Annotated in this window: 39 protein-coding genes and 4 pseudogenes (1 of these 43 only partly in view); 18 read left to right on the forward strand and 25 right to left on the reverse strand. The window is 57.9% G+C overall.

Going from position 1 to position 55,850, the window contains the following annotated elements; genetic code table 11:
• From EPN96_00195 to EPN96_00220, 6 genes are all read right to left on the reverse strand, one after another.
• Nucleotides 1-2,086, reverse strand: the 5' portion of a protein-coding gene (locus EPN96_00195) for a tetratricopeptide repeat protein (GenBank protein ID TAL18811.1). It extends 23 nt beyond the left edge of the window; only the first 2,086 of its 2,109 coding nucleotides appear in the window; the start codon lies at nt 2,084-2,086; its stop codon lies off the left edge, out of view.
• Between the two features lie 77 nt (nt 2,087-2,163).
• Nucleotides 2,164-4,050 carry a tetratricopeptide repeat protein gene (locus EPN96_00200; protein ID TAL18812.1) on the reverse strand — a complete coding sequence of 629 codons (1,887 nt, stop codon included), beginning with the start codon at nt 4,048-4,050 and terminating at the stop codon, nt 2,164-2,166.
• Nucleotides 4,051-4,079: 29 nt separating this feature from the next.
• Nucleotides 4,080-6,290: a tetratricopeptide repeat protein gene (locus EPN96_00205; GenBank protein TAL18813.1), complete on the reverse strand. Its 2,211-nt coding sequence runs from the start codon at nt 6,288-6,290 to the stop codon at nt 4,080-4,082.
• The gene (locus EPN96_00210) at nt 6,287-8,284 is read right to left on the reverse strand and encodes a tetratricopeptide repeat protein (GenBank protein TAL18814.1); all 1,998 of its coding nucleotides are present in this window, start codon (nt 8,282-8,284) and stop codon (nt 6,287-6,289) included. Before EPN96_00210 ends, EPN96_00205 begins: the two co-directional genes overlap by 4 nt.
• Nucleotides 8,285-8,308: 24 nt before the next feature.
• A complete protein-coding gene (locus EPN96_00215; GenBank protein TAL18815.1) occupies nt 8,309-10,300 on the reverse strand; it encodes a tetratricopeptide repeat protein in 1,992 nt (663 codons plus the stop codon).
• 15 nt (nt 10,301-10,315) lie between these two features.
• Nucleotides 10,316-12,319, reverse strand: coding sequence for a tetratricopeptide repeat protein (locus EPN96_00220; protein ID TAL18816.1), 2,004 nt, complete (start codon nt 12,317-12,319; stop codon nt 10,316-10,318).
• A 101-nt stretch (nt 12,320-12,420) separates the two neighbouring features.
• Between EPN96_00220 and EPN96_00225 the strand changes: the two genes are divergently transcribed.
• Together EPN96_00225 and EPN96_00230 are read left to right on the forward strand one after the other, a co-directional pair.
• A complete protein-coding gene (locus EPN96_00225; protein ID TAL18817.1) occupies nt 12,421-13,668 on the forward strand; it encodes an MFS transporter in 1,248 nt (415 codons plus the stop codon).
• Nucleotides 13,669-14,360: 692 nt separating this feature from the next.
• On the forward strand, nt 14,361-17,585 hold the full coding sequence (locus tag EPN96_00230; GenBank protein TAL18818.1) for a hypothetical protein: 3,225 nt from the start codon (nt 14,361-14,363) through the stop codon (nt 17,583-17,585).
• 237 nt (nt 17,586-17,822) lie between these two features.
• Here the strand turns inward: EPN96_00230 and EPN96_00235 are convergent, their stop codons facing one another.
• Nucleotides 17,823-18,023, reverse strand: a complete 201-nt coding sequence (locus EPN96_00235) for a cold-shock protein (protein TAL18819.1) — start codon at nt 18,021-18,023, stop codon at nt 17,823-17,825.
• A gap of 280 nt (nt 18,024-18,303) precedes the next feature.
• Nucleotides 18,304-18,642 (reverse strand): cupin domain-containing protein, encoded by a 339-nt coding sequence (locus EPN96_00240; protein ID TAL18820.1) that lies wholly within the window; start codon nt 18,640-18,642, stop codon nt 18,304-18,306.
• Between the two features lie 83 nt (nt 18,643-18,725).
• Here EPN96_00240 and EPN96_00245 point away from each other — a divergent pair, with 83 nt between their 5' ends.
• Complete coding sequence (locus tag EPN96_00245) at nt 18,726-19,892, forward strand: class I SAM-dependent rRNA methyltransferase (protein TAL18821.1); 1,167 nt, start codon at nt 18,726-18,728, stop codon at nt 19,890-19,892.
• A 67-nt stretch (nt 19,893-19,959) separates the two neighbouring features.
• Here EPN96_00245 and EPN96_00250 read toward each other — a convergent pair whose 3' ends face one another.
• The 8 genes from EPN96_00250 to bioB form a co-directional block, all read right to left on the reverse strand.
• The gene (locus EPN96_00250; protein TAL18822.1) at nt 19,960-21,255 is read right to left on the reverse strand and encodes a hypothetical protein; all 1,296 of its coding nucleotides are present in this window, start codon (nt 21,253-21,255) and stop codon (nt 19,960-19,962) included.
• A gap of 1,062 nt (nt 21,256-22,317) precedes the next feature.
• Nucleotides 22,318-23,739, reverse strand: a complete 1,422-nt coding sequence (locus EPN96_00255; GenBank protein TAL18823.1) for a hypothetical protein — start codon at nt 23,737-23,739, stop codon at nt 22,318-22,320.
• Nucleotides 23,740-23,940: 201 nt separating this feature from the next.
• Entirely contained in the window at nt 23,941-25,236 is a 1,296-nt protein-coding gene (locus EPN96_00260; GenBank protein ID TAL18824.1) for an adenosylmethionine--8-amino-7-oxononanoate transaminase, read from the reverse strand.
• Complete coding sequence (gene bioD / locus EPN96_00265) at nt 25,233-25,916, reverse strand: dethiobiotin synthase (GenBank protein ID TAL18825.1); 684 nt, start codon at nt 25,914-25,916, stop codon at nt 25,233-25,235. Before bioD ends, EPN96_00260 begins: the two co-directional genes overlap by 4 nt.
• A 17-nt stretch (nt 25,917-25,933) precedes the next feature.
• The gene (gene bioC, locus EPN96_00270; GenBank protein TAL18826.1) at nt 25,934-26,803 is read right to left on the reverse strand and encodes a malonyl-[acyl-carrier protein] O-methyltransferase BioC; all 870 of its coding nucleotides are present in this window, start codon (nt 26,801-26,803) and stop codon (nt 25,934-25,936) included.
• Nucleotides 26,679-27,356: a DUF452 family protein gene (locus EPN96_00275; GenBank protein ID TAL18827.1), complete on the reverse strand. Its 678-nt coding sequence runs from the start codon at nt 27,354-27,356 to the stop codon at nt 26,679-26,681. The genes bioC and EPN96_00275 overlap by 125 nt, the downstream gene beginning before the upstream one ends.
• Nucleotides 27,353-28,513, reverse strand: coding sequence for an 8-amino-7-oxononanoate synthase (locus tag EPN96_00280; GenBank protein ID TAL18828.1), 1,161 nt, complete (start codon nt 28,511-28,513; stop codon nt 27,353-27,355). Before EPN96_00280 ends, EPN96_00275 begins: the two co-directional genes overlap by 4 nt.
• Nucleotides 28,510-29,505: a biotin synthase BioB gene (gene bioB / locus EPN96_00285; GenBank protein TAL18829.1), complete on the reverse strand. Its 996-nt coding sequence runs from the start codon at nt 29,503-29,505 to the stop codon at nt 28,510-28,512. The genes EPN96_00280 and bioB overlap by 4 nt, the downstream gene beginning before the upstream one ends.
• 183 nt (nt 29,506-29,688) lie before the next feature.
• Here bioB and EPN96_00290 point away from each other — a divergent pair, with 183 nt between their 5' ends.
• Together EPN96_00290 and EPN96_00295 are read left to right on the forward strand one after the other, a co-directional pair.
• On the forward strand, nt 29,689-30,360 hold the full coding sequence (locus tag EPN96_00290) for a hypothetical protein (GenBank protein ID TAL18830.1): 672 nt from the start codon (nt 29,689-29,691) through the stop codon (nt 30,358-30,360).
• A gap of 645 nt (nt 30,361-31,005) precedes the next feature.
• Nucleotides 31,006-33,459 carry a sodium-translocating pyrophosphatase gene (locus EPN96_00295; GenBank protein TAL18831.1) on the forward strand — a complete coding sequence of 818 codons (2,454 nt, stop codon included), beginning with the start codon at nt 31,006-31,008 and terminating at the stop codon, nt 33,457-33,459.
• Nucleotides 33,460-33,611: 152 nt separating this feature from the next.
• On the opposite strand, the gene EPN96_00300 is transcribed toward EPN96_00295, so the two are convergent.
• The 7 genes and pseudogenes from EPN96_00300 to ald form a co-directional block, all read right to left on the reverse strand.
• Nucleotides 33,612-33,794: a hypothetical protein gene (locus EPN96_00300; GenBank protein ID TAL18832.1), complete on the reverse strand. Its 183-nt coding sequence runs from the start codon at nt 33,792-33,794 to the stop codon at nt 33,612-33,614.
• Between the two features lie 179 nt (nt 33,795-33,973).
• Nucleotides 33,974-34,864 carry a HAMP domain-containing protein gene (locus EPN96_00305; GenBank protein ID TAL18833.1) on the reverse strand — a complete coding sequence of 297 codons (891 nt, stop codon included), beginning with the start codon at nt 34,862-34,864 and terminating at the stop codon, nt 33,974-33,976.
• A gap of 48 nt (nt 34,865-34,912) precedes the next feature.
• Nucleotides 34,913-35,404: pseudogene (locus EPN96_00310) on the reverse strand (chemotaxis protein).
• Between the two features lie 156 nt (nt 35,405-35,560).
• Nucleotides 35,561-35,893: a hypothetical protein gene (locus EPN96_00315; protein TAL18834.1), complete on the reverse strand. Its 333-nt coding sequence runs from the start codon at nt 35,891-35,893 to the stop codon at nt 35,561-35,563.
• Between the two features lie 289 nt (nt 35,894-36,182).
• Nucleotides 36,183-36,272, reverse strand: a pseudogene (locus tag EPN96_00320) (OmpA family protein).
• Between the two features lie 394 nt (nt 36,273-36,666).
• The gene (locus EPN96_00325; GenBank protein ID TAL18835.1) at nt 36,667-37,692 is read right to left on the reverse strand and encodes a DUF4388 domain-containing protein; all 1,026 of its coding nucleotides are present in this window, start codon (nt 37,690-37,692) and stop codon (nt 36,667-36,669) included.
• Between the two features lie 512 nt (nt 37,693-38,204).
• Nucleotides 38,205-39,320: an alanine dehydrogenase gene (gene ald, locus EPN96_00330; protein ID TAL18836.1), complete on the reverse strand. Its 1,116-nt coding sequence runs from the start codon at nt 39,318-39,320 to the stop codon at nt 38,205-38,207.
• Nucleotides 39,321-39,471: 151 nt separating this feature from the next.
• Between ald and EPN96_00335 the strand changes: the two genes are divergently transcribed.
• The 10 genes from EPN96_00335 (at nt 39,472) to thiC (ending at nt 50,477) form a co-directional block, all read left to right on the forward strand.
• Nucleotides 39,472-40,650 carry a DUF1343 domain-containing protein gene (locus tag EPN96_00335; GenBank protein ID TAL18837.1) on the forward strand — a complete coding sequence of 393 codons (1,179 nt, stop codon included), beginning with the start codon at nt 39,472-39,474 and terminating at the stop codon, nt 40,648-40,650.
• Nucleotides 40,608-42,044 (forward strand): UDP-N-acetylmuramate:L-alanyl-gamma-D-glutamyl-meso-diaminopimelate ligase, encoded by a 1,437-nt coding sequence (mpl, locus tag EPN96_00340; GenBank protein ID TAL18838.1) that lies wholly within the window; start codon nt 40,608-40,610, stop codon nt 42,042-42,044. Before EPN96_00335 ends, mpl begins: the two co-directional genes overlap by 43 nt.
• The gene (locus tag EPN96_00345) at nt 41,942-43,846 is read left to right on the forward strand and encodes a hypothetical protein (protein ID TAL18839.1); all 1,905 of its coding nucleotides are present in this window, start codon (nt 41,942-41,944) and stop codon (nt 43,844-43,846) included. The genes mpl and EPN96_00345 overlap by 103 nt, the downstream gene beginning before the upstream one ends.
• A complete protein-coding gene (locus tag EPN96_00350) occupies nt 43,843-44,751 on the forward strand; it encodes an LD-carboxypeptidase (GenBank protein ID TAL18840.1) in 909 nt (302 codons plus the stop codon). Before EPN96_00345 ends, EPN96_00350 begins: the two co-directional genes overlap by 4 nt.
• Nucleotides 44,751-45,731, forward strand: coding sequence for a beta-N-acetylhexosaminidase (gene nagZ, locus EPN96_00355; GenBank protein ID TAL18841.1), 981 nt, complete (start codon nt 44,751-44,753; stop codon nt 45,729-45,731). Before EPN96_00350 ends, nagZ begins: the two co-directional genes overlap by 1 nt.
• Entirely contained in the window at nt 45,701-46,747 is a 1,047-nt protein-coding gene (locus EPN96_00360; GenBank protein ID TAL18842.1) for a hypothetical protein, read from the forward strand. The genes nagZ and EPN96_00360 overlap by 31 nt, the downstream gene beginning before the upstream one ends.
• 282 nt (nt 46,748-47,029) lie before the next feature.
• On the forward strand, nt 47,030-47,221 hold the full coding sequence (locus EPN96_00365; protein TAL18843.1) for a CooT family nickel-binding protein: 192 nt from the start codon (nt 47,030-47,032) through the stop codon (nt 47,219-47,221).
• Nucleotides 47,214-47,837, forward strand: coding sequence for a thiamine phosphate synthase (locus EPN96_00370; GenBank protein ID TAL18844.1), 624 nt, complete (start codon nt 47,214-47,216; stop codon nt 47,835-47,837). Before EPN96_00365 ends, EPN96_00370 begins: the two co-directional genes overlap by 8 nt.
• A complete protein-coding gene (gene thiD, locus EPN96_00375) occupies nt 47,834-49,180 on the forward strand; it encodes a bifunctional hydroxymethylpyrimidine kinase/phosphomethylpyrimidine kinase (GenBank protein TAL18845.1) in 1,347 nt (448 codons plus the stop codon). The genes EPN96_00370 and thiD overlap by 4 nt, the downstream gene beginning before the upstream one ends.
• A 7-nt stretch (nt 49,181-49,187) precedes the next feature.
• Entirely contained in the window at nt 49,188-50,477 is a 1,290-nt protein-coding gene (gene thiC / locus EPN96_00380; protein ID TAL18846.1) for a phosphomethylpyrimidine synthase ThiC, read from the forward strand.
• Nucleotides 50,478-50,890: 413 nt separating this feature from the next.
• On the opposite strand, the pseudogene EPN96_00385 reads toward thiC, so the two are convergent.
• A pseudogene (locus tag EPN96_00385) lies at nt 50,891-51,251 on the reverse strand (IS110 family transposase).
• A gap of 366 nt (nt 51,252-51,617) precedes the next feature.
• Between EPN96_00385 and nifA the strand changes: the two are divergent.
• The 3 genes from nifA to EPN96_00400 are packed head-to-tail and all read left to right on the forward strand — an operon-like array spanning nt 51,618 to nt 55,026.
• The gene (nifA, locus tag EPN96_00390) at nt 51,618-53,195 is read left to right on the forward strand and encodes a nif-specific transcriptional activator NifA (GenBank protein TAL18847.1); all 1,578 of its coding nucleotides are present in this window, start codon (nt 51,618-51,620) and stop codon (nt 53,193-53,195) included.
• 3 nt (nt 53,196-53,198) lie between these two features.
• Nucleotides 53,199-54,368, forward strand: coding sequence for a tRNA guanosine(34) transglycosylase Tgt (locus tag EPN96_00395; protein TAL18848.1), 1,170 nt, complete (start codon nt 53,199-53,201; stop codon nt 54,366-54,368).
• Nucleotides 54,322-55,026 carry a hypothetical protein gene (locus EPN96_00400; GenBank protein ID TAL18849.1) on the forward strand — a complete coding sequence of 235 codons (705 nt, stop codon included), beginning with the start codon at nt 54,322-54,324 and terminating at the stop codon, nt 55,024-55,026. The genes EPN96_00395 and EPN96_00400 overlap by 47 nt, the downstream gene beginning before the upstream one ends.
• Nucleotides 55,027-55,043: 17 nt before the next feature.
• On the opposite strand, the pseudogene EPN96_00405 reads toward EPN96_00400, so the two are convergent.
• Nucleotides 55,044-55,274: pseudogene (locus EPN96_00405) on the reverse strand (IS30 family transposase).
• Between the last annotated feature and the right edge of the window lie 576 nt (nt 55,275-55,850).

A 55,850-nucleotide genomic window follows, 5' to 3' on the forward strand; every position in this document is an offset into this window, starting at 1 on the left:
CACGGGCCGGCGCGGAAAATTCTCCGCCGGGGTCGAGTTTCTGGACTTCGAGATACTGCTCGTCCGCCTCGGCTCTTCGCCCTTCCTTTTCGAGGAGGACGCCGTAATTGTAGTGAGCCGAAGGATTCCCAGGGCTCAGTTCCAGCGCTTTTTTGAAAAAACCTTCCGCGCGCGAGGTTTGGCCCGCTTCGAGAAGCGCCAGCGCCATGAAGAGGTTGCTGGAGAAGTTTTCCGGGTCTCGTTCGAGCGCCAGAGCGAAATATTTTTGCGCTTCATCCATCCTTCCGGCTTTGGCGAATAAAAGCCCGAGTTCCCCGGGGGCGTCGGGATTTTCGGGGTTTTGCTCATGCGCTTTTTGGAAGGCTTCGATCGCCTTGTCGTCTTGCCCCTCTCTTTTGTACAGTTTGCCGAGGTTGTACCAGGCGCGGAAGTATTCGGGGCGCAGGGAGAGCTCTCTTTCAGGACTCACGATAGCAGCCACGTTGCCGCTCACTGCGACCCCAGGGCAGTATGCCGCTCCCGCTCCCGGACCGGGTTTCAGCGCTCTAGAGAAGGCTTCGATCGCCTCGGGGTATTTCCCGGCTTTTTCGTAGGTTACCCCCAGATTGTTCCAGACCGAGGGGTTGCAGTTGTGGGTGTCGACCGTATCCGGCCGCAGTTCCAGAGACTTTTTAAAGGCTTCTATCGCCTCGGGGTATCTCCCGGTTTTCTCGTACTTTACTCCGAGGTTGTTCCAGACCGAGGGGCTGAAGGGATTTTTTTTAATCGACTCTTCAAAGTACCGGATGCTCAGCTCGTCGTTACCCGCGGCGCCGTAAGCGTTCGCCAGCGCGTTCGCGGCGAAGGCGCTCCCGGTGGTGTCGAAATGATAGGCAAAGAGGGTGACCCCGTCCTTCCACCGGGAAAGCTGGAGACTCGAAAAGGCGAAGAGGATCCCGAGGATAAGAGCGCCGGAAAAAGCCGCTGATTTACCCGGAACACCCTTTAGAGATGGGAGTGAACCAATCCCCCAGACGAGTCCGAAAAAAAGCCCCATGTGGGGAAGGTAGGTGAAACGGTCCGCCATAGTGTTGAGGCCGACGGACACGATCCCGCTGACGGGAAAAAGGGCCGCGACAAACCAGAACCAGCCGGAGGCAAGGGCCGGGGAGAATATGCGCCCTTTAAAAGCCAAAAAGGTCAGGGCCAGAAGCAACGCCGTTCCCGTGAGAATCAGGATTACGGAGGGGGCGGTATCGGCTCTGTTTTCGATGACCAGGTTTACGGGCCAGATGGTTTTCCAAAGGTAGTGGGCGTAGGAAACCGGCACCTCCGAAAGCCTCTGCGACAGCGGGGTTGTCTCGGGCAGGGCGATGTTTCGTTTCTGGAAATAGAGGGTGAGGAAGGAGAAGAGCGCTGAGAGGGCGAAAAACGGAATCTTCTCCGGCAGGAGTTTTTTAAGGCCGGAGCCCCGTTCGTTTTCCCTGAGCCTTCCGAGGGGCCAGTAGTCAGCGGCGAGAAGTATGAGGGGCATGATTACGAGAACAGGCTTTGAGGCGAGCCCCGCGAGCATCGCCGCAAGCGAGGCCAGGTACCATCCCTTGCTCTTTTCCTTCGAGTATTTGAGCCAGGAGAGCAGGCAAAGGAGGAAGAAGAGCCCCGAAAGGAGGTCTTTTCTTTCGGTTATCCACGCCACCGATTCCACGCGCAGGGGGTGGAGCGCCCACAGCGCGGCGGCGAAAAAGCTCTTCCAGGGCGAGCCCGTGGCCCTGTAGAGGAAGGCGAAGAGCAAAAGCCCGTTAATCACCTGTAAAATCGTATTAGTGAGGTGAAAACCGCCCGCGTCGATGCCGTAAAACTCGGAATCGGCCATGAGCGACAGCCAGTTCAGCGGAACCCAATAATCCTGATGGGACTCGGTGAAGGCTTTTCTGACCCCTTCAAGGGAAAATCCGCCCTTTACCAGCTCGTTTCCGTAAACGTATTCCGAGTCATCGAGAACTATGAAATCAAAGTTTCTTGACGGCAGGTAAAGCGCCGCGATGGCCAGAGCCAGAACCGCGGCGAGAATTACCGGAATGCTTCTTTTTCGGGTCGTAAATTTCAAACCTGAACCCTCGTTCCGGACAGGAATTTTTTAGAGTCAACCTTATAAAATAAGGCTTTTTGCAGACAGGCGCAAAGCTATCTTTGAAGCCTTGAAAGCCATTCCATCGTAGCGGGATCGCCGGGATTTTGCCTTCGCGCCTCGCTAAAATGCCGGTACGCCTCCGCTTTTTGCCCCGTCCCCGCGAGGAGTACGCCGAGATTGTAATGGGCGTTCGCGTCGTTCGGATTGAGGAGAAGGTACGCCCTGAACTGCTCTACGGCGAGTTCGCTTTGCCCTGTCTGGGCGGCGGACATGGCGAGATTTAATCTCGCCGCCGCGCTCCCGGGGTTGCTCTCAACCGCGTCCTTGAAGCGTGGTACAGCCTCGCCGGGGCGTCCCATTTTGGCGAGGGTGATTCCGAGCTGGAAACTCGCGTTGAAATTTTTGGGAGAGAGCCGGAGCGCCTCCTCGAAATACCTCACAGCCTCGCCGGGTCTCCCGGTATTGGCGAGAATGAGGCCGTAATTGTAGAGACCGGGGGCGTAGTCGGGCTTAAGCGCGAGGGCCTTTTTCAGGTAAGCCTCGGCTGGCCCGGTTTCGCCCAGTTCCATCAGCGCCTCGGCCATGCAGAAGTTCGCCGGAATGTTGGAGGGGTTATGGGCAAGGGCGATGGCGGCGCTTTCCTTCGCCTTTTGGAACTCTCGCCTCATTATGTATTCAAAACCGCGAAGTTCGTTCGCGTAGGCGGCGTTGGAGGAGACGGCCTCGATCCTGTCGGCCATGGCAAGAGTGCTCTGCCAGTGGGGAAGCTGCGCTACGGTGATAAAAGCCAGAGCCCCGACAGGCAGCGTCGAGGCGAGAAAGACCAGCTTTTCGCGCTTTTGAAAAATTATTTCCCCCGCCTGTTCAATTCCCCAGACGAAGACGACCGATACCCCGATAAGCGGGATATAGGTGAACCTGTCGGCCATGTAATTCAGCCCCACGGGTATTATGCCGCTGTTCGGCAGGAGCGAGACGGCGTACCAGAGCCAGCCCGTGAGAATAAAAGGCGAAGAGTTCCGGGTCTTCCAGGCGAACGCCGTTATCGAGACGAGGACGAGCGCAAAAATAAGAAGAGCGAGGTCTACCGGTGTTGAAACTTCTCCGGTTCTCGGCAGGAAGGCGAGGCCGAGCGGCCAGACGAATTTCTGGAGGTAGTGGGAATACGACGCGGTCGCGTCGGCGAGTTTGCTCTGCGCCGAGATAGCCCCGGCGGGCGCGATGCTGGTGCTCTGGGTCGCCAGCGTAATTGCCGAAAAGATTATCGAGAGCGCGAAAAAAGGGATTTTTTCCAGAAAGAGGTTTTTAAGTCCGGCGAAAGTACCGGCTCTTCCAAGCGGCCAGTAATCCAGAAGGATGAGCAGAAAGGGTACCGTTACCAGAACGGGCTTCGCCATAAGGCCGATGAGAAGCGACGCAAAAGCCAGAAGATACCATAACGGCCTTCTTGTCCTTGCGTACCGCTCCCAGGAAAGGAGGCACAGGAAAAAAAAGGCGCCGGAAAGCAGATCCTTTCTGGAGGTAATCCACGCCACCGATTCGACGCGAAGGGGGTGCAGCGCGAAGATTGCCGCCACGGCCAGGCTTTTCCAGAGCGAACCGGTCATCCTTTTCATCACCCAGAAAAGCAGAAAGCCGTTCAAGGCGTGGAGAAGGACGTTTGTCCGGTGAAAGGTTCCGGCGGCCGGGCCGAAGAGAGCGCTATCGGCCATGAAGGAAATCCACGTGGCGGGTATCCAGTAGTTGAAGAAGGGTTTTGAAAACACGGTCGCGACGGACTGCCAGTTCAGACCCAGGCTTACCAGCGGGTTTTCGGCGATGTATTCGTAATCGTCCACCGCGAAAAAGCCGTACCCCGTCGCGGGCCAGTAAACGACCGCGGTCAGGAGCAGCAGGGCTGCCCCGAGAAGCAGGGGGAGATTTCCTTCGGGCTTTTTCAAAAGCGTCTCATGTCTGGCCGCCGTCCGTTTCAGTTTCCTTGCCAGCCTTCGCCGGTTCTCTTGAGTGCTTTTAGCACCTCTTCCTGACCGGGGTATTGTTTCAGAACTTCCCTGAAAAGTCTTTGAGCTTCTTCTCTCCTGCCTGTCTTTTCAAGCAGAAGGCCGTAATTGAAGCGTGCGGCGGTGTTGGAGGGATCGATGAGCAGGATTTTTTTGAAAAGAGTTGCGGCGCGGCTCTTTTGCTCCGTATCTGAAAGGGCGAGAGCCAGGTTCAAATTGTAATCCGGATTTTCGGGCTCAAACCTTGCGGCCTTTTCAAAATAACCTACCGCTTCCTTTGTACGGCCTCCTTGCGCAAGGGCGACGCCAAGGTCCGAGAGAACCTCGCCGTTTTCCGGGTCAAGGTCAGACGCCCTGAAGAGATATTCCAGCGCCTTGTCCTTCTTTCCGGCTTTCGAGTAGTAGATTCCCGCGCTGCGTAGCGACGGGACGTGCTGTGGAGACAGCGCCAGCGCGGTTTCAATCTCCTTTATCGCCTGCTCCGGCCTGCCGAGGGCGTCCAGGGCCACCGACAGGTTGAAGTGCGCCTCGTGGTTATAGGGATAGATTCCGATGGCTTTTTCAAGCGCTTCGACGGCCTTGGGGTATTTTCCCGTTTCGTTGTAGATATAGCCCATAAGGATGAGAGATGCATAACGTTCCGGGTCCAGTTCGAGGGTTTTGTCCAGGTGATACATCGCAAGGTCGAAGCGCCTGAGCCATATGGCGCTGTCGGCCAGACGGTAGTGAGCTTCGAGATAGCCCGGTTTCAGCCTGAGAGCCTCTTCATAACAGGAAACAGCTTCCTTGTAGCGTTTTGAATTTTCAAAATACGAGCCTTTGTCCAGCCAGGTTGACGGGTAAAGAGGACGTGTTTTTAGCGATTCCTCTATTAGCGCCATTGCTTTATCAGGCTCGCCATTGCTGAGATAGGCGTTCCAGAGAAGCTTCTCGTTGAACGAATCTCCCCCGGTGACGGAGAGGTTGTGAGAGAAAAGCGTCACCCCGTCTTTCCACCAGGAGAGCTGATTGAAGGAGATACAGCCGAGGAAGGCGAGGGCCAGAACCGCCATCCACGCGGTTGTTCTCCTTAGAAATGCATTCTCTCCTGCCGGACCGCCGATCCCCCAGACCAGCAAGATCGCGATGCCCATATGCGGCAGATAGGTAAAGTGGTCGGCAACCAGATAGGTTCCGGCGGGTATGATTCCGCTTACGGGAAAAAGAGCGCACAGGTACCAGAACCAACCGGCGAAAAACGCCGGAGAGACCTTCCTCGCTTTCCAGCTGAAAACGGATATTCCCAAAAGCGACAGGACGGCCGCAAAAAACCAGACGCCGGTAAACCTCGTGGCGGTGTTTATGTCGCTCATTACGAGGTCCACGGGCCAGAAGGTACGGTAAAGGTAGTAGAGATACGAGGTCGCCACGTTGACAAGGCGCGCGGTGTAGGAAACCTCTTCCCACGCCTGAATGGCCCCCTTCTGAAAGAAGAGGGTGAGGGGGACCAGAACAAGGGACAGAGCAATAAAGGGAGCCTTCTCGCGCAAAAGTCCCTTCAGGTTTTCCCGTTCCCCCGTAAACCTTTTAAGGGGCCAGATATCCACCGCGAGAAGGATCGCGGGCATGACTACGAGGATGGGTTTCGCCCAGTAGCCGAGGAGCATCATAAAAAGCGCGGCGAGGTACCAGAGGGGCTTTTTGTCTTTGACGTACCGGAGGTAGGCGAGAAGGCATAAAAGAAAAAAGAACCCCGAGAGAAGGTCCTTCCTCTCCGTTATCCAGGCCACCGATTCCACGCGCAGCGGATGAAAAGCCCAGAGAGCCGCAGCGAAAAAGCTTTTCCAGAGCGAATTCGTAGCGAGGTAGAGAAAGGCGAAAAAGAGCAGGGTGTTAAGCGCGTGCAAAAGGGTGTTGGTCAGGTGAAAGCCGCCCGCTTCCATGCCGTAGAACTGCGCGTCGGCCATGTAGGAGAGCCAGGTCATCGGCGCCCATAATTTCATATAGGTTTCGGTGAAAGCGCGCTGAATCCCCTGGCCGGTGAAACCGCGGGCGACAATGTCGTTCTTGACGACGTAGTCGACGTCGTCGAGATTGATAAAATCGAAAGAGGCCGATTTGACGTAGAGCGCACCGACCGACAGCGCGAGAACCACGGCGAGACAAATCGCCCTGTAACGGGCTGATATATGAGCACTCATCCGTCAGCGCCTTCACCCGTTCGGAGAAGAGCTTTTAGCGCCTCCTCGTTGCCGGGGTATTGTTTCAGGACCTCACGGAAATGGTTTTGAGCTTCTTTTCTCTTCCCGGTCTTCTCCAGCATGAGACCGTAGTTGAAATGCGCGGCCCCGTTGGAGGGGTCGAGGCTCAGGGTCTTTTCAAAGAAAGCGGCGGCGCGGCCGGTCTGGCCGGTTTTAAAGAGCGCCAGGGCAAGGTTGAAGTTGTGATCAGGGTTTTCCGGCTCTATCTCCACCGCCCTTTCAAAATAACCGACGGACTCCTGCTCGCGACCGGTCTTGGCGAGGGCTATGGCTAGCTCCTTATACGCTCCGGAGTTTCCCGGCCGAAGCCAGGCGGCCTTCTGAAAAAGCGGCACGGCGCTTGCGTAATCGCCCCTGCCTGAATAAATGAGACCGGCGTTGTACAGCGAAGGCCAGTGGGAGGGGTTGATGCTTATAGCCTGAAGGTAGTGCGCAAGAGCCGTAGCCTCGTCCCGGAGTGTTGCCGACGCGACGGCAAGGTTAAAATGCGCGTCCCAGGACCATGAATTTATATCAAGGCTTTTTTTGAAAGCCTCCGCGGCCTCTTCATGGCGGCCCATCTTGCCGAGCAGCACGCCCATGTTGTTGTAGGTTATCGCCTCGCCGGGCTCCTTTTCGACGGATATTTTAAAATGCGTCAGGGCTTCCTCGTTTCTCCCCGCGTCTTCGTAGGCACCGGCAAGAACCCTTTCGGCAAATCCGCTGCCGCCGTTTTCAACCTGATATGAGAAGAGGGTCACGCCGTTTTTCCACTTCATGAGGTAGGAGCCGGAGGCGAAGGCCAGCAGGGCGGCGCAGATGAAGAAAAAGCCCACCGCTGCCTTCCGCAGGTCCCGCCTGTTTCCTATAACGGCGTCCAGTCCCCAGACAGTGAGGATTGAAAGCCCGATGTGAGGAAGGTAGGTAAATCTGTCCGCGACGCTGTTGAGGCCGACGGCGACTATTCCGCTCACGGGAAGCATGGTAGCCAGATACCAGAGCCAGGAGGCGTTTACCGCCGGGAATTTCCCCTTCTTTTTCCATGCCTCGAAGGTCACAAGAAGTAAAAACACCCAGGCCAAAAGCGCGCCGAACCCGGTGAGGTGAATTGAACTGGTTCTGTCGAGTATTAGGCGCTTTGCAGGCCAGAGCGCCTCGTTGATATAGTAAAAATAAGAGGTTGCTACGTCGGAAACCCTTTGGGAAAGGGGGTAGGCGTCGCCCGGAACGAGAGAAACGCTCTGGTTGCGGATCGTGAGCAAGGCGAAGAGTCCGCCAAGGGCAAAGAACGGGATCTTCTCAAGCAGCAGCTTTTGAAGGTTTTCTTTCCCGGAGTACCTTTCCAGCGGCCAGAGATCGACAATGAGAAGGACCACAGGGAAGACGACGACTATCGGCTTTGAGGCGAGTCCGATAAACATCAAAGCCAGCGCCGCCGAATAGCCCCATTTTTTGCGGTTTTTCGCGTATTCAAGATAGGCGAGAAGTCCGGCCAGAAAGAAAAAGCCAGAGAGAAGGTCTTTTCGGGCGGTAATCCAGGCTACCGATTCGACGCGCATGGGGTGCAGCGCCCACAGGGCCGCCGCGAAAAAGCTCTTCCAGGGCGAACCCGTCGCCCTGTGGAGGAAGGCGAAAAGCAAAAGTACGTTCAGCGCGTGCAGGAGCACGTTTGTCCGGTGAAAACCGCCCGCGCCCAGACCGAAGAACTCCGCGTCGGTCATCAGGGAGATCCAGGTGACGGGTATCCAGTAGCTTTCCATGGGAGTGGTGAAGACGCTCTTTACCCCCCAGACGGTAAGCCCCTTCTGGACGATCTCGTTTTCGACGACGTACTGGGGATCGTCCATATTGATAAAATCAAATCCGGTCGAGGGCAGGTAAAGAAGTGCCGTAGCGAGGGCGAGCGCCAGCGCCAGATAAAGCGGGAGACGTTTTTTAATGAAGTCCGGTATCAATCCTGAAGCCTCGTTTTCCTGTAGCTATTTTGCCCCGCGAAGTTTTGCCAGCGCCCCCGTTGCTCCCGCGTCGCCGGGAACTATCAGGAGGATTTCTTCGTACTGTCTGATTGCTTCTCCAGCCCTGCCGGAGCTTTCAAGAAGGCGGGCGAGGTTGAAGCGGGCATCCAGTCCGTTCGGATCCAGTTCTATCGTTTTTTTAAAGTAAACGGCCGCCCTCCCGGTCTGCCCCGATTCCAGCAGCGCGAGGGCCAGATTGTAGTTGTTGCCGGGGTCTTCAGGTGCAAGGGCCAGCGCTTTTTCAAAATATTCCGCAGCGCCCCCCGCCTCTTTGTTCTGAGCCAGAAAAAGGCCGATAAATTTCAGCATTCGCTCGTCGCGGCCGTTTATTTCCAAAGCTTTCCTGAAGTATTCAAAGGCTCCTTCGCGGTTGCCTGTCTTAAGGGCGACCCTGCCCAGCAAAACTATCGCGGGCGCATATCCCTTGTCCATATCAAGGGCGCTCAGGGCGTGCCGGCGTGCGATTTCATAGTCACCGCCATTAAACGCTACCTCGCCGATCTTTAACATCTCCCCCGAGAAATTCGTGTTAAGTTCCGAGGCCGCATCGAAGGCCGCGGCCGCTTCCTCATTGCGCCCGAGAAGGGCCAGAGTCTGCCCCTTGCTCTGATAGAGCATGAAATCGTTGGGGTTTTGCCTTATCGCCCTGTCGAGTATCGTGAGGGCGGTTTCATAGTCCCTCTGTTCGATGAAATTTTTCGCCAGCCTGCGCTCCGTTTCGGAACTCCCGGTTTTCTCGAAAAAGTAAGAAAAGAGAGTGAAAGAGTCCTTCCACCTGGGTATCAGATAGGCTGATATCGCCGTCTGGGCGAGGAGGCAAAGGCAAAGAAGCGCTAGCATCGCTTTCTGTAGTGTTTCCTTGCCCTCCGCCAGCGCGGCTCCCCCCCAGACTGCGGCTATCGCTATCCCCATGTGAGGCAGGTAGGTGAAGTGGTCCGCCACGAAGTAGAAGACGGTAGGCACGATCCCGCTTATCGGAAAAAGCGCCGCCAGGTACCAGAGCCACCCGGCGGTTACGGCCGGAGCCCGCTTTCTCGCCCCGACCGCCAGAAAAGTCAGCGCGAAAATGAGAAGCGCCGCGCCGAGCGCGGCAATTCCCCTGAAGTGCGGGGCGGTGGCCCTGTCCATCATCGCGAGGTTGAAGGGCCAGAAAGTCTCGTAAAGGTAGAATACGTAAGAGGTGGCCATGTCCATGAGGCGCTCGGGAAAGCCGACCGTTTCCGCGTCCAGGATGGACTTCTCCCCGATAAACATGGAAAACACGGCAAAAAAGGCCGCAAACGCGAAAAAGGGGGTCTTCTCGACGAGGATTTTCTTCAGCTCTTCTCCTCTGGAGTGCCTCTCAAGAGGCCAGAAGTCGATTAAAAGCAGGATTACCGGCGTCACCACGAGGATCGGTTTCGAGGCGAGGCCGAGAAACATCGCCGACAGCGCCGCCAAATACCATTTAAATTCTCTGCTTTTCGCGTACTCTCCCCAGGCCAGAAGGGTGAGCAGAAAAAAAGCTCCCGAAAGGAGGTCTTTTCGCTCGGTCACCCACGCTACCGACTCGACCCTCATCGGGTGGAGCGCCCAGAGCAGGGCGGCGAAAAAACTCTTCCAGGGCGAACCTGTGGCCCTGTGGAGGAAGGCGAAAAGCAGGAGCGCATTCACCGCGAAAAGTATGACGTTGGTGCGGTGCATGGCCCCGGCGTCCATGCCGAATAGCTCGATGTCGGCCATGAAGGAGAGCCACACCAGCGGCGTCCAGCTGTACCTGTTGACTTTGGCGAAGGAGTCTTTTATGCCCTGCGTGGTCAGGCCGTTTCGGACGAGATCGTTCTGGGCGATGCTCGGCTTGTCGTCGAGGAGAATCAACTCGAAATTGAACGTCGGCAGGTAAAGCAGGACCACGGCGAGGGCCAGCGCCGCCCCGAGAACGGGGAAAAGGTTTTTTCGGTGGAAGGAGTATTTCAAGTCAAGTGGCTCCGTTTATTCTTTTTTCAGCAAAAAGCCCATTCTCGAAAGGGCTTCCTTAGCCGCCTCGTCGGCGGGGTTTATCCGCAAAAGCTCCCTGAACCAGGCGGCGGCCTCTTCTTTTCTGCCCTCTTTTTCCAGAGAGAGGCCGTAATACAGCATGGCTTGCGGATAGCGCTCCATTCTGAGGGATTTTTCAAAAAAAATCGAGGCTGCCTCGAACCGCCCGCCCTCGAAGAGGGCTATTCCCATGTTCAGGTTGTTGCCGAAATCCTCCGGCGCAAGTTCAACAGCCTTTCCGAAGTAGACCACGGCCTCTTCCGTCAGGCCGCATTTTCCAAGTATTTTTCCGGCTTCGCCCATCATCTCGGCGTCTTCCGGGTTTTGCTTTGCGGCTCTCTGGAAAAACGGGGGCGCTTCCGTCTCCCTTCCGGTTTCGCAGGCGATTTTCCCCAGCAAAAAGAGAGATTCCCAATGTCCGGAGTCGATTTGGAGAGCGGCCTTCGCGTGTTCAAGCGCCAGAGAGTAATTCCCGGCCTTTGCGGCGGCGACTCCGAGGCTGTAATGGGCGTCCCTGTAGTCCGGCTTGAGTTCGAGGGCTCTTTCAAAGGATTTTATGGCTTCTTCGTGGCGGCCGGATTTCAAAAGCGCGATCCCCTTCCGGTAGTGGAGTAGGGGATCGGCGGGGTTTTTGTTTACCATAGTTTCGAGGAGGGTGTCCGCCTCTTTGAATTTTCCGGCGTCGGCAAGGGCGTTGTAGAGCTGCCTTGTGTTGAACTCGTTTGGCCCCTGTGAATAAAAATAGCCGAAAAGAGTAACGGAATCCTTCCATTTGGGCAGGTAGGCGCCCGACAGGAAGAAAAGGAGGAGTCCGCAGAGGCCGAGAAGTCCGTACGCAGCCTTGAGGACAGTCTCTTTGTTGCCCGCCAGCGCCTGGGTTCCCCATACGACGGCTATCGAAAGCCCCATTGCCGGAAGGTAGGTGAAGTGATCGGCGAGGAAGAAGAGGCCGACAGGGACTATCCCGCTGACAGGAAAGAGGGCGGAAAGATACCAGAAAAAACCGGCTGTCACTCCGGGAGCGCTCTTTCTCACCTTAAGGGCGGCGGCGATTAACGCTATGACGAGCACCCATGCCGCAAGCGCCCAAAGCCCGCCGGGGTGAATTCCACTTTCCCTGTTAACCAGGGTCAGTCCGGCGGGGAAAAAAGTCCCGGCGAGGTAATGGAGGATCGAGGCGGCGGTGTCCGCGAGGCGCGAAAGGAGGGAGACTTCCCTGACCGTCATGATGGAGCTTTTCTGGGTCGACAGAGTGGAGACGGAGAACACAGCCGAGAGAGCGAAAAAGGGAATCTTCTCGGCAACCAGCCCCTTGACGGTTTTTGCTCCCTGCCCCCGCAACCTTTCGAGAGGCCAGAAATCCACGCAGAGCAAAACAAGAGGCAAAACGACCAGAATGGGTTTCGATCCAAGGCCGAGGAAGGCCGCCAGCAGCGTCGAGAGATACCAGAGGGGTTTTCCCGCCCTGGTCCATTTCAGGTACGACAGAAGGGAGAGAAGAAAGAAAAATCCGGAGAGCAGGTCTTTGCGCTCCGAGACCCACGCCACCGATTCCACGCGCATCGGGTGGAGCGCCCAGAGAGCCGCCGCAAGAAAGCTCTTCAGAGGCGAGCCGGTAGCCCAAAACAGGAAAGCGAAGAAAAGGAGGGAGTTCGCGACGTGAAGGATGACGTTCGTGCGGTGAAACCCCTCCGGCGTGAGCCCGGAAAACTCCACGTCGGCCATGTAGGAGAGCCAGAGGACGGGGGTCCATATGTTCTCCTGGGTTCTGGTCAGCGCCCTTTCGATTCCTTCGCGGGAAAGCCCTCCCCTGACCAGTTCGCTTTTAGTCGTGTACAATTTATCGTCGAGGTTTATAAAATCGAACCCGGCGGAAGGAAGGTAGAGGGCGGCGACGGCGAGCGCAAGCGCTACGGCCAGCAAAAACGCGAGGCGTTTGCCAGTTAAATCCAGATTCACGCCTCTTTTGCTCCTCTCGTCAATCAATAAGGGCGCTTGACGCCGGCGGCCAGGAAACCAGAATACACGAACCCCGTTCTCCGGGAAACCTCGCGGTTTAAATACTCTTCCCGCAAGGATTTGTTAGCTTTTATCAGACGCAAAAAGCCACAAAAAAGATTGGAGACCTGGAAGTGTCCGGAAAACTGCCGAAGGACATAATAGCTCTTGGTTTCGTGAGCCTTCTCATGGACATGTCCTCGGAGATGATCCACAGCCTTTTGCCGGTATTTCTGGTCGGCACCCTCGGGGTTTCCGCGATGACGGTGGGGCTCATAGAGGGGGTCGCGGAGGCGACGGCGGCCTTCGCCAAGGTTTTTTCGGGAGTCATAAGCGACTTGTGGGGCAGGCGAAAGCCCCTCGTCCTCGCGGGTTACGGACTCGCGGCGCTGACAAAACCTCTTTTCGCTTTGGCGACGGGTGCGGGAACGGTCTTTACGGCGCGCTTTATCGACAGAATAGGCAAGGGGATACGGGGCGCGCCCAGAGACGCCCTTATCGCGGACGTGACGCCCCCCGAGCTGCGGGGGGCGGCTTACGGCCTTCGGCAGGCTATGGATTCCGTAGGCGCGGTCCTCGGTCCTCTGGCGGCGGTCGTATTCATGACGTTTTACGCGGGCGATTTCAGGCTCGCCTTCTGGGCGGCCTCGGTTCCGGCGTTTTTTTGCGTAGCCCTGATTGTTTTCGGAGTGCGCGAGCCCGGCAGGGAAAAGAAAGCGCGGGCCGCGAAATTTCCGATTCACAAGGACGAGCTGGCGAGGCTTCCCGCCGGATACTGGCTGGCGGTGGTCTTCGCCTTCCTCCTCACCCTGTCCAGATTTTCAGAGGCGTTTTTGCTCCTGCGGGCGAGTTCGGTCGGAATAAGCGCCGCTTTCGTTCCCCTGGCGCTTCTGGTCATGAATCTTATCTTCTCGCTTAGCGCCTATCCCCTAGGGCTTCTGGCGGACAGGGCGAACAGGGGAAAGCTCTTCGCGGCGGGTATCTGGATGCTCATCGCCGCCGATATTGTTCTCGCTCTCGCGAAGGGGCCCCTGGCGGTCTTTTCCGGGGTCGCGCTCTGGGGGCTTCACATGGGCGCGACGCAGGGGCTTCTTTCGGTTGTCGTCGCCGACGCCTCTCCCGCCGACCTTCGGGGAACCGCCTTCGGCGTCTTTCACCTCGCAACGGGAGCCGCGCTCATCGCCGCCAGCTTTCTCGCCGGAGGACTCTGGGAGTGGTTCGGTCCCTCCTTCACCTTCGCCGCCGGAGGAGTTTTCGCCGCGCTCTCGCTGATTTTCCTGGGGATATTAAGACACAGGGCGGTATTTTAGCCGCCGTCCTGAGGCTGAAAACAAGAAAGGCCGGGGATTTCTCACAGGCCTTTCCAGATTGCTGACAAACTTCGTCTTTTCTCCGATTTACTTCGTCAGGCTCGGAAAAAGATCCTCAAAATACAAAGGAGTATTCCTCCGGTCTTTTTTCTCGCCTTCCTTGTTCTCGAAGAAAATACTGTGTTTGTCGCAATCTCAGCCTGTTGACCTGGTGCTCCCTTATTGTTCTGTTTTCTGTGCGGAAAACTTCTCTTTTCGCCACAAATGACTTCGTCAACAGCCAAGAAAGGCCGGTGATTTCTCACCGGCCTTTCTTTCGTCCAGTAGTCTTTCCGCGCCTCTTTTTTGACTTGGCCCGGAGCCCGAAAACGCAAAATAAAAGGAGGAGGTCGGCGCTGCTCTCCGGGGGGGCAAAGAGCTTGTGCGGTTCCGAACTCCTCCAAACCACAATATTATCTTATGAGTTTATTTTTATACTCGACGGCTCCTTTTGTCAATTGAAAAATCATAAATCGAGCGGTTTTGAAGGGCCGTATTCTCCAGCAAAAACGGGACTGTTTTTCTGGAAAAGGGTTTATTTCCCAAGGCTTTTCAGAGGAAGGCAAAACAGCTCGAATAAAATGTCACCAATAAATGAGCAGGGATATTTTACACCCTTACGAATTGGTTAATTTCTGGTAAAATGACCAGAGATGACGAAAGAAAACGAAACGAATCCAAAATTCCTGGAGCCCCTCGTCGAGGGGACTTCATTCCACCTGCGCTCTCGTTTCAAAGATCTGTTTTCAAGGCATGACTTTATCTCGAACAGGTTTCTTCGGGTCGAAGCGAGGGCGGGGCAGGGGAAGAGCGTTTTCGCGGCCCAGCTCGCCGGAATGCTGAGCGTCCCATACGCCTGGTACCAGATAGACGACTCCGATTCCGACCCGGTTTTTTTCGCGGTGTCACTCTACCGTTGCCTTAAAGACCGGTTCAGGGGGTTTCATTCGCCCATCTTCGAGCGCATCGCCGCCGAAGGCGAGTTTTCCCCCAAAGATTTGCCGCACATGGCTCAAACCCTGGCCGAAGGCTTCAGGAGCAGGGTCGATTTTTGCCCCGTGCTCTTCTTTGACGATCTCCACCTGCTCGATACCTCCCTTCCCGGCGCCTGCTTCCTTTCGGATTTCATCGGAAGCGTCCCGTCTACCGTCCGCTTCTGCCTTATCTCGCGGGAACCGACTACGGCCGTTCTGCCGCAGCTTAAGGAACTCGCCTCGGCAACGGTCATAGGGAACGGAGACCTGGCCTTTACCCGCACCGAGGTGGCGGAGCTGTTTAACGGCCACCTCGGACTCACGATAGACCGCTCGGAGGTGGCCAGACTCTGCGACGAGACCGAAGGGTGGGCGATGGGGATAATGCTCGCCGCCGAGGCTAAAAAAGAGGGGCAGAGCGGCTGGATTGCGGGCCCAAAACCCGAGGACGCAGGCCGCTACTTCGCCGACAACGTCATGAGCCGGCTCCCGGGGGGCATCTCGGAGTCCCTCATGGTTCTCGCTCTTCCGGATACTATTCCCGCCGGGCTTCCCGAACACCTTCTCGGCCGGGAGGAATTTTCCCGTTTCACCGATGCCTTCGCGAATAAAGAGCATTTCGTCTCCTTCGGCAAGGAGGGCAAAAGGAGCATCGTCTACCACCACCTCTTCCGGGAGGCGCTTCGAGCCCTTGCGCTGGAGAACCTCGGGAGGGAAAGGGTTCTTGGCATCCACCGGAAGGCGGCGCTCTGGATGGAGGCCGGAGGTTTCCTTGCCGAGGCGCTGAAACACTGGCTTTTTGCAGAAGAGTTTTCGGAAGCCGACAGGCTTTTGTCGGAGGCGGGGCCGGGGCATGAAGCGTCGAACATCGCCCTCCATTTCGGCTCGGTGCTTGTAAAGCTGCCGGTGTCCGCCGTCGAGGGGTACCCGTGGCTGCTCTATTATTACGGCCTGGGAAAGCTTGCCTCCGGCAACAGGGAGGCTCTTGATATCTTCGAGAGATCCGTGTCGGGGTTTCGGAAAATCGGCGCGGAAACAGGAGAGCTTCTTGCCTTGACGAAACTCGTCCACCTTTATTTCCACTACAATCCCGATTTCGACGCTCTTTCCGGGGCCGTGAAGCGCTCCGACGAGCTTCTCCCTCGCTGCGACACCTTTTTGCCTGCCAAGCTGCGCATCCAGATACGGTGCATTCTGGTCTCCGCAATGGTTTTTTTGGACAGGCGCTCCGAGAAGATCGACAGGTACGGCGAGGAGGCGATGCGGGAGGCGAAAAAGACCCGTTCGCCGAATATTCTGGGGTGGGTGCGCGCCTCGAAACTCACGGCGCTGGTCCTTTGCGCCCGGGCCGTCGAGGCAGAGGCGGAGTTTGAACACACCTGGGATTTCTTCTGCAGTCCCAGGGTCAACAATACCGTCAAAGGGGTTCTTTTTTCCATCAGGCTCAACCATAGGGTTTTCAACGGCGACCTTGAGGAATTCGAGATGGACAAGGCCTTTTCTCAGGAGTGCCTCGGTCGTGAATATGTCAGGAGCGGCCATATGGGCGCACTGCTGCCCTCCTGGGAGGCGTCTTTTCCTCTCTCCCGGGGCGACTACAAAGCGGCGCTGGAACTGCTCGGCTCCATGAGAAACAGCCCTCACGTAGAACGAAATCCGCACCTCGCAAGCCTTTATCTGCAGTGGGAGGGCATCGCCTACGCCCTTATGGGCATGGAAAACGAGGCGGGAGACTGCGCCGAAAGGTCAAAGGCGCTCCGGTCGCGCTCTGCCTTTCCCTTCTTTGTCGCGGTAAACAACCTGGTTGTCGCGGAAATTAAAGCACTTCTCGGAGAATTCGACGGGGTCACCCGGGAGCTGACCCTGGCGAGGGATGACATGATCCGCCTCGGCCAGTTGCAGATGGCTTCGCTCGCCTCCATATGCCTTGCCTGGGTCCGGCTAAGGACCGGCGGCGAAAGTTCGGCGCTGGGAGACCTGAGAGAGGCACTGACAACGGCGCGCAAGGCGGGGTACAGGCAGTTTCCGTACTGTCCCCCGGCGATCTACCTTCCCATGCTCGAACTGGGCGTAAAGTACAACATAGAGGCGGGGTTTTGCCGCACAATGGCGCGGCGCTTTCTGGACAAGGCGATTTTGCCGGATGGAACGGCCATTCCCCTTCTACACGTACGCACTCTCGGCCGCCTTGAACTCTCCGTCTCCGGCTCCGGCGTAGGCATCGAGAAGATGGGACGCCAGAAGAGGCTCCTGCTCACGGCCCTTGCGGTATCGCCCAGCCATTCCAGATCGCAGGACGAGCTTTCGGCCATGCTTTGGCCCGACAGCGGAGAGGAGCAGGCCCGGTCCAGCTTCGACACCCTGCTGAGCAGGCTCAGAAAGCTTCTCAAAAACGAATTCGGGGAAGTATCGAAGCACTACCTGGTTCTGGAAAAGGGGGTTCTTTCACTCCGGAACTGTTACGTTGATTGCGGCGAGTTCTCCGATTTCGCCGCCGCCGGGCTCGACAACTTGCGAAAAAGGCAGATGGTGAAGGGGAGTGACAATCTTTTCCGCGCGCTGGCCCTCTGGGGCTGGCCCTTCGCGCCGGGGGTAAAGCTCGACGAAGAGCTTGAGGGTTACCGCAACCAGCTTCTCCTCACCTACTCCAGGGCCGTCGTAGCCCTCTCAAAGGCGCTGGCGGAGGTGGAGCGTTACGAAAAAGTCATCGAGATTACGGGCTTTGCCCAGCAGCTTCTCCCTACGGACGCCGAACTGGTCAAACTCCTCTACGACGCCGCCACGGCGACTAAAAATACCCTTCTGGCCCGAAGGGTATTGACCGGGTACCGAAAATCGCTCAGAAAAGAGGGGTTCAGCGACAAAGAGGTTAAGGAGGCTCTGGACGCATTCTGGGAAATGTAAAAAAATACATCTGTATCCGCAAACGATACGTTTTGTCCGGCATTGTAAGAAAAAAGTGAGAATAGACGGTTATCCTGAAGTTGTTTGTACGGTCCGGCCTGCCGAACCGGGGAGGGCACAAAAGGCCGCCAGCAATGGCGGCCTTTGATTTTTTCCGGCGCCGGATTTCGCGGCGGGCGGTTTCAGAGCAAAAAAAAGCGGGCGCGAGGCCCGCTTTTTTAGTCTTTGAATCTTCTGTCAGGCGCGTTTTACGTTCGCCGCCTGCGGACCCTTGGGGCCCTGTATCACGTCGAAGGTGACTTCGTCGCCCTCGCGAAGGGTTTTGAAACCTTCGCCCTGGATCGCGCTGAAGTGCACGAAAACGTCCGGTCCGTTCTCCTTGGTGATGAAACCGAAACCCTTTTGTTCGTTAAACCACTTGACTGTTCCTTTTTCCATCGCTGTTCCCCTGCCTTGAGATAGCAATTCTCTTAAGATGATTACGAAAAACCAAAATAAAAAAGGAGCCTACCCGTCAACGGGCGCTCCCGGCTGCCTTCATTTTGCGGCCGGATAGAAAGCCAAAATATGATTGGCATTATAAAACGTTATTTCAAATTAGTACCGATCGGCGTATCCCGTCAAGGATATTTTTAAAAAAATTCACCCCCGGCGTTGTGCCCAGAGCGATGTTCAGTATTAAAACGGCTCCACCGCTATGCGTAGACAGCCCGTTTTCTCACGTTTTTGGCGTCTTGAACATGATGAGGAGCATTTTAAAGTCCCTGACCGCGTCGACCTTGTGGGGAACCCCGCCGGGCATAAGGATTATCTCCCCTTCCTTCACCGTGGAGGGTTTCCCGCCGACGGTAATCACCGCCTCGCCCTCGATGACCTCTATAAAGGCGTTGAAGGGCACGGTGTGCTCCGAGAGCGCTTGCCCCGCGTCGAACGCGAAGACGGTAAGGGTTCCCGTCTCGTCCTGAAGGAGTATCCTGCTGACTATAGAGCCCTCCTGCTTCGCGACCATCCCGCGAAGCGAAAAGGGCTTGCCGCCTTCGATCTTTGTCGTCGCCATATGCCATGTTCCTTTCGCTCGGGTTCGCGGATTAGTATATCATCGAATCAAGGTTTCACCGGATTTGAAGAGGAAAAACAATCATGAAAGTGCTGAAGCTGAGGCGCGGGGCCGAAAGGCGCACTTCCAGGGGCCACGCCTGGATATTCTCCAACGAGATAGAGAATTTCGATTCGACCCTGGAGCCGGGCTCGGACGTGACCGTGGTGGATTATCAGGGAAAACCGGTTGGCTCGGGGACCTTCAGCCCGAAAAGCCTTATCTCCGTGCGCCTCCACTCGAAGAAGGGAAACGTGCCCCTGGATGAGGGGGAGCTTTTCAGCCGCATAAAGAGAGCCGCCGATTTTCGGAGCGAATGGTACGGGGAGGAGGCTAAAAGCGCGCGGCTGGTTTTCGCCGAAGGGGACGGGCTTCCCGGCCTCGTCGCCGACCGTTTCGAGGACACCCTCAGCGTCCAGATACTCACGGCGGGGATGGAGAAACGGACCGAAGCGGTGCTGGACGCGCTCCAAAGCCTCTTTTCGCCCAAGGGAATCCTCCTTCGCAACGATTCCGCCGTACGCGAGCTCGAAGGGCTGGCGCGGGAGGTGAAAGTGGGGAGGGGCGAGGTCGGCGAGCTGGTTTCCTTCACCCTCGGTGGGCTGAAACTCTTCGCCGACCTTTACGGGGGGCAGAAGACAGGCTTCTTTTTCGATCAGAGGGAGAACTACCGGCTGCTGGAGAGGATAGCGGGCGGGGCAAAGGTTCTTGACGCCTTCTGCTACTCCGGCTCCTGGGGGCTGAACGCCCTCAAATACGGCGCGAAAGAGGTCTCATTCGCCGACATCTCCGCCGGGGCGCTCGACCTTGCCGCCAAAAACGCCGAGGCCAACGGTTTTGCCAATTTCGAGTGCATCAAGGCCGACGTGCTGGAACTCTTGCGCGAGGAAGAGACGCGCTACGACGTGGTTGTGCTGGACCCCCCCGCCTACGCCAAGAACAAGAAGAGCGTGCCCGCCGCGCTGCGAGGGTATCTGAACCTCAACAAGTGGGGGCTCCGGCGCGTGAAGCCGGGCGGCTACCTCGTCACCTGCTCTTGCTCCCTCAACGTCAGCCCCGACGAGTTCACCGAAGCCGTAGCTCTCGCCGCAAGCGAAGCCGGGCGCGAGGTGAGGGTTATCGGCGTAGGCAGGCAGGCCGCCGACCATCCGTGGATACCGGCGATGGCGGAGACTATGTATTTAAAGGTTCTGCTGTTGAAGGTTCTGTAGTTGCACAAACGAACTCGGCCCGCCGAATGGCGGGCCGAATCAAGCCTAAAGCCTTTAGTTGCGCTGTCTACTTCGCATGCTGTCTTTGAGGTCCTCCAGTAGACAACAATGTGAGGGAGCCGAGATTGCCCCAGCGTGTCCGGCCTTCAAACAGGTAATCTGTGTAGCCAAAGCCAGTCACCAGAAAATTCCCGTCAGCTATTTGGAGCACTTCCATTACGTTTTCAAATTCGTACGCGCCGCCGAAGGTTGCCTCGAAAGCTTTTTCACCGGCTGGAGAAGCCTTCAGAATCCAGGGAACAAGAGGTTCGCCGGTTTTGTCGCCGTTCCGGTTTTTAAGGCCTATGGCGATGATGTCGCCGTCCGGCGCCAGTTTCACATCGCGAAGCTTTGTTTCGTGTCCCGCGCGGAAAGAAATCAGGGCTGTCCTTGGCCCGCAAACGCCTTCCGGTGAGCACTGGCGTACCATGAAGTCGCTGCTTGATTCGTAATGATTACCCTGACCGAGACCGACCACCTCCAGTAGAGCTCCGTCAGGCAGAGGGATCAAGCGTGAGAAATCCAACCTATCATCGCAGGGGTCCCCGATGAAGTCGTAGATTATCTCCCCATTCGGACCAATGCGGACTAAGCGGACAGAGTAGAAGTAAGCGCCGCCGTCAGCAAACGCCCGCACAAAGACTCCACCGTCCGCCGCAAGCGCAGAAGATGACAAATAGGATGAACGAAAGCCGACAGGGGTCATCCAGCTGAGATTTCCTTCGGAGTCGTATTTCACAACTACCACTTCGTAAAGACATTCTCCCCTTACCAGAAACCCGCCGTCCGTTGTGAAATCGATCTCCAGGGTTCTTATCGGGTTCCCGTCGAGCACCGCCTGGGGAATGTACCGAGTGCCGGTCAGCAAACCGTCTATTGTGAAGAAGGAGATGACATAGCCATTGAGAGGGATCTCCGGGTCATTCAGCTCAGGGATACCGACCTGATCTGAGATATCGGAGTAGGTTGATATCGCCGAAACCCCTCCGTCGGGCAGTGCTTTCAGGTCGAAGGTGTTCCCAATCTTGAGGTGATGAAACCGAATGAAGTCCGGAGGGATATGCGGGTAGAACTCGCCATAACGGAGTTCCCAGGAGACAGTGCCGTCGGCCTCGATGCGCGCCAAATTGAGGCCGTAGTATGGGCCGTAGTAGTTGGTGATGGCGTAGAAGCCGCCATCGGCGGACGGAGTCAATTCACTGAACTGGGAAATGGTTGGATTTGACAGGTAATTTGTCCATTCCTCACGAACTCGGGCCTGGGCAAAAACCGAGACAAGCAACAGCGTGGCGACAAGAGAAATAACCCCAAGTTTTTTCTTCATAACAACCCTCCTCCGGAACATAAGCGAAACGAAGCTGCCACCATTTCCAGAGCAATACTGTCGCGAAAAAAGAATTGTTTCAGATAAATGCGGAAAAAGTTCAAATGCGAAGCGAAGCGCGAGATGAAGAGCGGGGAGCTCTATTTCGTAAAGCGCGAAGGGCGGGGCAGTGCTTAGTATTGGACCAGCTTTGCTGAAAAGCGGGCTCGACAACTATCGTCATTCCCGCGAATGCGGGAAACCAGTGACTTATCTTTGTGTGCTTCGCAGGTTTTACAGCTAGCGGGGCTTGGCGCGCCCCCGCGCCCCACTTTTTGTCGAAAAAGTGGGGCAAAACTCGGCCCGGAAGGTTCCGCTCGCTCTTCGAGCGACCAGTCGCTGCGGCGGGGGCGTGAGGGGGCACCCGTTCGCTGCGCTCACTAAGACCCCCCCCGCCGCCCTTTCCGCCTCCGCTCCCTGCGTCACCTGCGTCACCTGCGGGCCACGGGGAGGACGAAAGGATGGCTCGTCCAAAAACGAGATTATGAAATGTTTTTGGACTCGAAGGTAGATCGTCTACACGTATCTCAAATCGCTGTAAACAAACTACCTTCGAGCCGATAAGATAAGAATTATAATTCTTATCGGCGAGCCATCCTTTCGTTCCCCTTCGTGGCCCGTACGCGGCGCAACGAGTGGAGGCGTCGGGCCGGCGCGGGGTCTTAACGGAGCGAAGCGTAGTGGGTGCCCGGCATTCCCGTCGGTCAAGGAGGCGTTGTCACAGAGTGCCGCGATTCGCCCGAGCCGCTAGAAGTGAAGAGCCCGAATAGCTTGGCTCTCTTCGGGCGATGAGCGACAACGCGGCTCGGGATGAAGCGTGGCACGAATGCAGCCTCCTTGACCGATGGGAATGCATTGCCCAGCCGTAACGAAGTGGTCGCGCTTTATTCATAAAGCGCGAGCGACGGGTCCGGGCCGATTTCTTGGTCACTTCTTTTTAAAAGAAGTGACGAGGAGCGCGAGGCAGAGCCTCGCAAGCGTAAACTCTAGCTATTCAAATAAGTGATGACAGGTATATTTTGATTACTTGCTTGCAGCGATAGCATAGCTTTTTTCAAAGTCATTATTCTTAAATGCAGCTATAGCCGTATCAATCGCGGTTTCAGTCTCTTTGCTTGATTTTGCCTTGTTTTTGTCAATTAGTTCCTGTATTGCCAGCGCAGCTTTAACAACTGATTCAACCAGATTCGGTGTTGTCACCAATACTCCGAGGTTATCTTTTTCCTTCCAAAGAGGAATTACTGCGACGTTATTTTCACCATCGACAAAAGCATTCCTGCCGCCCGCCTCCAACTTATAGGTTGCCTTGTCGAATGTGTCTGAATTTACGGCTTTTTTGACCCTTACCGGTCCGTGCCCATCGTCGGGCATAAGCTTGACTTCCAAAATCAATATCCCTGAATCCGGGAGTGTCTTGTCGAATCCCTCTTGTTGCCTGTTTTCAATAAGATAATAAGTGTCCTTGTCTACAGGGATCATTACTACAAGCAGCTCTCCTCCCCTGGATAAGGGTGAAAGAAACGAAAGCGAAGTCTCGCCGGGCTTCACAGCCTGAATTTGATCATCCCCAATCCAGCCAAGCCGTATCTTTGTAAATGACGATATGCCCGGAGGAGGTGTGCCCGGTTTAACAAAGTGCTGAGACATGATGTCCCAGGGGCCCATATATATGGAAATATGACTATAGAATTCGTTCTTTGGCCACTCGGCCGAAGTGTTAGACTGAAACTCATAATCATAAAGACAAGGCGCAAAGCGTCTTCCTTCGTAAAGCCCGCCCAAAGCATGGAAGTAATCATGAGCAAACATGCCGAGATTCGCATTTTCAGCGCCGACGAAAACTCCGCCCCTGAACTCTTTTCCGCCTTTTGATCGAACAGTTTCGTATTTCCCGACCCTGCCGGCGGATTGAAATTTGTCTTTCTTTTTCTGAATCGGGGTTAGCATCCCCGGATTGGCGCAATAACAGACCATTCCATATCCAGTCCCAAATGTCGTATTTACTGCAGGTATAATCAGCATGTGATCATATAAGGAGAAATCAACTTCACTCTCAACGGCTGTCATTGTATCTTCAACAAGCTTTCTTACTTTTGCGGAATCTACCTGGTTATTATAAGGGCTTACCTTGTACGCGCTAAGAGCGTCTGGAAGCATGACGTAACCACGGAAATCTGCATTTATAGAAGCCAGCCCGTAAGATTGTTCAACTAAATAAGCGCTGAATGCGGATACCGCCTTTTTTCTTATCGACTCAATTGGTACAGCCGGTGCCGCATCGGGAAATCTTACAACAACAATCAGTAGATTTTTTTGGCCGATAGCCTGTTTTGATTGTGGGCCTAAACCGTTTTTGTCCGCTATGTCGTTAGCTGATGCATTCTGATTAATATTAAAAATAATTAAAAGGATGCAAATTATAAATGGCTTCAAAGCTTTCTCCATAATAACACTCCTTTAATTGAACCAAACCAAATAAGGGCTCGGCTCATCTTTAATCTCTCCGGGTTCAATTCCCCGAAGCTTGCTTCGTCATAGATTCGGACTCGACTGGAGCTACCCCGCAGCTTGCTGCGGGGTAGCTCCGTAGGGTGCGTTAGCCGTAGGCGTAACGCACCATTTTATTGTTATTCCGGTGCGTTACGGCTAAAGCCTAACGCACCCTACAAATGACTCCCTTACCGCCTCCGTCAATTTCCCGACCTCTTCCTCCGTGACGATATACGGCGGCATTAAATAAATCAGGTTGGCGAAGGGGCGTATCCAGACGGATTTTTCGACGAAGAAGGTCTGTAATTTCTCGACGTTGACTGGCGAGTCGGTTTCGACGACGCCGATCGCGCCGAGTACCCTCACATCTTTAACCCCTTCCATCCCCCTGCACGGCTCCAGCCCTTCGCGCAGCCACTTTTCTATCGAGGCTACCTGGGTTTTCCAAGACCCTTCGGCGATGAGATCGAGGCTTGCGCCCGCGACGGCGCAGGCGAGGGGGTTTCCCATGAAGGTGGGACCGTGCATGAAGACCCCGCCCTTCTGCGAGATGCCGTGGGCAACCCTGGTGGTCGTCAGCGCCGCGGAAAGCGTCATGTAGCCCCCGGTGAGGGCTTTGCCGACGCACATTATGTCGGGGGTCACCCCCGCCCACTCGCAGGCGAAGAGTTTCCCGGTTCTGCCAAAGCCCGTGGCTATCTCGTCGGCTATGAGGAGAACGCCGCGCTCTTCGCAGAGGGCTTTCGCCCCGGCAAGGTACTCCGGGTGGTAGAACCACATGCCCCCCGCGCCCTGAACTATGGGTTCGAGAATAAGCGCCGCGATCTCCTCGCCGTTTTCCTCCAGCATTTTCGCGAGCGGTTCGAGATGGGCGGGGTCGAAGCCGCCGCCGAACCTGCACTCGGGCCTCGGGACGAAGAGCTGTTTTTGCAGCGTCCCGGCGAAGAGGTGGTGCATGCCGTTTTCGGGGTCGGAGACCGACATCGCCCCGAAGGTGTCGCCGTGGTAGCCGCCGCGAAGGGCGAGGATGCGCTTTCTTTTCTTTTCTCCCGCCGCGAGCTGGTACTGGAGCGCCATCTTCAGGGCGACCTCGACGGCGACGGAGCCGGAATCGGCGAGAAAGACGTGGTTGAGGCCTTCGGGAACTATCGCGAGGAGCTTTCGGGCGAGGGTGACGGCGGGTTCGTGGGTGAGCCCGCCGAACATGACGTGCGACATCCGCCCGAGCTGCCCGGCGAGGGCTCCGTTGAGGGCGGGGTGGTTGTAGCCGTGTATCGCGCACCACCAGGAGGACATACCGTCGATTAGCTTTCGGCCGCCGCAAAGCTCGATCTCGCACCCCTTGGCGCCGGTGACGTGGCGGGCGGTAAGCGGGCTGGTCATCGAGGTGTAGGGATGCCAGAGGTGTTCCCGGTCAAAGGCCAGGAGCTTTTCGGAACGGGTTTTCGTCATTGCGGGAAGAGCGGCGAGAAATCGACCTCGGGAGGCGAATCGAAATCCGTCACTTCGGGCAGATCGACCAGCGCGCCCGGGAGCCCCATCCTTTCGAGCGCGTAGAGCATCATCTCGCGCGAATCGCGAAGTATGGCGGGGCCCTGCTTCTCGAAATGGTTATAGACGATGCCCGCAACGGGAATGTTGCGGTTGGTGGCGGCTTCGAGGGTTAGGAAGGTGTGGTTGATGGACCCGAGCTTGGCGGAGCTGACTACTATGAGCTTCCACCCGGCGAAGGCGGCAAGGTCGGCGCAGAGGAGGTTTTTGCGCAGCGGGACGAGGAGCCCGCCCGCACCCTCGATGAGCAGCGGGTCGTAGAGTTTTTCCATCACGGAGAGGGCGGAGAGTATCTTGCCGGGGTCTATCTCCGCGCCCTCGATCCTCGCGGCGAGGTGGGGCGAGGCGGGGAAGCGAAAGACGTAGGGGCAGGAGAGGCCGTTGTAATCCTCTTCTATCGGCTCGATTCCCATGAGCCTTCGGTGGGTGAGGATGTCTTCGGGAAGCCCTTCGCACCCGGCCTGCACGAGTTTGGCTGTGGCTGCCTTTTTGTGGCGCTTCAGAAGAAACCGCGCCATCATCCCGGTGGCGACGGTCTTGCCCATCGCGGTGTCGATTCCCGTTACGAAATATGTGGCCATGTAATCTCCTTCGGGCGTCAGTTTTGTTCCCTTAAAAGAGCAACCACAATTACCGGATGGTAGGTGAGGGTTACGCCCCCGCCTTCGGAAAAGCGCGCTTCGTACCCGGCGCAAAATTCCGTGAGGCGCTTCTTAGTCCACCTCTCTATCCTTACTCCCGTGGCCCCTGTGAGCTTCAGGTGGCGAAGGACTTCCAGAGGATTTTCAAAGCGGATTTTGTGCGCCTCTTCTGAAAAATATAACACATCGAAATTTTTGTTGAGAGCCCTTTTAATCTCCTCCGGCGAAGGATAAGAGAGGGCTTCGCCGCAGATTCGGGCTATCTCCACGGCGTTCCCCGGGCCGAAGGTGGAAAAGCCCAGCGCTCCGCCGGGGGCGAGCGTCCCCGCGAGGCGGTCGAGGAGGGTAGGGAGGTCCGAGAGCCACTGGAAGGCGGCGTTGGAGATTATCAAATCCATGCAGGAGGGGAGGGGCGAGAGGTTTTCTATGTCTCCTTCGAGGAATTTTCCGCCGTGTATCTTGTTTTCAAGCGCGCGGCACTCTCCGACGAGGTCGTTCAGACAGTAGCGCTCGTAATCAAGCGCCCCGGCGGCCATTTCGGTCAGGAGCCCGGAGCCGCACCCTATCTCGAATATCTTCGGGTAGCTTTCCCGTCCGAGGGCGAGGATTTGCCCGAGCAGCTCCGAAGCCATCTTTTTTTGCACGAAGGCGTTATCGGAGTAGGTGGGAAGGCTCTTCTTGAACCTCGAAGAGACGAGGTTCTTATCCGGGGAAGCCAAGTTCAAGAACCTCCCTCCAGCTTTTGAGCGTCCCAAAGGGGTAGTGGCCGAAGCCGCGCTCGAAAATCTCAATTTTTTCGCCGCTCCAGAACTTTTTCTGAGCACCATTCGAGAAAATTTTGTCCTGCGCGCCCAAAGCGGCCGTTTTGAAGGGGTTTTCAGGCTGTTTTTCGCCGAGAACCCATTCGCGGAAAGCCGCCAGCTCGGCTTTCTGGCCGCCTGCGCTCCTTTTCGGCTCTCTTTCCATGAAAAAGCCGAACTGTTCCCTGCCGCACATCCTCCGGTAGAATTTCACCCGCGATTCCTCGCTCCACCCTTCCAGCGTTCCGTCGAAGACCCGGAGGGGTATGCCGAACTCGTCGTCGATGGGGCGAAGGGTGCCGTTTATCGCCAGAGAGGAGGCAAAGGGGATTTTTGTCCCGGCGAGCGTCCGCGCCGCCGACCAGACGCCGAAGGACCACGCCGCCAGATGGACCTTTTCGTAATCGCGGGCGAGGGCTTCAAGGTCCGTCTCAATCTCCGGCGAGGTGTAATCCCAAAGGAGGATAAGGTCCAGAGCGCCGGCGTCGAGATGGCCTAGGGGCGTCTCGTCCATTCCCCAGCCGTTGAAGAAGACGAGAAGCTCGCGGTTTCCTTCGCGCTTCAGGAGTCTGTGCTTCACAGCGCCGCCAGAACCTGAGCGATGTCGGAGTCGTCGAGGGCTGAGGTGAGCGAGAAGCGGAGACGCGCGGTGTTTTTGGGAACCGTCGGCGGGCGTATCGCGAAGACCAGCAGCCCCGCCTCCCGAAGCCTTTCAGCAAGGGCCAGCGCCGGGCGGTTCTCGCCTACCACGAGGGGGACAATCTGGGAATCTCCGAGGGTCTTGTGACCCGCCCTCGCCAGCCCCTCCCGGAGCTTCGCTGAAAGGCGGGAAAGTCTCTCCCGCTCTTCCTTCATCGCTGCGGCCTTATCGAGGACGAAACCGCTCCACGCCACGCTGACCGGCGGAAGCCCGGTGGTGAAGATCAGGGGACGCATGGCGTTGACGAGGAAGTCCCTGACCTCCGGGCTCATTATCCCGTAGGCCCCGGCGGAGCAGAGCGCCTTCCCGAAGGTTCCGATTATTATGTCTATTTCGGTTAATACTCCCTGCGCCTCGCACAGCCCCAGGCCGTTCTCCCCGAAGACCCCCACGGCGTGCGCCTCGTCCACGATTAGTACCGCGCCGTACTTCTTTTTCAGCCCGGCGAGTCTTTTAAGGTCGGCGAGGTCGCCGTCCATGCTGAAGACCGATTCGGTGACGATGAAGACGTTTTCAAAATCACCGCGGGAGGCGTCGAGTATCTTTTCGAGCGCCTCGTAGCCGAGGTGAGGGTAGCGCCGGAACTTAGCGCCCGAAAGGAGCATTCCGTCGATTATAGAGGCGTGGTTCAGCTTGTCGCAGAGTATAAGGTCTTTGGGACCAGCGAGGGCGGGGAGCATGCCGACGTTGGCGTGGTAGCCGCTGTTGAAAACCAGCGCCGAGCGTCCCCCGTAAAGGGCTCCGAGGCGCGCCTCAAGCTCTTTGTAGGCGGGATGGTTTCCCGTGAGGAGGCGGGAGGAGGAGGCCGAGAGCGCGAATTTGCGGTCGATCGGGTTTGCGGCGAGCGGCCGATAGAACTCTTCGATAAGTTCGGGGCGCGCGCCGAGGCCGAGGTAGTCATTGGAGGAGAGGTTGAGGTATTTTTTTCCTTCCCAGAGGGCGAACTTGCCTATTGGCTCGATATTCTTCAGCTCGCGCAGGTTCCCGCTCGCTTCGAGCCCGCTGAGCCTTGCTTTTATGCGCTCCCCGAAGTTCAACGTTTCCCGCCTTCGGCGACGGGGGTGAAACCGAGCTGGCTTATCATCTCAAGGTCGGCCTTTACGTCCCTGCCTACGGTGGTAAGGAAGTTTCCGATCATCATCCCGTCCGCGCCCGCGAAGAATATCCAGCTGTAGAGGTCCCGGAGGTTACGGTCCCTGCCCGCGCAGACGCGGATGGTCGCCCCCGGCAGGAGGAAGCGGAAGACTGCGATTATCTTCAGCGCTTCGAGCGGGGCGAGGGGCGGCATTCCCTCCATGCGGGTTCCTTTTACCGGGACGAGGAAATTGACGGGGACGCTGTCCACCCCAAGGTCCCGGAGGGTAAGCGCCATCTCAACCCTTTGCGCCCTGGATTCGCCGAGTCCGAAGATTCCCCCGGAGCAGACGGAGAGACCGGCGTTCCTGGCCGCCCTTACCGTGGCAACGTCATCCTCGTAGTCGTGGGTGGTGCAGATCTTCGGAAAAAAGCTCCTCGCCGTCTCCAGGTTGTGGTGAAACCTGGTGAGGCCGGAGGCTTTGAGCTTTTTCAGGGTATTTTCGGACATTATGCCGAGACTGGCGCAAGGGGCGAGCTTGCCGCGCCTGCTTATGGAACTTACGGCTTCGCAGATGGCGTCGAGTTCCGGTCCTTCCTTTACTCCCGTGCCGCTGGTTATTATGCCGAAGCGGTTGGTGGAAAAACCCTCCGCCTCCTGCGCGGCGGCGGTGAGTTCGGCGGGAGATTTCAGCGGGTAGACGGGAGAAGCGGTGCGGTGGTGGGCGGACTGGGTGCAAAAGGCGCAGTTCTCCGGGCACCTTCCGCTCTTGGCGTTCACTATCGAGCAAAGCTCCACGGCGCGGCCCTTATTTGCCCTGGCGATGCGGTTGGCGGAGGAAAAGAGTTCGTAAACGTCCGCGCCTTCGAGCTCGAAAAGGCGAAGACCTTCCTCCCCGGTCGCCTCTTCGCCTGAAAGCAACCGCTCTTCGAGGGCCGAAATCCAATTCAGCATTTTTAATTCTCCGAAAAATGACCGGCGTTTTTAGCCATACTAAAAAAACGCCCGCGAGTTGTCAACCTGAATCGACTACGGGTTTACGAGTGGGCGCAACGTGCAATTTGCGAAGGTTGTGATATAAGTTTTTCAGAGGCTTTGTCCCTGTGGCGGTTCCTTCGTGAACCACTGGAGTTTGAGATGAAAAGATGCGCAGCATTCCTGATAGTCCTCTTCCTTTCGGTTCCCTCCCTTGCCGTCATGGGCGGCGGAGGCGCTACTCCCTGCGGCGCGCCGATGGGCATGATGCAGATGATGGAGATGGGCGACCCTATGATGATGAAGGCGGTGGGACCGTCGCTAATGGCCGGATGCCACGCGGATTTTGAAGCTCTGGGGGTAAAGGCCGAGGTGAGGGAAATCATCGAGGAAAAGCGCTTCGAGCTTCAAAAGGAGATGATACGGGCCTCGGCGGATCTTCGCGTGCTGGAGATGGAGCTGTCGAGGATGCTTGAAAAGCGCGGTTTCGATTTCGAGGCGGCGTTGAAAAAACAAAAGGAGCTCGGCAGCTTCGAGGCGAAGATTCGCAAGGCGCATCTGGAATTTCTGCAGTTTCTCTCAACGAAGCTCGACGACGGGACGTGGAAAAAACTGAAGGCGCACATTGACAGGAGCATGTCTGGTTTCATGAGGGACAAAGACTCCATGCCCTCTCAGGGCCGGACAATGATGATGGAAAAGATGGGCGACATGGGGGGCATGGGCTCCATGATGATGGACAAAGGCGCCCAGCCGGAAGTCAAACCCGGTGAAAGCAAAATGGAATCTCCCCCGATGGATATGAAGATGGACATGAAGATGGATGGGAAGTAAGGGCGAACAGGCCCGAGGCGGAAGAATTCATAGCCCCGCGACTTCCTCGCGGGGCTTTTCCGTCATGAAAATAAAACAGCCGTTTTTTAGAGGCATGGCGTATGGCGTCGCCGGAAATACGAATTATCCTCGGGAAAAGTCAGTCCGCCAATAAATAATTCTTGAAAATCCGCCTATTACCTATTACAAAATAACCGGTTCGAGAAGACGGCGGCCATACCCGGCTCCCGGCGAAGCCCCCGAAGGGTTGAAGGATTGCCCGAGGGGCGCTGCTCGGGGCTGAAACGTTGTTTTGCATCGCGGCCGGACGGACGCGGAACCAAAGCTTTTAAACAGGCGAACCCGGCCCCGGGGGGAGGGGGGGGTTCAAAACGCCATTTCCCGCTGAAGCGGCGAATTTTGTTTTCCGATGTTCAAGGACGCTTTCCTCTTGTCTTCCGGCAGGTTGCAAAAAAGCGCGGTTAAAAAGCCGGTGATGATACTGTATACGGGGTCTTTAAATTTCACGATTGTGTTGCCCGGAGGCGGGCTGATGTCGTATAAGGCTCGCTCTTATTTCAAATGGCGCATTAACCGGGAGCCCGTTTTAAAGTGAAATTCATGTAACGGCCAGGCTCCCTTGGCTTCTCTAAATGGAGGAAATTCATGGACGGAATTTTAAGTTTGGCGCGGCGTAGCGCTTCCCAGTTCAAGCTGGCGTTCTTCGCGGTGCTGATGGCGCTGGCGGGGAACACGGCCTTCGCCAGCGAGGCGGATCTCAAGATCCCCGAACTCGGCGGCAACTTCATGGGCATGACGGGCCACAGCCTCCTGCTCATCGGCCTCTTCATCTGCCTGGGCGGCATTCTTTTCGGCCTCTTCCAGTACATGCAGATAAAGAACCTACCCGTTCACAAGGCGATGCTTGAGATCTCCGAACTGATCTACGAGACCTGCAAGACCTACCTCATCACCCAGATCAAGTTCATCGCAGTCCTCTGGGTCTTCATCGCGATCATCATGGTCGCCTACTTCAAGTTCCTGGCCCACACGCCGATGAGCTGGGCACAGGTCATCGTTGTCCTTCTCTTCTCCATCGTCGGCATCCTCGGCAGCGTCGCGGTCGCATGGTTCGGCATCCGCATCAACACCTTCGCCAACTCCCGCACCGCTTTCTCCTCCCTCGGCGGCAAGCCCTTTCCCACTATGGCCATCCCGCTGAAGGCAGGCATGTCCATCGGCATGCTCCTCATTTCCGTCGAGCTTCTCCTGATGCTCGCGATTCTGCTCTTCATCCCCGGTGACTCCGCCGGACCCTGCTTCATCGGCTTCGCCATCGGCGAGTCCCTCGGCGCCGCCGCTCTCCGCATCGCGGGCGGTATCTTCACCAAGATCGCCGACATCGGCTCCGACCTTATGAAGATCGTCTTCAAGATCAAAGAAGACGACGCGCGTAACCCCGGCGTCATCGCCGACTGCGTCGGCGACAACGCCGGCGACTCGGTAGGCCCCACCGCCGACGGTTTCGAGACCTACGGCGTCACGGGCGTCGCGCTCATCACCTTCATCCTTCTCGCCGTTCCGGACGTAAAGATTCAGGTTGCCCTTCTGGTCTGGATCTTCGTCATGCGCGTCGGCATGGTCGTGACCTCCGCCCTTTCCTATTACATCAACCTCGCCTGGGCGAAGGCCAAGTACGGAGAAGCCAAGAAGTTCGACTTTGAAATGCCGCTCACCACCCTGGTGTGGCTTACCTCCATCATCTCCATCATCGTCACCTACGCGCTTTCCAGCTCGCTCATCGGCGACCTGCCGAACGGCATGTGGTGGAAGCTCGCGACGATCATCACCTGCGGCACCTCCGCGGGCGCTCTGATACCCGAACTGGTCAAGGTCTTCACCTCCACCAAGTCCGGCCACGTCAAGGAAGTCGTCACCGCCTCCAAGGAGGGCGGCGCCTCCCTCAACATCATCAGCGGCCTCGTCGCCGGTTACTTCTCAGCCTACTGGATCGGTCTTTGCATCGTCCTCCTGATGGCCGTCGCCTGGTACTTCAGCACCATGGGCCTCGGCGCCCTGATGGCCGCCCCGGCGATCTTCGCCTTCGGCCTCGTGGCTTTCGGCTTCCTCGGCATGGGTCCCGTCACCATCGCGGTCGACTCCTACGGTCCCGTCACCGACAACGCCCAGTCCGTCTACGAGCTCTCCACCATCGAGTCGCTCCCGAACATCGAAAAGGAAATCGAGAGAGATTTCGGCTTCAAGCCCGACTTTGAGGAAGCCAAGATGGTCCTCGAAGAGAACGACGGCGCGGGCAACACCTTCAAGGCCACCGCGAAGCCCGTTCTCATCGGCACCGCCGTCGTCGGCGCGACGACCCTCATCTTCTCCATCATTCAGGTGCTCTCCGCCAAGTACGGCTCCGTCGTCCCGAACATCCAGGGCGAAATGGCGGTTCAGGAAGGTCTCTCCCTCCTCAACCCGCTCTTCCTCCTCGGCCTCGTCACCGGCGGCGCGATTATCTTCTGGTTCTCCGGCGCGGCCTGCCAGGCAGTCGCCACCGGCGCCTACCGCGCGGTCGAGTTCATCAAGGACAACATCAACCTCGACACCGGCTCCGAAAAGGCCTCCGTCGAAGACTCCAAGAAGGTCGTCGAGATCTGCACCCAGTACGCGCAGAAGGGCATGTTCAACATCTTCCTCGCGGTCTTCTTCTCAACGCTGGCCTTCGCCTGCGTAAACCACTACTTCTTCATAGGCTACCTGATCTCGATAGCGATCTTCGGCCTCTACCAGGCGATCTTCATGGCCGACGCCGGCGGCGCCTGGGACAACGCCAAGAAGCTCGTCGAGACCGAGCTCAACATGAAGGGCACCACGCTCCACGACGCTTGCGTCGTCGGCGACACCGTTGGCGACCCCTTCAAGGATACTTCCTCCGTCGCGCTGAACCCGGTCATCAAGTTCACGACCCTCTTCGGCCTTCTCGCCGTCGAGCTGGCCATTACCCTTGATCCGGGCACCGCGCTCACCGCCGCAGTTGTCTTCTTCGTCATCTCCACGGTCTTCGTATGGCGTTCTTTCTACGGCATGCGCATTCCGGTCATCGAAGGCAAGTAAGAAGCGGTAATACCAGAAAAAGCAAGGCGGAGTCCCAAAAGGGGCTCCGCCTTTTTTTGTGTTCGCGAGCCGTGTAAACCCCGGCAAACGGACGGCTTTCAAGAATATCCCGCAGTCCGGGTTCCTCCTTCGCCTCGGTAGGAGGTGAATCTCTACAGGGCCAGCTTGCCCTCGATCTTCGCGATAATGCCCTTGAGCAATTCCTCGCGTTCCATAAGACCGGTTCTCATGGCGCGGTTGTCGGTATGGGCTATTTCCAGAATGAGCCGCGAGAGGTCGCCCTTAAGCAGTTGTTCGATAAGCCTGAGTTCTTCCACCGAAAGCTGAATATCCATCTTCGCCTCCTTTTACAGGACCATCCGCAGGGACAGGCCCCAGTCCGTTAAACGGTTTCGCTAAAAATTCTAATGCACGATTAACCAATTACAAATTAAATCACTGTCTCATGCATGCGGAGCAATAAAAAAGCCCCGCGCCTTGGGGCGCGGGGCTTGGTAGCGGAGAAACCCCGGTGTTATCTTCTCAATCTGTCCATAGCGGCTTTCAGGCTGACGCGCAGGCGCTCCAGCACGTCGGCGAGGTCGCCTATTTCGTCGTCGCTCGTGGCCTCTATCTTCTCGTCGACGTTGCCGTCGGCCAGATTGCCCGCGATGCGCGTGAACGTGCTGAGCGGCCTTAGCGAGGCGTTCACGGTAAAGATGATGGCTACGCCCGAGATTACCAGTATGAGGGCCATAATCCCGATAAGTATCATGCGGAGAGAATTGATCGCGGCCTGCGTCTTTTCGAGGGAGAAGCCGATGCGGAAACCGCCCCAGTGCTTGCCCTTGACGTAAATCGGGGTGGCGATGTCCCACATCTTTTCCCCGGTGTCACGGTCATAGACCTGCCGGTATCCCTCCTGAGTGTTCTTCGCCGCGTTTATGCCGACAGGGTCGTTGAAGAGGCGCTTGGTGCGGTTGCCCTTGAGGTCCAGCGCCTTGTCGCCGGTTATCGGCTGCTGGTAGCGGCTGTTATGGGTGGGCAGATAGCCGTTTACGTCAACGCCGACGGCGAAAACAACTGACTCGTCCTTCAGGAATTCGTCCTGGACGGACAGGATGGCCTTGTCGAGGTAGGAATCGTACTTCGTGTGATATTTGGGCGGATCGAAATCTGAAATAATCTCGTAATTGGTGTCGAAGGCGTCCTTGACCGAGAAGACGCCGTTGTCGATGGCTTCTTCGAGCATTCTGCCGTAGGCTTTCGCCCCGGCGATCGATTCCATCTTGCCGCGGAGGAGCAACTGCTCTTCCAGTTGTTTTGTCATCTGCTGGGTCAAAAAGAAGGTTCCCAGCACCATTGCTACCGCCAGAAGTACGACGACCTTGACGGCGACCTTGACCGAAACGCGAGACTTAGCCATTAGATTCTCCTTTTTAAAGCCGTTATGAAGTTGTTTATGAATTTTCGGTTAAAAAACCTTGTAGCCTATGCGCACCGCTCCCCAATGCTTTTGATCGATATAAACCGGAACGGAAAGATCGGCCATCATCTCGCCGGTGTCGCGGGAGTACTTCTGGAGTAGGAAGGGTTCGGTGTTTTTGGCCGCGGCGAGACCCGTGCGGTCGTTGAAGATTCTCTTCGTGCGGTTTTTCTGGACGTCAACCGCGGCGTCGCCGGTGAGCGGCTGTGAATAGCGGGTGTTGTGGGTGGGGAGGTAGCCGTTTATGTCCACGGCCACGACGAAGGCCATGCGCTTGTCGTGCGCGAGGTACCTGTCGAGAATTTCCCTTATGGTTTCGTCGAGAAGCCTGTCGTATTTAGTCGAATATTTCTGCGGATCGGTATTGGGGATGGGGATGTAAAAGGTGTCGAAAAGCTTGGACTTGTTGAGCCTGCCGCTTTTCAGAAGCAGTTGCATCTGTTCGGTGACTTCGTCACGGCATTCTTTCGCCCACTCGTAGACCTGAAGATCGAAGCCCTTCAGCTCTTCACAGTGCGCTTTTTGAGGTATCGCTACCAATGCCAGTATCAGCGCCGATAATAACAGTACAGATAATCTTTTTGTTAAACCCGTTGGCATTTTGTCAACCTCCGACTTATGTATGTACGTATGATATTAGGCCTTGAAAAGATTACGGAACCCCTTGAGTATTTCCTCGGTGAAAACCTTATGGGACTTTCTTATTCCGACCAGATACTTGTTCAATATCAGTATTACGACGTCTTCGGTCTTGTCCGAGATGAACTGTATGTTGACAAGCCGGGTGAGGCCGATAATCTGTTTCAGGGCTTCCGAGTTCATCGAGCATAACGCCATTGCAGAGGCAAGCTCGGACGGGTTGTCTATCTCTTTAGAATAGATAACCTGGCCCTCGGAAGTTGCTATGAGCACTCCGGTGACCCCGTCCAGCTCCATTATCTTGTTTGCAATTTCATTTATCTCAGCCATGACTACCCCAATTTGCTAGTATTTATTCTTATGCGCCTATTTTTCCCGCGATGAGGCCCTTGAATTTCTGCGACCTTTCCAGGTCGCCTATGTCTTTGCAGATAATGTCTACAAGGGCGGGAATACCCTTGGCGGAGGGCTCGGCGGTGGCTATCCAGCCTTTAAGGCTGTCGTCGAGAACTATTCCGGCCATAGGCCCCATGACCTTGGCCAGGGCGGCTTTGAGTTCCGCGAGAACGGGGCCGTAGTTTTTGTCCTCCTTGAGCATATCCACCGTCCAGCTCCTTGAAGCCTGCGGCGGCGGCGGAGGAGGCGGAGGCGGGGCGGCGGGAGCGGCTGCAGGAGCCGGAGCGGGCGGCGGCGCGACGGGAGAGGGCGCTTCGCCTTCCTCGGGCGGAAGATCCGCCAGAGCCGCCAAATCCTCGGTGGCGAGATTCAGCGACATCGCCAGCAGGTTGACGTTCAGGGAATTTTCGCCCATCACGACGAGAATGACTCCGGGCCGTATCTCTCTGACCAGAAGAAACATCTCGTTGAAGTTGAAAACGAGGTCCTTCATCTCTGAAAAACCCGTCCTTCCGGCGGTTATGCTCCGCGAAACCATTCTTCCGGCCTGCCCGAGCTTGTCTTTCTTGAAGCCGGCGGGAACGTCGCTCGCCAGTATTCCCTTACGGGGGTCGAACACGAAAGAGCCGATAACCCCGGAAATGAGCCTTAAGTCGGATAATGCCTGTTGCATGTAAAAATCCTTTTTATATTGCCAAGGGTTGTCTTCAGCGGATGACTGCTTTTCCCAGAGCGGCCATAGCCATGCCGACCAGTTCCGGGGGCGGCCGACCCGGCTTCAATTCAGCCGCGATAAGGCGGCTTTCATGGCCGAAAAGAACCTTTCTCCCGTTCGACGGCAGGTGCACAACGGCGCATTTGAACTCGCCGCACCCCAGGAGGGGACCGATATCCTGCGCGGATTCCAGAATAAGCGCGGTCGCCGCCCCGTCGCCGTCGGAGAAAAAGAACGCCTTTGCCTTTGCGGGGTCGTGTTCCGCCGCGGACCGGAAAAGCGGGTTGCCGCTGCGGTTAAACATTGAGAAGGACAATACTTCGTCCAGGCCGCCGAGTATTGACTTCAGCTTGTCGCTGGAGCTTGCTTCGGAGCCTGACGAAGGCGGCTCGAAATAGGAATATGACAGGGCGGAAAGGAGGTCGTCGGCAACGCCTTTGTCAGCCCCGTCGCCGTCGCCGGGAAGGATTCCGTCCAGAGAAAAGTCAAGGCCGCCTTCGTTCCGGACAATAGAGAGCTTCGGACGGGCCGGTTCGGGCTGGCTTTTTTGCTCCTCGGAGTGGGGACGGTAAAAAGCCTCGGATTCTTCCTGATCGTCTGACGAAACTCTCGCGGCCTCGTCGGCCCTTCTGGCGGCCTCGATGAGAAAGTGGGTTCCGTCTATGAATATTGTGCGTTCGGGCGGCGTCAGGCCGGTGAAAAATTCAAATTTGCCCGAAACCACGTCGAAGACGGAAAAAGCTGCTTCCTCGCCCGATCCGCCGGCGCACTGCGCGTGAACGAGCTGACCCTGGTCGAAGTAGAGAAAGGCTTCCTGCCCCTTTTGCCATATGGTAAGCGCGCCGGTTTTGCGCGAAAAAATTATCAGCTGGACGACGTCGGCAAGAGTAAAGTCGGCCAGATCTCCTCCAAGCTTGGTCGTGGAAGGAGAATTGGCCTTTGAGGTTCCGGGCTCGGCGTTTACGGGGGTAACGCCTTCCTCTGCCGTCGATTTCTTCGGAGCCAAACCTGAAGGCATTTCGTCACCTCTTTGCAAATCCGTGTTTTCCCCCCGCAAACGGGCTGTTTTAAATTTTACTCCACCCCCGGTTAAGCTTACCTGATTATCACACCAAAACGGTCTTAAACATCATGTGAAAAAACTCTTTAAACCCCGGCGGCTCGCTTGTCCAACCGGACGCTCTAAAAGTACCATCCGCCATAGAGAAGAACGCCGTACTCATAAATTTCGCCGATGGTTTTGATAAAATCGCCAGGGAACCTATGGCAACTTATCGTCAAAGTTAACCAAAACTTTAACATAAAGCAACCGGTGTTTTGGAACGGATTTTAAAATTCCGCAAGGCTCCCGGAAGCAATAGTAAGTAACCATGCGAAATCAGGAGTAAAAATATGGACAGTAAAAATAGAACGGTGATTTGGAAAATGCAAAAAAATGCACGCGAGCTTAAAAACGCCAGCGCCGGCGACCTCCGGAAGATGTCCCTTTTGGCAGGGGGGCCCTTTCGGGGGTGAAAAGCGAAGGACAAGTCAGGAACTGGAGAGGGCTTCTTCCGGCTTCACAAAGGGAAGGCTTTGCGCCGCCGCGACGGCGGGGTGGGTTATCTTTCCCCGGCAGACGTTCAACCCTGCGCGAAAGTGAGGGTCTTTCAGAAGCGCTTTTTCGCCTTGGGCCGCCAGGGCGAGAACGAAGGGCAGGGTTACGTTGTTGAGGGCCTGCGTCGCGGTGCGGGCGACGGCTCCCGGCATGTTCGCCACGCAGTAGTGGACCACGCCGTGAAGTATGTAGGTGGGTTCCTCGTGGGTGGTCGGGTGGGAGGTGGCGAAACACCCGCCCTGATCTATCGCAACGTCCACCAGCACCGAGCCGCGTCGCATCTTCTTTACGGTTTCCTCCGAAACCAGCTTCGGCGCGTTGGCTCCGGGGACGAGCACGGCGCCGATGACGAGATCGGAGCAGAGCACCTCCGCCTCGATCGCCTCCGCCGTCGAGAAGATGGTCTTAATTCTCCCGGTAAAGTGCTCGTCGAGAAAATTAAGCCTGTGTACCGACTTGTCGAGAATCACCACCTCCGCGCCGAGGGCCGAGGCGACCCGCGCGGCGTTCTCGCCGACGACTCCGCCGCCGATTATCGTCACCTTCCCCGGCCCGACGCCGGGAACGCCGCCGAGCAGCATCCCCCTGCCGCCGCTGGAGAGTTCGAGGGCGTGGGCTCCGGCCTGCACCGCCAGTCTCCCGGCAACCTCCGACATCGGCGCGAGAAGCGGCAGCCCGCCGTAGCTGTCGGTGACGGTCTCGTAGGCGATGGCGGTCACGCCGGAATCGATAAGCGCCTGGGTCTGGAGGGTGTCGGGCGCGAGGTGGAGGTAGGTGAAGAGTATCTGGCCCCTCCGGAGGTACTTGTACTCGGAGGGCTGCGGCTCTTTCACCTTCACAACGAGCTGTGCTCCGAAAGCCTCCGCCGGTTTGTGGACGATTTTAGCCCCGGCGCTCTGGTAGAGTTCGTCGTCGAAGCCTATGGCGTACCCCGCCCCCGTCTCCACCAGAACCTCGTGGCCGCGCGCGGCGAGCTCCCTAACGGAAGCGGGCGCTAGGCCGACCCGGTATTCGCGGTTTTTTATTTCTCTGGGGATGCCGATAACCATTTTTGCTCCTCATAAATATTCAGGTTCGCGTAAAGAATACCCCAAGAGACGCAAATTCACATCCGCCACATTTTGTCTCGCGATTTCCTTTATGAAAATCCTGATTTCGCTTAGAATCCGGCGGATGCTTCAATTTTCAGGGGACTAATGCATGGTGACCACGGGCCTCGAAGTTTTCGCCAAAAATCCGCGCCGCTACTCGCCTCCGGGAAAGAGGGCGGGGCTGCTGCTCAGCGCGGCCAGCGTAGACAGGAATTACACCCTTGCCCGCGACGTGGCGCGTGAAGCGCTGGGGGAAGACCTCGTCTGCCTCTTCGGGCCTCAGCACGGAATATTTTCCGACGTGCAGGACAACATGGTGGAGACCGGCCACGGCAGCGACCCCCGGTTCGGCCTCCCCGTCTGGTCGCTCTACGGCGAGACGAGAAAGCCCACGCCGGAAATGCTGGAGGGCCTCGATACCCTGCTCGTGGACATTCAGGACGTGGGGACGCGGGTCTACACCTTCGTCTGGACCCTGAAGCTCGCGATGGAAGCCTGCGGCGAGAGGGGAATCCGCCTCGTCGTCCTCGACAGGCCGAACCCCATAAACGCGGATGCGGTAGAGGGAAATATACTCGAAGCGGCCCACTCCTCCTTCGTCGGCCTTCTCGGGATACCCATGCGCCACGGCATGACCATCGGCGAACTTGCGCTCTGGTTCGTGCGCCACGGCGGCGTCTCCTGCGACCTCACGGTCGTCCGTATGGAGAATTACAGCCGGAAGATGTGCTGGGAGGAGACCGGAAGACCGTGGGTAATGACCTCGCCTAACCTCCCCACCCCCGACACCGCCCTCGTCTACCCCGGAACGGTCCTTCTGGAAGGGACGAACGCAAGCGAGGGGAGGGGGACGACGCGCCCTTTCGAGCTTGTCGGCGGGCCGTGGGGCAGGCCGGAGGAACTGGCCGGAGAACTCGGAAAGCTAGGCCTCCCCGGCGTTCATTTCCGCCCGGCGGTCTTTTTGCCGACCTTCCAGAAGTGGGGAGGCACCGACTGCATGGGGGTTCAGCTTCACGTCACGGACAAAGCCCTCTTCAAGCCCTATCTGACGGGGCTCGGCGTCCTCCGGACCCTCTGGAAGCTTTACCGCAAGGCGGGTTTCGACTGGAAAGCACCGCCCTACGAATACGAAACTGAAAAACTGCCGATCCATATGCTCCTCGGCTCCTCCCGCGTAAGGGAGGCGCTCGAAGCGGGCGAGCCGCTGGCCGAGATCGAGAAGGGCTGGCAAAGAGAACTCGACGGATGGAAGGAGACGAGGCGCGAATGCCTTTTATATCAGGACTAGTTAAGGGAGGCAGGGTCCACTTCACCGGAATCTGCGGCACGGCGATGGCCTCGGTGGCGGGGGAGCTTCACTCGCTCGGCTACAGGGTCACGGGCTCGGACAGCCGCGCCTACCCGCCGATGTCTACCTACCTCGAAAACCTCGGGATACAGGTAATCGAAGGGTTCGACGCCAAAAATCTCGAACCCGCGCCGGACCTCACCGTCATAGGAAACGCCGTAAGCAGGGGCAATCCGGAGGTCGAGGAGGCGCTTGAGAAGGGACTTCCCTTCACCTCGCTGGCTGAACTCATCGAGGCGGTCTTCCTGCCGGGAAAAGCCCCCGTGGTCGTCACCGGAACCCACGGGAAGACCACCACCACGGCGCTCATAACCTGGATAATGCGCGAGGGCGGCCTCGACCCCTCGTGGCTGATCGGCGGCGTGCCGCTCGGGCTCGGCGCGGGTTTCCGGGTGGGGAAGGGCGAACCCTTCGTCCTCGAAGGGGACGAGTACGACACCGCTTTCTTCGACAAGCGCTCCAAGTTTCTCCACTACCGCCCGAGGGTGCTGATCCTGAACAACCTCGAATACGACCACGCCGACATCTACCCGGACATGGAGCGGCTCAGGGAGACCTTCCGCCACCTCTTGCGCATCGTGCCGCGCGGCGGACTTATCATCGCCAACGCCGACGAGCCGGAGGTGACGGCGCTTCTGGACAATCCTCCCTGCCCGGTAGTCACCTACACGATGAAGGGAGCGAAGGCCCACTACGCGGGAACCGCCTCGCCGGGAAAACTGCTCGTCGCCGGGCCGGAGGGGTTTACCGCAGAAATTTCCCACGAAATGGTCGGCTCCCATCAGGGGTGGAACATACTCGCCGGAGTGATCGCTTGCCGCCGCTTCGGGCTGGACGCCGGGGCGATAATCTCGGGAATAAAGAGCTTTCCGGGGGTAAAGAGGCGGGCGGAGAAGCGGGGCGAGGAGCGCGGAATAGTTGTCTTCGACGATTTCGCCCACCATCCCACGGCGATACGGACAACCCTCCGGGGCTTTAGAGAGCTGTACCCCGAAAGGCGCATCTTCGCCCTCCTCGAACCGCGCTCCAACACCATGAGAAGGGCGGTTTTTCAGGAAGCGCTTGGAAATTCCTTCGGCGACGCGAATTTTGTGGCGATCCGGGAGGTCCCTAACCCCGAAAAGGTTGTGGACGGAAAGGTGCTGGACGTAAAGGCGCTGGCAAAAGCCGTCTCAAAGGGAGGCGTCCCGGCGGAAGCTTTTCCAGACGCGGGAGCGATAATAGACCGGATATCCCGCTACGCGAGGGAGGGCGACGTGGTAGTGGTTCTCTCCAACGGCGGCTTCGAGGACATCCACGAAAGACTCCTCTCGGCCCTGAGGGAGAAAAGTTGAAGAGGGGATTAATTCTGCTTATTTCGCTCGCGCTGGCTTCGGCGGCGAGGGCTGAGACCGCCCTTTGGGCGGTAAGGACGGAGCTTGCGACCCCCGGATCCATCCGGGGGCTTTGCGCCGAGGCAAAAAGCGCAGGAGCGGACACCATTCTCGCTCAGGTGCGCGGGCGCGGCGACGCCTGGTACGAAACCGCTCTCGCCCCGAGGTCCGAGGAACTTTCGGAGCCGCCTCCCTTCGACCCCCTCTGCGTTCTCGTAAAGGAATGCGAGGGCATAAAGAACGTCGCGTGGCTGAACGCCTTCTTTATCTGGGGAGGACAGAACCCTCCGCTCTCGCCCCTCCACCCCGCTGTCGCGCACCCCGAATGGTGCCTGAAAGACGCCGAAAAACGGGCGGTTTCGGAGTATTCGCCCGCCGAGCGCGCAAAAGGCTGGATTGAAGGGGTCTACATAGACCCCGCCAACGAAGAATACCGGAGTCTCTTGGCCTCTATCGCGGGCGAGGTGGTTAAAAAGTACCCCGTCGCGGGGGTTCACCTCGATTTCATACGCTATCCCGGACCCGGCTACGGGCAGGGGGGACCGCTCGCGGAGCGCTACAAGACCCTTTACGGCCTCGATCCCGCCCTTTTGCCGGTCTCTTTCGGCCAGCCGGACCTGAAAGGGTGGCTCTCGGGGGAAATGAAACCCGAGGAGAGGGTTATGCTTACCGGAAGGCTGCTCTTCGCCGGGATGAAGGCCGAAGAGATAACGAAGATCGTCCGCGCGATTGCGAAAGAGGTGAAGGCGGCCCGCCCCGGAGCGGAACTTTCGGCTGCCGTCGTACCCGAGCCGGGAGCCGCCTACTTCGAGAAGGGGCAGGACTGGCGCGGCTGGGCGTCGGAGGGTCTTGTGGACGGCCTCTACCCTATGGCCTACTTCGGGCCGAGGGAGAGGGTAGCGGCAGAGCTTCTCGGAGTGGCGGAGGCCGCCGTCTCGAACCCTTCGGTGAAATTACACGCGGGGCTTGGCGGCTACATAAAGGAGCCCGCCGACATCTGCGCGGAGGGTGCCGCCGCCTTTGAACTCGGCTTTGACGGGGTCAGCCTCTTCGACGCGGGTTCGCTCCGCAAAAAGCCGGGTGGAATCCCTTCCTACACCGGTTGCCTGAAGACTTTAAAGCCCGCCCCGAGAGCGGCGGCCCCGGAAAAATCCACCGCCTCCGAAGAACCCATTCTAAGGGCGGTATCAGGCTCGTGGCCGGATGCAAACCTTCCCGAAGGTTGGGAAAGCGCGGCGAGGGAGCGAGAGAGGGAGTTTCGGGAGGCGGTCAAAGCCGACATCCCGGCTCTTCTGGCCCGGCTGGAAACGGAGGGGGTCACTCTCCCTAAGTGGCTTGAGGCGAGGGGAATCTTCCGCTTCGTCCACCCCCTCGATCCGCCCGAAAAGGTGCTGGACCAGTTCAGAAAGGCCGAAGAGGCGCTTGAAAAGCTCTCGGCCGGGGAAGATTTTTCCAAAGTCGCCGGGGAACTCTCCCAGTGGGGGACGCGCTCCTGCGGCGGCGCTCTCGGCAGGTGCTTTCCCGGAGGCGACACCGTCCTCCCCGCTTCGGCTGGTGAACTTAGGATGGGCGACACTTCGAGAGTTTTAAGGGGCGATAGCGGATTCTGGATTCTGAAGGTTGACTCCGCGGGCGCAGGGGAGCAAATTCCTTGGGCGAAGGCGGATTTCGCCTCAAAACGGGAGGTTCTTCGCGTGGAACTGGGGAAACTCTACGAAAGCCGCGAAACGGCGGCGACCGCCGGGGGCGGAGGAGTGCGATGAAGGTAAAATACCCGCCCCCTCTAAAGAGAGGGGACAAGGTCGCGCTGGCCGCCCCCGCCGGGCCGGTTGACAAAGCCCGCTTCGACTGGGCCGTAGAGGCGCTTTCGGAGAGAGGGCTTGTCGTTTCGGCGAGTGAAGAGATGCTGTCGAAGGACCGCTATCTCGCCGGAAACGACGGACGGAGGCTGGGCGAACTCCAGACCGCCCTTTCGGACCCCGAGATAAAGGCGGTATTTCTCGCGAGGGGAGGGTACGGAACACAGCGGATAATCCCCTCTCTCGACCTCCCGGCCGATGCCATTCCCAAGCCGGTGGCCGGCTTCAGCGACAACACCGCGCTCCTCGGCGCGCTCTCGGAAATATACGGCTGGGCGGTCGTCCACGGCCCCCACCCGAGGAAGGGAGGCGAGGAGGAACTCGACGAGCTTCTCGGCTGCCTCGGCTTTTTCGGGGAGCCGCGCTTGCCGGTATTCACAGGATTAAAAGCCCTGAACGGCGGGGCAGACGTTGAGGGGCCGCTCTGCGGAGGGTGCCTTTCACTTATCTCCACCTCCGTCTCTACCCCCTACGCCATTCGCGCCGGTGGAAAGATAGTCTTCATCGAAGAGGTCTGCGAGGCGGTCTACCGCATCGACAGGATGCTCCACCACCTCCTTCACTCCGGCTTTTTCGAGGGAGCGAAGGGCGTCGTCTTCGGGACGCCCGAGACCTTTATCCCCGAGGGAGGGTCAATAGAAGACCTTTACTCCCTGCTCGGCGAATTCGCGGGCAAGGCCGGAATTCCGGTCCTCACGGGGCTGCCCTGCGGCCACGTCGGGACGAACCGCCCGCTGCCTTTCGGCCCTCGTGCGCACCTCTCCCCGGCCAGGGGCGAGCTTGCCTTTCTGGAGCCGGCGGTTCGCTGATGGCAGGATTTCGCGCCGGAAGGCTGCTCTGCCTCGGCTTCGAGGGAACCTCCCTTCCCGAAGGGCTCGTAAAATTCGCCCGCGAACAGGGTCTGGGAGGGGTGATACTCTTCAGGAAAAACTGCCCCGACGCGAAGGCCGTAGCGGCGCTGACCGCCGAGGTGCGCGAGCGCCTTATAGACCCGGAGGACGGCTGGATTCCCCTCGTGGCGGTCGATCAGGAGGGCGGGCGCGTCGAGCGCATCAAAGAAGGCGTCCCCCGCGTCCCTCCGGCGAAGGAACTTTCACGCCTCGGCGACCGGGAAATTGAGGCGATCGCCTTTGCGCAGTCGAAGGCGCTGAAAAGCCTCGGAATAGACCTCAATCTCTCGCCGGTGTGCGACATCCTTCACCCCGGCGAGAGCGGGGCGATTGGCGACCGCTCCTTCGGCGAAAACCCGCGCAAGACCGCTTCGGCGGCCGCCGCCTTTTACAGGGGGATGCGAAGGGGAGGGGTCGCCGGGTGCGCCAAGCACTTTCCCGGCCACGGCGCGTCTCCGGTGGATACCCACCTCGGGCCGGGAACGGTGAACCTGCCGCTCGAAACCCTCGACGAAGATATGGAGCCCTTCCGGGCGCTGATTTACCGGGAGATCGAGGCGGTCATGGCCTGCCACCTCGCTTACCCGAAGGCCGACCCGCTTCCCGCCACCCTCTCCCCCTTCTGGTTGAAGGGAACTCTCAGGGACGGCCTGGGATTTCGCGGCGCGGTCATCTCCGACGACTTCGAGATGGGAGGGCTCAGAAAGCTCGGCCCCCTTGAGCGCCTCGCGCCAGAGTCGGTGAACGCGGGGTGCGACCTCCTCATCTTCGGCGGAATGCTGGGTGAGAAAACAGACCCGGAAACCATAGCTAAAGCCCTCTCGGAGAACGTTTCCCCGGCGCGATTCGGCGAGGCTGTCGAAAGAATATGGAAAATACGCCCCTCCCCGATACTCTGACCGTCCGGCGCCTCCTTCCCGGCGGCGGTGAGGTCTCCATCACCCCTCTCCACGGCGACGGCTCCTCGCGGAGCTATTACCGCGTGGCGTCGGAAGGGAGCGTCTTCATCCTCCAGAAGGGGACGAATCCGAAGGAGGACGCGGCCTGGCTCCGGATAAACCGCCACCTCCGGGAGCGCGGAATCCGCGTGCCGGAGGTCGTCGGCTCGGACCCCGAAAACGGACTCATCCTCATGGAGGACCTCGGGCAGGAGAGCCTCTTTTGCCTCGCAAAAGCCGCGAAGAGCGAAGAGGAGCTTGAAACCCTCTACCTGCCGGTGCTTTCGCTGCTGGTAAGGATGCAGACCGAAGGGGCGATGGGGTTTTCGGCAGAGGTCGGGTTCTCCGAGCCCTACGGGTTCGATCTGATGGTCAATATGGAAGGCGGGTATTTCTGCCGGGAATTCGTCTCGAATCTGCTCGGCCTGGAGGCGGATGAAAAGGTCTGCGGCGATATCGAAAGACTCGCCCGCGAAGCGTTGAAGGCTCCCGGCGGCTATTTTCTCCACCGCGATTTCCAGAGCCGCAATATCCACTTTATAAACGACGAATGGGCGGTGATAGACTTTCAGGGAGCGAGGCCGGGGCCGCCGGGTTACGACGTTTCGGCGCTCCTCCTCGACCCCTACGCAAACCTCCCGAAGAGAGTCAGAGAAAAGCTGTTCTCTCGCTACCTCGGACTTCTCGGCGAGGTTGAAAACGTGGACGTTGAAGCGGTAAGGGAGTCTCTTTTCCCCCTCGGCGTTTTTCGCCTGATGCAGGCTCTTGGGGCTTTCGGGAAACTGGGGGGCAGGGAAGGCAAGAGAGGATTTCTCGAATACGCCTCCCCGGCGCTCGGTATACTTACCGGGGAGTTCGACGAGAGAGGCGGACGCGAATTTCCCGCCCTCGCAGGTTTCGTCGCCGAAGCCAAAAGACGCTGGGAGGCGCGAAGCGCCAAGGCTGTTGACAAAGTTATCGATTACGCGACCGAGTGATTCCGCGTAAAAAAAGAACAGTAAAGGTTCCACCTTGTCAACAGACTTAAGATTGCGACAAACACAGCATTTTCTTCGAGAACAAGGAAGGCGAGAAAAAAGACCGGAGGAATACCGGGAGGTATTTCGAGGACGTTTTTCGAGCCTGACGAAGTCAATCGGAGAAAAGACGAAGTTTGTCGGCAATCTGCGGCGCGAAGCGCTTGACACCCGGCCTTAAGATGGTCTACCTATCCTTTTTTACTTTCAACAGCCTCGCAACCTGATTAAGAGGAAATTAATATGTGCGAATCCAACGCTTACTTCAAAAAAGGCAACGACGAAGAGCTCATCATGGGCGAGGTCTGCCGCATCGATCCCATATCCGGCGGCTTCAAGCTTGTCGGCCTTCTGGGCGACGAGATGACGATAAAGGCGCGCCTCGAAGAGATAAATCTCATGAAGCACAAGATCATCTTCGTACAGGATGCCTGAAAAACTTCCCCATCCTCTGGTCGCGGTAGCCGATCTCTCCCTCTTCGGGGGCGAGACGGCGGGACTGGTGGAGGCGGCGGTGCGCGGAGGAGTACGCTGGGCGCTGCTGCGGGCTAAGGATATTCCTCGCGAAGAGCTTTTGAAGTGCGCAAGCACCCTTCGGGAAAGGTGCCCCGGCCTCTTTATCTCCATTCACGGCGACGCCGAAGTCCGCTCCTCGCTTGAGCTTCCCGGCCTTCACCTCCCTTCGGGGAGAATGAGGAGCTTTCGGGCGTGCGAGGGCGGGAAGATTCTCCTCGGCGTCTCCTGTCACAGCCTTGAGGAGGCCTTGGGCGCGGTGGAGGATGGCGCGGACTACGGGTTTTTGAGCCCTCTCTTCGAGCCTTCCTCAAAGAGGGGCTTTCTCGAACCGCTCGGCGTCGAAGGATTCAGGGAGATAGTGGTGCGCTCCTCTCTTCCTCTATACGCCCTCGGCGGAATCACCGCGGACAACATGGAGGAAGCGTTTTTCGCGGGAGCTGCCGGAGTGGCTGTCTGCGGGGCGCTCTTTAACTCCGCAAACGTTGAGGAAGCGGCGAAAAAACTGGTCGGCTCAGCCGAAAAGGTCTTCATATGAAAAAAGTTTTGACGATAGCGGGTTCCGATTCGGGCGGCGGCGCGGGGATACAGGCGGACCTTCGGGTATTCGCCCTCCTCGGATGCCACGGCGCGAGCGCCATAACCGCGCTGACCGCGCAAAATTCCCTCGGCGTCCAGTCGGTCCACCCGGTGGAGCCGGAAGTTCTCGGCGCGCAGATGCGAAGCGTGCTTTCCGACATCGGGGCGGACGCCGCAAAGACGGGGATGCTCTTCAACGAGGGGCTCATCAGGGAAGCCGCCCTCGAACTCGACATCTATCCGGTGGAAAAGCTGGTCGTCGATCCGGTTATGGTCGCCAAGGGCGGCGCTTCGCTCCTTCGGGACGACGCGGTAGCTGCCCTGCAAAAGTTCATCCTTCCCAAGGCCCTTGTGGTCACTCCCAACATCCCCGAAGCGGAGGCGCTCTCCGGCGTCACGATAACGAATCTCGAAACGACCCTTCTGGCGATGGAAAGGATTCTCGAAACGGGGCCGAAGGCGGTGCTGCTCAAGGGCGGCCATGTGCCCGGCAGGACCGTGACCGACTTTCTCTGGGAAAAGGACAGGGAGGTCGAAGCCTTCACCTCCCCGCGCATCGAGACGCAAAACACTCACGGCACCGGCTGTACCCTCAGCGCCGCCATAGCCGCCTACCTCGCGCGCGGCGAGACCCTGAGAAACGCCGTCGCCAGGGCGAGGGCTTTCCTATACCGCGCCATAGCGCACGGCTACGAGACCGGCGCGGGCCACGGCTCGACCAATCCTTACGAAGGAGCTCTGGGCGGCGGCGAACGCGCCCTCATGGAAAGGCTCTTCACCGCGTGGGAGCTTCTGGAGGAGGAAAATCCCGTCGGCCTCATACCCGAGGTGCAGTCGAATCTCGCTGAGGCTCTCGACGGTGCGCAGACCTTCGACGACGTAGCCGGGTTTCCCGGAAGGATAATAAAGGCCGGGGGAAGGATACGGAGGGTGGACGGCCCGCGCTTCGGCGCGACGAGGCACATGGCGAAGATACTCCTCGCCTCCATCCGCCACCAGAGCCCCTTTCGCGCGGTGATGAACGTCCGCTACGGGCTCGAGGTGGTGGAGGCTTGCCGGAGGGCGGGGCTTTCCGTCGCCAGCTTCTCCCGCGACGATGAGCCGCCGGAGGTAAAGGCCGCCGAAGGCTCGACCCTTGAGTGGGGGACTTCCTGGGTGCTTGAAACCAAAGGCTTCGCCCCGGACGTAATCTACGACGAGGGCGACCGCGGCAAGGAGCCGATGATACGCATCTTCGGCACCGATGCAATCGAAGTAGCAAAAAGGGTTAACGCAGTCTGGCGAGAGCTTAAAGGCGGATAATATAAAAATGACGATACTCGAAGAGACAAGGGCGGGGAGAATCCCCGAGGCTGTAAGACTCGCGGCAATCGCCGAAGGGGTCGAGCCGGAAAAGCTGGCCGGACTCGTGGCCAAAGGGACTGCGATAGTCTGCGCCAACAAGACGCGGAAGGGCGTCAGGCCGCTGGCGATAGGCGCGGGGCTTCGCACCAAGGTCAACTCCAACATAGGCACCTCCAAGGACATCAGCGACCTTCCGATGGAGCTTGAAAAGCTCCGGGTCTCCGTAGAAGTCGGCGCGGATACCGTGATGGATCTCTCCACCGGCGGCCCGCTGGGCGACATACGAAGGCGCATCATCTCCGAGTGCCCAGTCCCACTCGGCACGGTCCCGATCTATCAGGCGATAGCCGAGTGCCGCCTCAAAAACGAGGGCGACATGTTCTCCCTCACCCCGGAGGACATCTTCCGCGTCATCGAGGAGCAGGCCAAAGAGGGCGTGGATTTCATGACCGTCCACTGCGGCATAACGCGGGAGGGGGTAAAGAGGCTCGAAGGACAGGAGCGCGTCATCGGCGTCGTGAGCCGCGGCGGCTCCTTTACCGTCGCGTGGATGAGAAGGCACAACAGAGAAAACCCCCTTTTCGAGGGTTTCGACCGCCTTCTTCAGATATGCCGCGAATACGAGGTTGTCCTCAGCCTCGGAGACGGTTTTCGCCCCGGCGCGATAGCCGACGCCACCGACAGGGGGCAGATTCACGAACTCATGAACCTCGGCGAACTCACCCTCCGGGCGTGGGACGCGGGGGTTCAGGTGATGATAGAGGGGCCAGGCCACGTCCCGATGGATCAGGTCGAGGCGAACGTCCTTTTGCAAAAGCGCCTCTGCCACGGCGCTCCCTTTTACGTCCTCGGACCGCTCGTTACCGACGTCGCCCCCGGCTACGACCACATTACCGCCGCCATAGGCGGGGCGCTGGCCGCCCGCGCAGGGGCTGACATCCTCTGTTACGTCACCCCCGCAGAGCACCTCGGTCTTCCCACCGTCGAGGACGCGCGGCAGGGGGTTATCGCCTCCCGCATCGCCGGACACGCCGCCGACATCGCCAAGGGAGTCCCCGGCGCGAGGGAATGGGACAAAAAGATGTCCGTAGCCCGCGCAGCCCTCGACTGGGAGGGTCAGTTCAACCTCTCGATGGACCCCCAGCGGGCCCGCGAGAGAAGGACCGCCTACAAGCCCGCCGATTCGGACGTATGCACCATGTGCGGGGAGTTTTGCGCGGTTAAGGTTTACAAAGAGGGATGCAAATCGAAGTAGGTTAGATTTCGTTTCCCGCTCGCCGGACGGCTTCGGCTTTTACCGCGATGCAGTGTCTCTTCTCGCTCGCGCTCCTCGCCGTAGGCACGCTACTGTCTTCGTCGCGCTCCCTGCGGGCTCCTCGCCCGGCGGCAAAATCCTTACACGGTCGCCCTTGGATACAAGCAGCAAAACCAGTGGCAAAATAAGGTTAGATTGCAGCCATACATCCGGATTTTTTACGGGGCTTAGCCCCTATCCCTGATGGAATATGCTGGTCGATTCCCGATCAGTGCCTCGGAACTTTAGTTCCCAGAATTTTGGCGGGTTTGATCAACCGCGGTCCGACCTTTTTGCCATCAATCATTCGCTGCCTGCGCAATCCTTTGGAGCGGATTCTTTAACTTAATCCCGAAACGGCAGCCTACTGTTCTTCAGGCGGTTACGCACTGCGCATAGCCGCTTTCATACCTTCTGTCGTGCGCCAGTAGCGCCCATACGATTCTCGCATTCTTATTTGCGAGGGCAACGGTGGCGACGTTGGCGTGTTTGCGTTCAATTAGCCGGTCGAGCCACTCGCCTGTGTTTTTGGATTTTCTTCTGGTTCTTACTATGGCTCTCGCGCCGTGAATCAGCAAACTACGCAAGTAGCCGTCCCCCGCGCTTGCTTATCCCCAGCAGGTTTGTCTTGCCCCCGCTGGAGTGCTGCCTTGGCACAAGCCCCAGCCACGCCGCCAGCTGCCGACCGTTTTTGAAGGTTTTCGCGTCTCCTATGGCAGCCACCAGCGCGCTTGCCGCGCTTCAACTGCTTTCTCAGAACCGTCTTGCCGCTGCCGTCTACCCCGTGGACCTGAAAAACGTTCTTTGCCAAATCGATGCCAATTGTCGTAATCTTCATACCGGTCGCCCCTTTCTCTTTCAAGTGGTGATGCACATCTACCACTTTGGCACTTAGATGCCGTTCAGGAAAGGGGCGACCATCCCATTAATGCCGTATGAATGATTAAGAACGGTTTGCTCGTAACGAAAGCCCAATTCATCTCCTGTCGATTCTTCATCCCCCATTCCGATTACGTCTCTTTTCCCTTTTTCCGGGGCGTGTGATATCTTTTCACGCGCCGGTACGAACACGCTCTATCTCTTTGAGGAAATCCCAGTCCCATGACCAAGCGCCTCACAGCTTTTCAGGCAATTACGGCACTTTCCAACGTCAGCCGCGCCGCTACCTCCTCGCTCGATCTTCGCGAGGTGGTGAAGGAAACCCTTCGCGCCCTCGCCGAGGGGCTCGGGATCGAGCGCGGGATGCTGGTGCTGCGGGACCCCGGCTCGGAGGAGGCGGTAATCGAGGCGGCGCACAACATGAGCGAAGAGGAGATAAAGCGCGGCCGCTACAGGGCGGGTGAGGGCGTTGTCGGAAGGGTTCTCGCCACCGGCGAGCCGATGATAGTCCCCAACGTCGGCAAGGAGCCCCTCTTCCTCAACAAGACCAAATCGCGCGGCGACATCAGAAAATCGCAGATAAGTTTCATCTGCGTACCCGTGAAGCTCGACAACGAGACTGTGGGGGCGCTTTCGGTGGACCTCTCTTTCGACGAAGACATAGCCTTCGACGAGGATGAGCGCATCCTCTCCGTCGCGGCGGGCTACATCGCCCAGGCGGTGCGCATCCAGAGGATGGTCGAGAGCGAAAAATCCCTTCTGGCCGACGAGAACCTCCACCTTAGGCGCGCGCTCGAAGGCGAATACAAGCTGAAGAACCTCGTCGGCAACTCTTCCGCGATGAAATCCGTTTTCGAGCAGATAGCGCTGGTCGCCAAGAGCCGCGCCACGGTGCTCATTACAGGCGAGAGCGGAACCGGCAAGGAACTGGTCGCCAAGGCGCTCCACTTCAACTCCGAGCGCCACGACAAGCCCTTCGTCGGCCTCTCCTGCGCCAGCCTCCCCGAATCGGTCCTCGAAAACGAGCTTTTCGGCCATGAAAAAGGGGCTTTCACCGGCGCGCTGAACCTCAAGCGCGGCAGGTTCGAGCTTGCCCACGGCGGGACGATCTTTCTGGACGAAATCGGCGAGATTCCCCTGAATCTGCAGGTAAAGCTCCTTCGAGTGCTGCAGGAGCGCGAGTTCGAGCGGCTGGGCGGCAAGGACACGGTAAAGGTAGACGTGCGCGTCATCGCGGCGACAAACCGCGACCTGACCGCCGAGGTGCGCGCCGGGCGCTTCCGCGAAGACCTCTTCTACCGCCTGAACGTCGTTCCCATCCACATGCCGCCGCTACGCGAGCGCAAGGGCGACATACCACTTCTTGCCCACAGTTTTCTGGAGAAGTTCCGGCTTGAAAACGAGCGCAAGGTAAAGGGGTTCAGCCGCGCCGCCCTTACAGCCATGACAAATTACGACTGGCCGGGCAACGTGCGAGAACTGGAAAACGCCGTCGAGAGAATGGTCGTCCTCTCGCGCTCCGAGGTGCTCGAAGTCTCCGACCTCCCCGAAGAGATTGGAGGAATGCGCCAGAAGACCCCGCCCTCGGCCACCGGGCTCGAAGACGCCGTCACCGCCTTCGCCGGGCCGCTCTTCGACAGGCATCCCGAGGAGGGCGTCTACTACGAGGTCGTCGGGAAGGTCGAGGAGGCGCTGATAAAAGAAGCCCTGTCGCGGGCTGGCGGAGTAAAGCTAAGCGCCGCGCGGCTTCTGGGCATCAACCGCAACACCTTTTACGCGAAACTGACCGGAAAGAAGTAAATAATGCCGATAAAATTCACCCTCGAACACGTTGACCGGCACACCCGCGCCCGCGCCGGGACCCTTTCCACGCCCCACGGCGAAGCGCAAACGCCCCTTTTCATGCCGGTCGGCACGCAGGCGGCGCTAAAGACCGTCCACCCCGCGCTGGCCGAGGAGGCGGGCGCGAAGATAATCCTCTCCAACACCTACCACCTCTTCCTCCAGCCGGGAACCGCCGTCGTGGCGAGGCTGGGCGGGCTCCACACCTTCATGGGGTGGAAGGGGCCGATGCTCACCGATTCCGGCGGCTTTCAGGTCTTCAGCCTGCCGGGTAGGGTGATAACCGAAGAGGGGACCAGATTCGCCTTCCAGAAATCCGGCACGCCCATCTTCATGGGGCCGGAGGAATCCATCAGGGCGCAAAACGAGTTGGGGGCCGACATCATAATGGCCTTCGACGAGTGCATACCCTACCCGGCGGACTACAAATACACCGCCGACTCCGTCGAAAGGACGCTGCGCTGGGCGAAAAGGTCGATCGACGCCCACCAGAGGCCGGGCGATCAGGGTCTCTTCGGCATAGTGCAGGGCTCCGTCTACCCCGATCTTCGCGAGCGCTGCGCAAAAGAGCTCGTCAAGATGGATTTCCCCGGCTACGCCGTCGGCGGCGTAAGCGTAGGCGAGGGGCAGGAGCTGATGATGAAGGCGGTCGAGAACTCCGAGCCCTTCCTCCCCAGGGACAAGGTGCGCTACCTCATGGGCGTCGGGCGGCCCGAAGACATACTCGAAGCGATAGAGCGCGGCATGGATATCTTCGACTGCATCATCCCCACCAAGATGGGGCGCGCCGGGGTCTTCTACACCGGCACGGGGAAGCTGCGCATCCACAAGAAAAATTTCCGCAAGGACCGCTACCCCATAGACACCGCCTGCGACTGCCCCACCTGCAAAACCTTCTCTCGAGCCTACCTCCACCACCTCTTCGAGGTAGACGAGCCCCTCGGCAAAACCCTCGGCAGCGTCCACAACATCCACTTCTACATGACCCTCGTGGCCAAGGCGCGCGCCGCGATACTCGAAAACCGCTTCAAGGAATGGAAGAAGGAGTTTCTGGGGAAATACTTGGGCGGGGATTCAGACGGGGATGAAGATTCACCGGCGTTTAAGAAGGGGAAAGGGAAAGGAAGGTAAAGAAGACATGGCAAAAGCGTCACGGGGGAAAACCGCATTTAAAGCGATTCTGCTAATAGCCCTGGCGGTTTTCGCCTCGGTGGGATTCGCCGAAGAAAAGGCGGCGGCCCCGAGTTGGTCTCCTGGCTTCCCGATGCTTATGGATGCACAAGTAATGCTCATGTGGATCCGGGTTACAGGAGCTGCCAGTTACAACGTCTACAAAAGCGAAAAAAAGGATGAACTGGGCAACCTTCTGATTAAAACGATTGAAAACAATTACCTTGATACTGACATTCAAGGCGACAGGTCGTATTTTTACACAGTAAAGGCAGTATCTAATAGCGTGGAGGTCGAAACCAGCGCTGTAGGCGAGATTTTAAAACTCAGACCTGTCCAGGCACCGGAGCTGGCCTATTGGATGGGTAACAATATGGTTAAATTGCGATTCGATAATGCTCATAATGGATCAGCTTTACCTATATTTTATAAGGTTTATAAATCCAATTCCGAAGATGGCATCTACCAGCTTGTCGGAACTTCGCAGGGGGATAAATATACTGATATCTACATCGAAAAAACAATTGTTTATTATAAGGCTACAGCAGTCGACAAAAATAATGTTGAATCAGCTATGTCTAAGAGTTTAAAAGTTGAAGAAGCACGATGGATTAGGTGAAACAAGAGGGGGTGAATTCAACTTGCAAGTGCACCACTGGAGGCTTCCGAGAAGACTTCAAAAGGAGTCCGGTAGCCGAGGCACTTTCTTGGCCTGTTGTTTAGCCGGTCCACAGCCCTCTGCAAGGCCTTGTCGCTTACTTTCCTAAAGTCGGTTCCTTTCGGAAAATACTGCCTCAAAAGGCCGTTGGTGTTCTCGTTCGTCCCCCGTTGCCATGCTGCGTAAGGCTTTGCGAAGTAGACCGAAAGGGCGCTTGGGGAATTGGGGCAGTATACTTAATTATTACTCGCTGGCGCCGGAGGCGTGGGGAACGAAAAGTTCGTGGGGCGGGCGCGGCCCGCCTGTTTTGCAGCTTGCTGGGCTTCGCCCCGCACCCGAGGCACTTTTTTTAGAAAAAAGTGCCCAAAAAATCGGCCCGGAAGGAGCCGCTCGCTCTTCGAGCGACCGGTCGTTGCGGCGGGGGCGTGAGGGGGCACCCGTTCGCTGCGCTCACTAAGACCCCCCCGCCGCCCTTTCCGCCTCCGCTCCCTGCGTCACCTACGGGCCCCGAAGGGAGACGAAAAGAAGGCTCGCAATTGGGCAAGGTAATTGTTGCTCATTTGCTCGAAGGTATTCTTTTTTACACGTACGAAAAAAACCTACCTTCGAGTCTAAAAACATTTCATGATCTCGTTTTTGGACGAGCCTTCACTTCGTCCTCCGCGTGGCCCATACGCGGCGCAACGAGTGGAGGCGTCGGGCCGGCGCGGGGTCTTAGCGAGCAAAGCGAGCGGGTGCCCCGTACGGCCCAGCCGGAACGAAGTGGTCGCGCTTTTTAAAGCGCG

The organism is bacterium (assembly GCA_004322275.1).
GTDB lineage: Bacteria > Desulfobacterota > Deferrisomatia > Deferrisomatales > BM512 > SCTA01.

Bases quoted from the DNA above. Each gene is read 5' to 3' on its own strand.
- EPN96_00205 (TAL18813.1), bottom strand. From the start codon at position 6,290: ATGAGTGCTCATATATCAGCCCGTTACAGGGCGATTTGTCTCGCCGTG.
- EPN96_00230 (TAL18818.1), top strand. From the start codon at position 14,361: ATGACGAAAGAAAACGAAACGAATCCAAAATTCCTGGAGCCCCTCGTC.
- EPN96_00235 (TAL18819.1), bottom strand. From the start codon at position 18,023: ATGGAAAAAGGAACAGTCAAGTGGTTTAACGAACAAAAGGGTTTCGGT.
- EPN96_00240 (TAL18820.1), bottom strand. From the start codon at position 18,642: ATGGCGACGACAAAGATCGAAGGCGGCAAGCCCTTTTCGCTTCGCGGG.
- EPN96_00245 (TAL18821.1), top strand. From the start codon at position 18,726: ATGAAAGTGCTGAAGCTGAGGCGCGGGGCCGAAAGGCGCACTTCCAGG.
- EPN96_00250 (TAL18822.1), bottom strand. From the start codon at position 21,255: ATGAAGAAAAAACTTGGGGTTATTTCTCTTGTCGCCACGCTGTTGCTT.
- EPN96_00255 (TAL18823.1), bottom strand. From the start codon at position 23,739: ATGGAGAAAGCTTTGAAGCCATTTATAATTTGCATCCTTTTAATTATT.
- EPN96_00260 (TAL18824.1), bottom strand. From the start codon at position 25,236: ATGACGAAAACCCGTTCCGAAAAGCTCCTGGCCTTTGACCGGGAACAC.
- bioD (TAL18825.1), bottom strand. From the start codon at position 25,916: ATGGCCACATATTTCGTAACGGGAATCGACACCGCGATGGGCAAGACC.
- bioC (TAL18826.1), bottom strand. From the start codon at position 26,803: ATGGTGCTCAGAAAAAGTTCTGGAGCGGCGAAAAAATTGAGATTTTCG.
- bioB (TAL18829.1), bottom strand. From the start codon at position 29,505: ATGCTGAATTGGATTTCGGCCCTCGAAGAGCGGTTGCTTTCAGGCGAA.
- EPN96_00290 (TAL18830.1), top strand. From the start codon at position 29,689: ATGAAAAGATGCGCAGCATTCCTGATAGTCCTCTTCCTTTCGGTTCCC.
- EPN96_00295 (TAL18831.1), top strand. From the start codon at position 31,006: ATGGACGGAATTTTAAGTTTGGCGCGGCGTAGCGCTTCCCAGTTCAAG.
- EPN96_00300 (TAL18832.1), bottom strand. From the start codon at position 33,794: ATGGATATTCAGCTTTCGGTGGAAGAACTCAGGCTTATCGAACAACTG.
- EPN96_00305 (TAL18833.1), bottom strand. From the start codon at position 34,864: ATGGCTAAGTCTCGCGTTTCGGTCAAGGTCGCCGTCAAGGTCGTCGTA.
- EPN96_00315 (TAL18834.1), bottom strand. From the start codon at position 35,893: ATGGCTGAGATAAATGAAATTGCAAACAAGATAATGGAGCTGGACGGG.
- EPN96_00325 (TAL18835.1), bottom strand. From the start codon at position 37,692: ATGCCTTCAGGTTTGGCTCCGAAGAAATCGACGGCAGAGGAAGGCGTT.
- ald (TAL18836.1), bottom strand. From the start codon at position 39,320: ATGGTTATCGGCATCCCCAGAGAAATAAAAAACCGCGAATACCGGGTC.
- EPN96_00335 (TAL18837.1), top strand. From the start codon at position 39,472: ATGGTGACCACGGGCCTCGAAGTTTTCGCCAAAAATCCGCGCCGCTAC.
- mpl (TAL18838.1), top strand. From the start codon at position 40,608: ATGGAAGGAGACGAGGCGCGAATGCCTTTTATATCAGGACTAGTTAAG.
- EPN96_00350 (TAL18840.1), top strand. From the start codon at position 43,843: ATGAAGGTAAAATACCCGCCCCCTCTAAAGAGAGGGGACAAGGTCGCG.
- nagZ (TAL18841.1), top strand. From the start codon at position 44,751: ATGGCAGGATTTCGCGCCGGAAGGCTGCTCTGCCTCGGCTTCGAGGGA.
- EPN96_00360 (TAL18842.1), top strand. From the start codon at position 45,701: ATGGAAAATACGCCCCTCCCCGATACTCTGACCGTCCGGCGCCTCCTT.
- EPN96_00365 (TAL18843.1), top strand. From the start codon at position 47,030: ATGTGCGAATCCAACGCTTACTTCAAAAAAGGCAACGACGAAGAGCTC.
- EPN96_00370 (TAL18844.1), top strand. From the start codon at position 47,214: ATGCCTGAAAAACTTCCCCATCCTCTGGTCGCGGTAGCCGATCTCTCC.
- thiD (TAL18845.1), top strand. From the start codon at position 47,834: ATGAAAAAAGTTTTGACGATAGCGGGTTCCGATTCGGGCGGCGGCGCG.
- thiC (TAL18846.1), top strand. From the start codon at position 49,188: ATGACGATACTCGAAGAGACAAGGGCGGGGAGAATCCCCGAGGCTGTA.
- nifA (TAL18847.1), top strand. From the start codon at position 51,618: ATGACCAAGCGCCTCACAGCTTTTCAGGCAATTACGGCACTTTCCAAC.
- EPN96_00395 (TAL18848.1), top strand. From the start codon at position 53,199: ATGCCGATAAAATTCACCCTCGAACACGTTGACCGGCACACCCGCGCC.
- EPN96_00400 (TAL18849.1), top strand. From the start codon at position 54,322: ATGAAGATTCACCGGCGTTTAAGAAGGGGAAAGGGAAAGGAAGGTAAA.